Genomic DNA, 55,877 nt, shown 5'->3' on the forward strand with positions numbered 1-55,877 from the left:
CCGTGCCAGTTCGCGTACCTGCGGCAACCCGAGCAGCGCCACGGCCCGCAGGGCCAGGTCGTAGTTCCACTCGTCCCCATCGGGCAGCCGCGCCCGGACGGCGGCGAGCACATCGTCGCCGGCGGGCGCACGCGATCCGCAGAAGCGGTTCGTGGCGACGAGAACCCCGTATACCGCGAACCACACGCCGCACACCGCGACCGCCCACAGGCTCAGGGGAGACAGCAGCAGGTGCACCAGCGCGATCCCGGTGAGCGCCACCATGACGGCCGGGGCACCGGAACGAAGGAGCAGCAGGTACAGCAGGCCGACGGTGCCGAGAGACCCCAAGAATCCCAGGGAGAAGAGGACCGGAACGCCGGGAGGTTTCGCGATGAGCAACGGGGTGGAGAACCACATGGACAATATGGCCAGCCCCGCCATGGGCAGGACCGCTCCGGCCTGGATCCGGGAGGCGGCCCTGCGTAGGCCCTAGTCCGGCCGAGAGGAGCCGGTCCAGCGCCTTCGGGGTCCAGGTCGCTGCGGCGGCGGCTCCTATGAGCCGTTCCGGGGGCAGTACAGCGGGCTTCCGGGAACCACGCAGGGCGCCGTACAGCGCGGCGGACAGGACAGGGTGCCGGTGCTGAGAAGTGTCGAGCACGCCTGGGGCGAACCGGACCAGTGCCCACCGCCGGAGAATCCTCGAACTGCGTTTCACGTGGGCCAGCCCGTCCAGGTAGGCCTGGGCCAGGGCCACCTCGCCCACGCGCCGCTTTCCGCCCGCCAGCAGCGCGAGCTCGTAGTGGTCGAGTTCCGCCATGCCGGAAGGGGGTTTGAGGTGCGCGGCCGCGCACCCGTTGGATCCAGAGCGCGCTGCTGACATAGCAGAGAGCGATCAGTAGGAAACCGGCTACGATGTAAAGGGGCACGAATACTGACACGGTCGCTCCGGATCCTGGGGGCGGGCTCTCGGGGCAGTCTCGCCACGGCCGTGGTCCTTCCAGCACGTGGCGAGGTTCCTAGGTATGCCCTCTCAGCCTGGCCGCATGCGGTGATGCGCGGACGGCCGTGGCCGTCTCCGGCCACGGCCGCTCCCGCGCCGCCCGCGGGTTCCCCGGCGGGGAGCGGCCTCCCGCGCCTCGGGAACGGCTGAGGCCACCTCCTTCCTGATGTGAGCGTTCGCCGTCTTCGCCCGGGGCGCGGCGGTCGCCTTCGCCGCCACGTCCCGCCCTTCACCGGGGATACGGTCGCGGCGGTGGAATTCGACCGGCGATCCTTTTCCCAGCATCGGTCCGGCGGCAGGGCCCTATGCGCCGGCCCTGTAGGCCCCGTACCCCGGAAGTCCTGTCGTCTCGTAGACGTGGACCGCGAGTCCGCCCGGTGTCGTCGTCTCGTTGCGGAGAAGCCGCAGCCCGGCCGGGGCGCCGCCTTTCGGGAACAGCCGTCGGCCATTACCCACCACCACCGGGGCGATAACCAACCGCAACTCATCGATCAGCCGGCGGCCAGCAGCGACTGGGCCAGCTGGGCACTGCCGTGAATCTGCAACCCCCGGCCGGGCTGCCTCTTCAACTCAGCGACCTGGGCGGGAACGTCTCCGGACAGGATCGTGGTCGGCGCCCACTCGGCTCTCGCCAGGCTGTGGGAGGCCACATACTTCGGCAGTCCGTTCAACTTGCCGGCGAACGGATCGTCCGGGTCGGTGACCTTCGGCCAGTCCCTTGCGAAGTTCTCGTAGGTACGGCGGCCGAACAGGAATGCATCTGCCTCGTTGAGCCAGTCGGCGGCCAGCCGCATGAACTCCTCGTCCATGTGCGGCACGAGCCAGCCCCCCTGCGTGAACCCGTCACTGGTGTCCTCGTCTGGAGCCCCGGGGCCTTGGGACACGCCATCCAACGACAGGAACTCCGTCAGCGTCAGCCTCATCGCGTTCCCCTCTCTCCGTCACGGGGACGCATACCGTCCCCGCCCTTTGGACACCGTGCCGCGCGGAAACTCATCGGCCCGCTGTCTGGTTTCACCGAACCTCCTGGGGACGCTCCCGCCTTCAGGCGGGGGAGCAGTCAAAAAGGTGCGGCTGGAGTCGGACGAGTTGAACACGGCGCACGTGGCCTGTGGCGACGGACCCGGCGGTAGTTCCGGGTCCTCCGCCGCAGCGGGCCCGTAGGACGGTGAGGGCGGCGGATCAGTGCGTCAGGAGCTCCTTGATGGCGTCGTCGACGAACCGCACGTCCTTCGGGTTGCTGCCGTGCCCGGCGAAGTGCCCCCAGGTGCTGGGGATCACGCGCACCTCGGCGTTGGGAATGTGGCCGGCCGCCCACTCCTCGTCCTCGGGCGGGAAGTAGAGGTCCTTCTCCCCCGGTATGCTCAGCGTCCTCGCCTTGATCGAGTTCAGCGCGCGCACCGTGTCCCCGTCGAACCCGGGTGTCTGGCCGACGTCGCCGTTCTGCCAGGTCCACAGCATGGTCAGCAGGTTGTTGGCGTCCCGCTGGAGGAAGAATCCCTCCCAGAAGCCGACGAGGAAGTCCTCGAGCGAGGAGAAGCCGAGCTTGGTGTACTCGTGGTTCCAGTAGAAGGCCTGCGAGAACCCCCACCCGGCGTAGACGCGGGCCGCCGCGCGGAGCCCGGTGGTCGGCTGCTCCGTGTACCAGCCGTTGTTCCAGGCGGCGTCGGCGGTGATCGCCGCCTTGACCCCTTCGAGGAACACCTGGTTGTGCACGCTGGTTACCGATGACCCGCAGAACGGCGCGATGCGTTCGACCATCTCCGGGTAGGCGACCGCCCACTGGTAGCTCTGGCCGGCCCCCATCGACCATCCGGTGACCAGCGGCAGCCGCTCGATCCCGAAATGCTCAGTGACTAGGCGGTGCTGCAGTGCCACGTTGTCGTAGAAGGTGACTTTCGGGAAACGGCTCCGGTCGTAGGGCGGCGGGGTGTTGCTCGGCGATGTCGACAGGCCGTTGCCGAGCATGTTGGGGACGATGATGAAATAGTCGGCGGGGTCAAGGGCCATGCCCTCGCCGATCAGCCATTCGTTGTCCCAGTGCCAGCCGGAGTACCACGTCGGGTAGACGATCGCGTTGCTCTTGTCGGCGTTGAGCGTGCCATAGGTCTTGTAGGCCAGCCTCGCATCGCGAAGCGTCGCCCCGTGCTGCAGCACGACATCGCCGGCCGCGAATACCTCGTAGTCGTTCTCTCTGTCCACGGTTACCCCCTATGTAGACTCCGGTTACGGCCCTACCCAGCCAAAACGGCCGCCATCCTCGGCGCCCCTCCAAGGAGGGCCGTTGCCTCGCCGGCGACCGCGGAGGTGCTCACGAGGGGCGCGGATCCGGTGGGCGCCATTGGTCGCCCGAGTGCCGGAGGATTTCCGGCATCCCTTCAGGTAGGGCCCCTGGTGGCGGCGGACCTTCACGGGCGGCTGACCGTTTGCTTGTCGCTAAGCGCTCGCTTAGCGTTTTCTCGGGTCCGGTGTCCTCAGTGAGAGTTCTGAGAAGGGAACTCCCGAGAAAAAGGTAAGGAACACATGAGTGAGATCGCGGTGGGCCGGGGCGGCGGCCTTCCCGGCAAGGACGCACCGGTCGGCGCGAGGGACCGGCTCGTCGCGGCCGCGGTCGAGTCGTTCGCCTCCAAGGGGTTCCACGGCACCTCGACCCGGGACATCGCCGCGGCGGCGGGGATGAGCCCGGCCGCCCTGTACGTGCACTACAAGTCGAAAGAGGAGCTCCTCTACCTCATCTCCCGGCGCGGGCACGAACGCACCCTGCGGCTTGTCCGGGACTGCGCCGCCGCCTCGGACGATCCGGTCGAGCGGCTGCTCGCGGTGGTGCGCGCGTTCACCGCGGACCACGCGCGCGACCACACCAGAGCCCGCATCGTCAACTACGAGCTGTCGGCGCTGGATCCCGAGCACCTGCGGGAGATCGCCGGCATCCGGCGCGCGATCCAGCAGGAGATGCGCGGGCTGGTCGAGGTCGGCGTCGAGGCGGGGGTCTTCCACACCTCCCACCCACGGATGACCGCGCTCGCGCTGCTCTCCCTGGGGATCGACGTGGCCAGGTGGTACCGCGACGAGGGGGAGTGGGCTCCCGAGGACATCGCCGAGCACTACTGCGAACTCGCGCTCCGGATCGTGGGGGCACCCCGATAGCCCCCGCGGGATCGGCCGGACACCACCGGTCAGTGCCGGTCCGCGATCTCCTGGGCCCGGTGTGTGAGATCGACCTTCCTGATCTTCCCGGTGTCGGTCATCGGGAACCCGTCGACGAGTTCCACCAACGGGGCCTTGTACGAGGCCATGTTCTCCGCCGCCCACGCCTGCAGCGCCGCGGCGCCGGTGATGCTGTCCCGGTTGACCCGGACGAAGGCGACCGGCCGCTGCCCCTTGTCCGGGTCCGCGGCCGGCACCACCGCCGCGGTATGCACGTCGGGGTGCCGACTCATAAGCGCCTCTACCTCGGACGGAAAGACGCTCATGCCCTTCACCTTGATCATGTCCTTGTTCCGCCCGAGGTAGTGGAGGCATCCGTCCTCGTCGACGCGGCCGTTGTCGCCGGTGTACAGCCACCCGCCGCGAAGCTGCCTCGCGGTCTCCTCTGGCCTGCGCCAGTAGCCGGTCATCACCGAAGGACTTCGCACGATGATCTCGCCGACCTCGCCGATCCCCACAGGTTCACCGGTGGCAGGGGAGACGATCGCAATGTCGGTCCCGGGAACGGGAACGCCGCAGAACACCGCTTCCGACCGCAGATCCCTGTCGCCTTCGGCGAATCCGTACGGGGTCGCGTCGAACGTGTGCGTCTCCGTCATGCCGTACGCGCCCTCGCGTAGCAGTGATGCGGGACCGACCGCGGCCGACCACCGGCGCCGGATCTCCGGACTCAGCTTGCGCACGAACGAGACGGCCATCGGATCGGTCAGCGAACTCAGGTCGTAGCGGGAGAGGTCCGGGTGTTCGAGCAGTTCGAGATAGTTCTCCACCGTGCCGACCATCGTGGTCACCCTGTACTGGTCGATCGCCGCGAGGACCCGCCCGGCGTCCCACCGCGGCATCAGCACCGAGGTACCTCCCAGGGTCAACGGGAGGAGGATCCCGAGGTCCTCTCCCGCGATCCAGAAGACCGGGATGTAGCACAGCGCGGCAAAGCCCGTCTCGGGCCCCTGCGCGATCGCCCCCGCACTGCTGGCCGCGGTGTACAGCATGTGCGCTGGGTGTGCCGGCAGCCCTTGGGCAGACCGGTCGTGCCTCCCGTGTAGTTCAGTGCGGCCAGAGCGTCGAGGTCGGCGGGCCGGTCCCCGGCCGGCTCGCCGGCGACGGCGTCTGCCCACAGGGACACCGGAGCGCTGTCGGAGGCGATGTCCGCCGGAACGGCGCTCTCACCGCCGGCCATCTCGGTGGCGGTCGTGACCAGCACCTCGCGAACCGCCGAATCGCCGCGTACCGCCTGCAGAACCGGGAGCAGGGAGTCGAGGGTGACGACGACCTCCGCTTCGCTGTCGTTCAGCTCGTGCGCGAGCTCGGCGCTCTGGAACATGGGGTTCACGGGCACATGTACGGCCCCCAGGCGCAACACCGCCAGCATCGCCACGATGAACTGCGGACAGTTCGGCAGGTGGACCCCCACCCGGTCCCCCGGGCGGACACCCGCGGATTCGAGCCAGCCGGCCAGCCGCCTGACCAGGTCGTCCAACTCGCGGTAGCTGATGGTTCCGTCCAGGAAGACGACCGCCGGGCGATCCGGGCGGTGCGCCGCCCAGTGCGCGACGTGCTCGGGGATCGAGACTTCACCCAGGGGGTAGACCACCTCTGAGGGGGTTCCGGCCGGCCTGACCCGGGTCTGGCGTTCCCGTAGGTCGTTCAGGTACTGCGCGATGTCCATGCCGGTTTCCTCTCGGTTGCGCGGTCAACAGGTGTCGATGAACGACCGTCCGGTCCTCCCGTTGGGCGGCCCGCCGTGCCGCGAGAACGCCGTTGCGATCCACCGCCTGGTCGCGGCCGGGTCGATGACGTCGTCGAGTTCGAACACCGCCGCGGCGTTGACCGCCTTGCCCTTCTCGTAGGCCTGGGCGAGCAGTTCGTCGAACGCGCGCTGCCGCGCCTCCGGGTCCTCGATGGCCTCCAGCTCGCGGCGGTAGCGAGGCGAACGCCTCCTTCGAGCCCCATTCCGCCGATCTCGCCGGTCGGCCAGGCGACGGTGGCCACCGGGGCCCGGAAACTCCCCCCGGCCATCGCCTGCGCGCCCAGCCCGTACCCCTTGCGCAGCACCACCGAGAGGATCGGGACGCTGAGATTGGCGCCGATCACGAACAGGCGGCTGAAATGCCGCACGGTCGCGGTCTGTTCCGCGTCCGGACCCACCATGAAGCCGGGGGAGTCGCACAGCGAGATCACGGGCAGACCGTGGGCGTCGCACAACTGCAGAAAGCGGGCCATCTTGTCGGCGGCCGCGCTGTCGATGGCGCCACCGAGGTGCTTGGGGTTGTTGGCGACCAGGCCCATCGGCCGACCCTCGACCCGCACCAGCGCGGTGACGACCCCGACGCCGAAGTCGCGCCTGAGCTCCAGGACGGAGCCGGTGTCCGCGATGAGGTCGACGGCCTCGCGCACGTCGTACACTCGCACCCGGTTCTCCGGGACCACGTGGCGCAGTCTGCGCTGGTCGGCGCACTCCCAGTCCTCCACGGCTCCCTGGAAATAGGAGAGGTAGGCCTTGGCGGCCCGGACGGCCGCGGGCTCGTCGTCGACGAGGACGTCGACCACACCGTTGGGGGACTGGACCGACATCGGGCCGACCTCTTCGGGCCGGAACCTTCCCAGGCCGCCACCCTCGATCATCGCCGGACCGCCCATGCCGATCGTCGCGTCGCGGGTGGCGATGATGACGTCGCAGCAGCCGAGCAGGGCCGCGTTGCCGGCGAAGCACCGTCCGGACGCGACGCCTACGGTGGGCACCTGGCCGCTGAGCCGCCCCATCGTCGCAAACGTGGTGACGTCGAGCCCTGAGGCCGCGGTGGTGTCGGTGTCACCGGGGCGTCCCCCGCCGCCTTCGGCGAACAGCACGACCGGCAACCGCCGCGCCGTGGCCAGTTCGAGCATCCGGTCGGTCTTCCTGTGGTTGAGCAGCCCCTGGGTTCCGGCGAGCACGGTGTAGTCGTAGGACATCACCACGCAGGTGCTGCGGTCCTCGCCGAACGTTTCACCGTTGACCCGGCCGATCCCGGTGACCATGCCGTCCGCCGGTGTGTTCACGACCAGGTCGTCGAACGAGCGGCGTTGCCGCTGCGCGGCGACCACCAGCGCTCCGTACTCGGTGAAACTGCCGGAGTCGCACAGGTCGTCTAGGTTCTCGCGGGCGGTTCGCCGCCCCGTGCGGCGGCGCCGCTCGACCGCCTGCGGCCGGGCCGCGTCCAGGCCGATCTCGTGGCGCTCGATCACCTCTGCCAGGTCGGGCCTGATCTTGGAGAGGTCCACCTCGACCGCGCTGTCGGCGACGGACTCGTCGGACCCGGTCGGGGTGAGGAGGACGAGGTCAACCCCCTCTGCCACGGCCTCGCCCGCGGCCACCCGGACGGCGTCGACGACACCGCTCGCGGGAGCGGCCAGCACGTGCTGCATCTTCATGGCCTCAAGCACGATCAGGGGCGCTCCGGCGCGCACCTCCGCACCCGGTTCCGCCTCGACGGCGACCACAGTGCCGCTGAAGGGGGCGGCAACGCTGCGCCCGGTTCCCTCCGGGCCGGGCGGGCTCTCCTCGTCCGGGGCGGGGGCAAGATCCTCGATGTGGTCTGCCACGAACGTGGTGGTGAACGTCCCGGCGCGGAACTCCGGGTGCTGCAGTACCGCCCGGAGGAACGCGATGTTGGTCTCCGCGCCGCTGACCGTGAACTCGGCGAGTGCGTCACCTGCGCGGCCGGCGGCCGCGGCGAAACCGCCGCGGGACGTGTGCGTGACCACCTTGGCCAGGAGCGAGTCGAAGTGCGCCCCCGTGGTGTACCCCGCGTAGCCGTGCGTGTCCACACGCACTCCCGGGCCGGAGGGAGGCTCGAAGGCGGCCAGTGTGCCCGCGGTCGCTCGGGCCGTCCCGTCCCGGGCGACCGACTCCAGGTTCACCCGGCACTGGACGGCGAACCCGCGCGGCGCCGGGATCTGGTCCTGGGACAGTCCCTGGTCGTCCAGCGACCGCCCCATGGCCACCTCGAGCTGCGCCGCCACGAGATCGACCCCGGTGAGCTCTTCGGTGATGGTGTGTTCGACCTGCAGGCGGGGGTTGGTCTCGATGAAGTAGAAGGCGCCGGGTGTGTCGGCGTCAACGAGGAACTCGAAGGTCGCCAGGCCTGAGTAGCCAGTGGCACCGGCGACGGTGAGCGCGGCCCCGATCAGGCCCTGCCGCACTTCGGGCGCCAGTGTGGGACTCGGGGCGATCTCGACGAGTTTCCGGTGGCGGTACTGGACGGTGCACTCGCGTTCCCACAGGTGCGCCACGTCGCCGGAGCCGTCGCCCAGGACCTGTACCTCCACGTGCTTGGCCCGGGGGAGTAGCTGTTCGACGTAGACGTCGCCGTTGTCGAACGTGCGCTCGGCTTCGGAGCGGCAGCGCTCGTAGGCCCAGGGCAGCTGATCCGCTTCGTGAACGGCGCGCATTCCCCGTCCGCCGCCGCCCGCAAGGGCCTTGACCATGACGGCGGACCCCGGCTCCAGACCGGCCAGGAACGCCTGCGCGTTCTCAAGGGTGGTCGGTCCCCGGGTCGCTTGGAGCACCGGCACCCCGTGGCGTACCGCCAGATCGCGGGACCGGGCCTTGTCGCCGAACAGCTCCAGCAGTTCCGGGGACGGACCGACGAACGTGCGGCCGGCCTCGGCGCACAGTGCGGCGAAGGAGGCGTCCTCGCTCAGGAATCCGTAACCGGGGTGGACCAGGGAGCAGTCGGCGCGGCGGGCGATCCCGACGATCTGCGCGGCGTCGAGGTAGGCCGCCACCCCCTCGCCGTTGAGGGGGTGGGACTCGTCGGACAGGCGCACGTGCAGCGCTTCGCGGTCCTCGGGGGAGAAGACCGCGACGGTGCGCAGACCAAGAGCGGCGGCCGCGCGATGGATCCGGACGGCGATCTCACCGCGGTTGGCGATCAGCACACTGGGCAATGAACCTTCCTTCCGCGGTGAGCAGTCGCTCGGCACGTCTTCGGCTACGATCCGCCGGCGATCCAGGCTAGCTAGGGGACCGGACGGAGGCCGCTCCGGGACCGGGAAGGGCCGCCTCCCGTGCTCGGACCCTCTTCTTGAGAATGGTGATGCAGACCAGAGCCAGTACGGCCAGCACGATGAGGTAGGCCGAGATCGACATCGATGTACCGGTGGATTCCAGGAGCAGAACCATGATGAACGGTGCGAGTCCCCCGCCGAGCGTGGCCGACAGCTGGTAGCCGAGCGAGGCGCCGCTGTACCGGACCTCGGGTTCGAAGAGCTCCGCGAACAGGGCCGCCTGGGGGCCGCTCATCATGGCCGCGAAGACGGTTCCCACGAAAACGGCGATCAGCACCGAGACGGTGGTGGCGCGGTCGATGAGCAGGAACATCGGAATCGCCCACACCATCTGCCCCACGGCGCCGCCCGCGTAGACGGGAAGCCGGCCGAAGCGGTCGGACATACCGGCGAACGTGGGCAAGGTCAGCAATTGGAGCGCGCTGACCACCAGCACGATCGTGAGCACGGTGGTGCGCTCCATGCCCAGCGAACGGGTGGTGTAGTCCAGCACACCGGTCATCAGAATGTAGAAGGCGGCCGTGGTGATCAGGAACGACCCCGTCGCCAGCACCACGCTTCCGAAGTGCTCACGCAGCAGTCGTCCCAGGGGGAAGCGCCGCTGCTGGTCCTCGGCCGCCATTGCGGCCTCGGCCTGCCGGAATTCGGGGGTTTCGTCCACCGAGCTGTGGATGTACCAGGCCAAGACGAGCGCGACGAGCCCGATCAGGAACGGGAGCCGCCAGCCCCACTGGGCGAACGCCTCTCCCGGGGCCGCAGCCGAGGCGGCCAGGAAAGCGGCGTTGGCCGCCACCAGACCGATCGGCACCCCCATCGTGACCAGACTTCCGTACAGGCCCCGCTTGCCCTCGGGGGCGTACTCGGTAGCCAGCAGCATCGCGCCGCCCCACATCGCCCCCACTGCGACCCCCTGCAGTACCCGCAGGACGACCAGGGCCACCGGTGCCCACAAACCGATCACGGCATACGGCGGCAGCAGGCCGATCACCGTGGTCGCCACCCCCATCACCATCAGCGCACTCACCAGCATCGGCTTGCGCCCGTACTTGTCACCCAGGTGACCGGCCAGGATGCCTCCCAGCGGCCGGGCGATGAAGCCGACGAAAAACGTCGCGAACGACGCCAGAACTCCGGCCACCGGACTGAATCCGGGGAAGAACAGCGTCCCGAAGATCAGGGCGGCGGCTATCGCGAAGCTGAAATACTCGTACCATTCCACCGCTGCGGCGGCCGCAGCGGCACTGGCCGCCCGGCGGCGACGTCTCCCTGTAACGGCTTCCTGTTCAGCAGGCATGCGAATGCGGGTCCTTTCGGGTCGCTCGACCAGGGAAATCCCGCGCGCCGATCACAGAGCCCTCCTGCAGCGGCCGGATTTCCGAAGTGGTGTCGATCAGTTCGTATGGAGGCGTTCCGGAACGCCCGTGTTCCACCGACCGGCCTGGTGCTGGCGCCGCGGTTTCTGCGCTATCGCCGGTGTGCTCCGGTGGACGGCGTCGGCGGGGTCCGGCCGCGGTGGTCGGCGCACGATCCGCCTGGGTCAGGACAAGTCGTCCACCTGTGGGGCCGCTCGTCATCGCCGGCGCGGTGGCGCCTTCTTCGAGCGAGCGGGGATCGCGTATCGGTCCTTCCGGCAGGGCGGGGGGTCAGCGGTAGCGACGAATAGGTCCTCCCTGGTCGCGCAAGGATCGGTTCGCGGTCCTGCCGGCGCCTGCTGCGCGGTCGGCCTCGCGGCGACCGCCCCTCACGCCAGACGCAACGCACCCGGAACGTGTTGCTTCGATGCAACATTCATTGAGTATGTTGCATGAGTGTGTGGCAGGTCACTGGCCTTGTCAAGGGCTCGCCCTCTTCCGTCCGAACTGTTGACAATGCTCTCGGCGTCCTGCACTCTAAGCAGGCGCTTAGTAGTAAGCGGCTGCTTAGTATGGGAGGTCAAGGTGGATCGAGGGCTGTTCGAGACCGAGCACGACGATTTCCGGGACTCAGTGCGCACGTTCGTCGCGCGGGAGTTGCGTCCTCGGCACGAGCAGTTCATCGAGCAGCGAGCGCTCGACCGTGAAGTGTGGCGGCTCGCGGGCAAGCAGGGACTGCTCGGCCTGGAGGTGCCCGAGCGTTTCGACGGCAGCGAGGCCGGCGACTACCGTTTCAACGCGGTCCTCGGCGAGGAGCTGAGCTCGCTGAGCGCGGCCGTGGCCTCATGCTTGGGGATCCACTTCGACGTCGTCGCGCCGTACCTGGTGGAACTGACCACGGACGAGCAGAAGCACCGGTGGCTGCCGGGTTTCTGTTCCGGGGAGCTGGTGACGGCCATCGCGATGACGGAGCCTCCGGGGGATCGGATCTCGCGGCGCTGAAGACGACGGCGGTACGCGATGGCGCGGACTGGGTGCTCAACGGGTCGAAGACCTTCATCACCAACGGCTACTCGGCGGATCTGGTCGTGGTGGCGGCGCGCACGAGCCCGGAAAAGAAGGCCAAGGGCATCACGCTGTTCGCGGTGGAGACCGGGATGCCCGGCTTCCAGCGCGGGCGCAAGCTGGACAAGGTCGGGCAGCCCGAGTCCGACACCGCTGAGTTGTTCTTCGAGGATGTGCGCCTGCCGACGGAGAATGTGATCGGTGAGGTCGATCGCGGGTTCGTCCACATGATGGAGCGGCTGCCGCAGGAGCGGCTGGGGGGTGCGCTGTCCAACATCGCCCACGCGGCGCAGATCCTCTCCGAGACGATCGAGTACACCAAGGAGCGCACGGCGTTTGGGCAGTCGATCGGCTCTTTCCAGCACAACAAGTTCCTGCTCGCGGATCTCGTCACGCGTGTCGAGGTGACCCAGGCCTATGTGGACCGCTGTATCTCGAAGCACGCCGCCGGGACGCTCACGGCGATCGACGCGGCCAAGGCGAAGTGGTGGAGCGCGGAGGTGCAGAACGAGGTGCTGGACTCCTGCGTGCAGCTGCATGGCGGCTACGGTTACATGACCGAGTACCGCGCGGCCAGGGCCTGGATGGACGCACGTGTGACCAAGATCTGGGCGGGGTCGAACGAGATCATGAAAGAACTCATCGGCCGCGACCTCGGGTTCTAGTCCACATCGGGCTACCGCGGCAGCGCCGCCGGGCCGCCCATCGCGCTCGGGATCAGCCGGTGGCCGCCGAATGCGCTTCGCGTGGGTGTACCTGAGTGCCGTCCGGTGCCGGTGGAGGAGGCAGCAGCGCCTGGAGGACCCGGCCGGCGCGGTCGGCGTCGGGTTCCTCGCCGGTGATCGCTTTCCGGTGGACGTAGGATTCGGCGATGCGGACGACGGTGTAGGCGAGGTCGTCAACGGGGATCGGGGTGTCGAGCCGGCCCGCGTCGATCTCCTCGCTGATCAGGTCCCGGACCAGGGTGAGAATGCGTTCCTGGAAACCGCCGGACTGCAGGGTGAGCAGGCGCAGCGCGAACTCTCCCTCCTCTTCGAGGAACCGGCGCATGCCGGGGTGCGCCACCACACTCTGTAGGTACCGGGTGAGTACGCCCGCCAGCCGGGAGCCAGTGGCGGGGGGAGGGCTGTGGAGCTCGTGCTCGAAGGAGCTCTCGGTCAACGACCACAGCACCTCGCAGAGCAGCTGCTCGCGCGAGCCGACCCAGCGGTAAAGCGTGGCGCGGTTGACCCCGAGCTCGGCGGCCAGGGTCTGCATGTCTATCCGCTGGCCTTCCTGGAACGCGTGACGTGCGCGTCTAAACGCGTCCAGTGCCGTGGGCCGGCTGGTGCCGGTGCCGTTGAGCTGGCGCCGCAGTGGCGTGTCCGGCTGAGCCACAGTGAAGTGGTCCTCCACTTCGTCTCCCTGCTCCGCGAGGATCCTCCCCGCAGGATGCCCTGACAAGCGTAGTGACTCCGAACAGGCGTGCGCAAAGCGGCGAGCCACTGCCGCGGTCAAGCTGCACGGGTCCATTTCCGCCGCTCGCGGTTGCGGAGCTGACCCGCCTCCGCCCGCGGAGGAGAATGAGTCGTGGGCGGGCGCGCCGAGGGCCGGTTCGGCCGGCGGGCCGTGCCGGAACCAACGGCACCACGCCAGTGGGGGACTCATGGTGCGGACCGGAACGGAGCCCGTGTGGCCAGGGGGCAGGCGCGCGGCCCTGAGCCTCACCTTCGACGACGCACGCGCCAGCCAGGTCGACACCGGTCTCCCGGTGCTGGACAGGTGGAGGGTGAAGGGCACCTTCTATGTGCTCCCCCAACCGGTCCGGTCGAGACTGCCGGACTGGCAGGAGGCGGTGTCCGCCGGTCACGAGATCGGCAACCACTCGCTCAGCCATCCATGCAGCGGCAACTTCACGTTCTCCCGGCAGAACCCCCTGGAGAGCTACACGCTCGAACGCATGGAGGAGGACATCCTTTCGGCCAACCGCGCCATCGAACGGCTGCTGCGCGTGTCGCCGACGACGTTCGCCTACCCGTGCGGGCAGCACACGGTCGGCCGCGGGGAAGACGCGCGCTCCTACGTGCCGTTGGCCGCCCGGCACTTCCTGGTCGGCCGCGGCTGGCTCGGTGAGGTGGCGAACGACCCGCTTCGCTGCGACCTCGCCCAGATCACGGCGCTGAAGATAGACGGCGCCAGCCCCGGGGCCCTGCGCGGGATGGTGGACGATGCCATCGAGGCGGGGACGTGGCTGGTGCTGGGCGCCCATGACGTCGGGTCGCCAGGCGCCCAATCCGTCGACGCGGGGAGTCTCGACGCCCTCTGCTCCTACGCACGGGACCGTTCAGAGGTCCTCTGGGTGGAAACGGTCCGGGGAGTCGGAACCCGGCTGGCCTCGCTCCGCGCTGGTCGGTGAAACCGGGACCGACTGGTGCGAAGAGGGTGAAGTAGCGCGAGGGCCGCGCCGCCGCCGAGAGCCCGCACCCCGCCCGGCTTCGTCGGACGTCCACCCGGACGGCGGGAACTCGCGCCGGGCTTCCCCGGGCGTGCGGCGGGGCCCGGTGAACCGGCCGGGAACCGTCAGTCCCGCTGGCGTCTGGAGGCGGCCAGCAGCGTCGCCGCGCCGAGCAGGGCGGCCAAACACGAGGCGGCCAGAATGCCCACCTTCGCGTCGGCCTCGGGCAGGCTGCCGGGCGGGAACGCCAGGCCGGCGATGAACAGCGACACCGTGAACCCGATGCCGCCCAGCATCGCGAGCCCGGACAACACGCCCCAGGTCATGCTCGACGGCAGTTGGCCGAGTCCGAGGCGGACGGTCAGCCAGGAGGCGGAGAGGATACCGAGCGGCTTGCCCACCACCAGACCGAGCAGCACTCCGGCGGTCACCGCCGACGCCGCGGCGTCGCCGAGCACCTCCGCGCTCAGGTCGATGCCGGCGTTGGCCAGTGCGAAGACCGGCAGCACGACGAAACTGCTCCACGGGTGCAGGAAGTATTCGAGCCGCTCGGCCACCGGCACCGACTCACCCAGCAGGAAGCGGTAGCGGCGCACATCCGCGGCGTCGAACTGCTCCGGAGCCGACTCGCGCGCGTAGCGCCGCGCCCGCTCCTCATCCAGCAGGGGCTTGGCCGGCGCCAGCAGGCCGAGCACCACACCCGCGATCGTGGCATGCACCCCGGACAGCTCGGTGGCCAGCCAGAGGAAACCGCCGGCCAGCAGGTAGGGATACAGCGACCACACCCGTAGCCGCCGCAGCACCACAATGGCGGCCACCCCGGCCACGGCAGCGCCCAGCCAGGCCAGGGACAGGTCCTCGGTGTAGAAGATCCCGATCACGGCGACCGCGCCGATATCGTCGACGATCGCCAGCGTCAGCAGGAACACCCGCGCCGGCGCGGGGATACGCCGGCCGAGCAGGGCCACGACGCCGAGGGCGAACGCGATATCGGTGGCCATGGGGATGCCCCAGCCGGCGGACCCCTCACCGCCGGTGTTCAGGGCGGCATAGAGCGCCGCCGGCACCACCATTCCCCCTAGCGCCGCCACGATGGGCACCGCGGCCGAGCGGGGGTCGCGCAGCTCGCCTGATACGAGTTCGTACTTGATCTCCAGGCCGACGGCCAGGAAGAACAGCACCATGAGGCCGTCGTTGACCCACTCCCGCGCCTCCTGGGCGAGTTCCCACGAGCCGATCCGCAGCGCGACATCGGTGGTCCACAGTGCCTCGTAGGAGGCCGACCAGGGCGAGTTGGCCCAGGCCAGCGCCACCACGGCGGCCATCAGCAGCACGATCCCGCCGGCCGCCTCGACCCGCAGGAAGGCGGCCACCGGGCGGCCCACGAACCGGGCGAGCGAACGGTCGCTGGCGAGCCAGACCGGGCCGGTCCGCCACAGTCCGTCGTTGCCGGAAGTCGGGTCCGGTTCCCCCGTCACCACCGCCCCCTCCCCGGCCCGGCTGCCGGTTCCGTCTACCGCCACGGGCCGCGGGTCCGCCCCCGGACGAGGGCGGTGGTGCCGTCAAGCGGTGCGGTGGACCGCCTTCGTCGGCACCCCTCGCAGGAAGCACGGTTGTTAGCAGCGCGGGGGACAGCACCGGCCGGCGGTCGCGCGCCGCGCATGGCGGGATGGGCGGGAGCCTCCTTCACCGGCCCCCGTGTCGCCACCGTCCCGACACAGCAGGTGTGGGCGGTACTCCCCTCCCCGGTACCGGAGCGCCGGCCGAGCGCCGGGGTAGTGCCCCGGAGCGGGCCATATCGGCGAAGAATCGCGTTGCCTGGTCTCCACCATTGTAGGACCGGGGGCCGGGATCGCCGCGGTCCGACAGGGCAGAGCCACTGCGGTCCCTTTCAGGGCCCGAAAGGGGCGCCGACGCGGCCGGCGAGGTCGGCGACTGAGTTGACGATCTTGGTGGGGCGGTAGGGGTAGCGTTCGACGGTGTCCTTCCCGGAGAGCCCGGAGAGCACGAGAATGGTCCGCATCCCCGATTCGAGTCCGGAGCGGACGTCGGTGTCCATCCGGTCGCCGATGACCACGGTGTCCTTCGAGTGCACTCCCAGGGTGCGCAGCGCCGAGCGCAGCATCAGCGGGTTGGGTTTGCCCACGTAGTACGGGGCGCGGCCGGTGGCTCTTGCGATCAGTGCCGCGACCGCGCCGGTGGAGGGCAGCGCCCCTTCGGGACTGGGGCCTTTCTCGTCGGGGTTGGTGGCGATGAAGCGCGCTCCGGATTCGACGAGGCGGACGGCTCTCGTAATGGCCTCGAAGCTGTAGGTGCGGGTCTCGCCGAGGACGACGTAGTCGGGGTCGCGGTCGGTGAGGACGTAGCCGATGTCGTGCAGTGCCGCGGTGAGGCCGGCCTCGCCGACGACGTGTGCGGAGCCCCCTGGTCGCTGCTCGTCCAGGAACCGGGCGGTGGCCAGCGCCGAAGTCCACACGGCCGACTCGGGAACGTCGACCCCCTGGCGCAGGAGCAGTGCGCACAGGTCACGGGGGGTGTAGACCGAGGTGTTGGTGAACACCATGAACGGGATCCCGCGCTCGCGCAGCGCGGTGAGGAAGGCGTCGGCCCCCGAGATCACCACTTCGTCGTGCACGAGCACGCCGTTGAGGTCCATGAGGTAGGCGAGCCGGCTGCGCGTGGCCATGTTCTTCGGTATATCCGCTCCGGGCGCCGCGCATGCCGACACGTTGGTGGAGCGCCGGCCAGAGTGGGGCCTGGCGGTGAAGGGGAGCCGACTTCGCCGACGGCTCCGCGGTTCGTCGCCGCCGAATGCGGAAGAGCCGATGTGGCTGGTAGTGCGCCGGGCGGTCCGTACGTCCGGCCCTCGACCCTGACCACATCATCCGCACCGCCCTGGCGCTCATCGACCGGGACGGGACGGAAGCGCTGTCGATGCGGAGACTCGGCACGGAACCCGGCGCCGCCCCGATGGCCGTCTACTACCGCGCTCCGAACAAGGCGGTGCCCTTCGACGTCCCCCGAGAAGCGTCCGAACCTGCTCGCGGCGATGGCCGGCGGTTACCGGCCCAACGCCGCGTGTCCGGCATCCGCCGTTTCGCTCCGGGGGTTCCGGGTAGCGAGCTGTCAATCTGTAACCGTTGGCGAGCTGCGATAACGCAGCGGGGGCCGCCAGGAGCCAGCGTCTGTGGGGGAGACGATGGGCATACGCACGTGGATCGAATCGTGGCCGGTGTACCGGCAGATCACGGGGGATGACCGGTCAGGGCGCGCCGCCGCGGCCAAGTCCCCCCACAGCCGGAACCTGCGCGCCCGTACGGCCACCGCGGACCGTGTCGTGAAGTCCGTCTGCCCGTTCTGCGCGGTTGGGTGCGGGCAGAACATCTACGTCCGCGACGACGAGGTCATCCAGATCGAAGGGGACCCGGATTCCCCGATCAGCAGGGGACGGCTGTGCCCCAAAGGAGCGGCCACCCTCCAGCTCACCACCGGCCCCTCCCGCCGCCACACGGTGCTGTACCGGCCACCGCACGGACGGGACTGGCAGGAGCTCGATCTCGACACCGCGATGGAGATGGTGGCCGACCGCGTCGTCCGCACCCGCCGCGAAACCTGGCAGCACGAGTACGACGGCCTGCGAGTCGCTCGGACCATGGGCATCGCCAGCCTCGGCGGCGCGGCCCTCGACAACGAAGAGAACTACCTGATCAAGAAGCTGATGACGGCGCTGGGTGTGGTGCAGGTCGAGAACCAGGCGCGTGTCTGCCACAGCTCCACCGTCGCCGGGCTGGGCACCTCGTTCGGGCGCGGCGGCGCCACCACGTTCATGCAGGACCAGCAGAACTCCGACTGCATTGTCATCGAGGGGTCGAACTACGCGGAGGCCCACCCGGTCGGTTTCCAGTGGGTCATGGAGGCCAAGGCGCGCGGGGCCGTGGTGATCCATGTCGACCCGCGGTTCAGCCGCACCAGCGCGCTGGCCGACCTGCACGTGCCCATCCGGGCCGGCACGGACATCGCCTTCCTCGGCGGCATCATCAACCACGTGATCAGCGACGAGAAGTACTTCCGCGACTACCTGCTCGCGTTCACCAACGCCGCGAGCATCGTCAACGAGGACTTCCGGGACACCGAGGATCTCGACGGCCTGTTCTCCGGCTTCTCCGAGGAGGAGCGCGTCTACGACACCCACACCTGGCGCTATGAGGGGGTGGACGTCGCCGCGGCCGCCGGGAATCGCGACCAGCGCTACGAGGAGCGCGTCAAGGACGCCCCCTCCAGCCGCAGGTCCGGGCGTCCCGAGCAGCAGGGTGCCGGCGGCGTGGCGATCGGCGGCGACCCCCGCGAGGACCCGACACTCACCCATCCCCGCTGCGTCTTCCAGATCCTCAAGCGGCACTACGCGCGTTACACCCCGGAGACGGTGGAGGAGGTCTGCGGCATTCCCCGGGACATGTTCCTGCGGGTGTGCGGCCACCTGACCGAGAACTCCGGCCGCGACCGCACCAGCACCTTCTGCTACGCGGTCGGCTGGACCCAGCACACCGTCGGCGCCCAGTACATCCGGGCCGCCTCGATCCTGCAGCTGCTCCTGGGGAACATCGGCCGGCCCGGCGGCGGCATCCAGGCCCTGCGCGGCCACGCGAGCATCCAGGGGTCCAGCGACATACCGACCCTGTACAACCTCCTACCCGGCTACATCCCCATGCCGCACGCCCGCGAGGAGCAGACGCTGGACGACTTCATCGCAGTGGGCGCCGCCCGCAAGGGGTTCTGGTCGTACATGAAGGCCTACACGGTCAGCCTGCTCAAGTCGTGGTGGGGCGACGAGGCGACACCCGAGAACGACTTCTGCTTCGACTACCTGCCCCGGCTCACCGGTTCGCACAGCGCCTACGACATAGTCATGGAGCAGATGAGGGGGCAGTGCAAGGGCTACTTCCTCATGGGGGAGAACCCGGCCGTGGGCTCCGCCAACGCCCGGGTCCAGCGCCTGGGCATGGCCAACCTCGACTGGCTCGTTGTCCGCGACTTCTCCCTGGTCGAGAGCGCCACCTGGTGGAAGGACGGCCCGGAGATCGACTCGGGCGAGCTGCGTACCGAGGACATCGGCACCGAGGTGTTCTTCTTCCCGGCCGCCTCCCACACCGAGAAGTCCGGGACGTTCACCAACACCAACCGGACGCTGCAATGGCACGATCGCGCGGTCCCGCCCAGGGGGGACGCCCGAAGCGACCTGTGGTTCATGTACCACCTCGGCCGGATCATCCGGGAGAGGCTCGCCGGATCCACCGATCCAGCAGATCGTCCCATACAGGCACTGACCTGGGACTACCCGTTGGACGAGGAGGGCGAGCCCAGCGCCGACGCCGTACTGTCCGAGATCAACGGCCATGACGCCGAAGGCCGCCACCTCAGCACCTCCACGCAGCTCCGCGACGACGGCAGCACCGCGTGCGGCTGCTGGATCTACTGCGGTGTGTACACCGACGGCGTCAACCAGGCGGCCCGCCGCAGGCCCGCATCGGAACAGGACTGGATCGCCTCCGAATGGGCCTGGACCTGGCCGGCCAACCGGCACATCCTCTACAACAGGGCCTCCGCCGATCCCGACGGCAACCCGTGGAGCCCGCGTAAAGCGCTGGTGTGGTGGGACGCCGAGCGAGCGCGCTGGACCGGCCACGACGTGCCCGATTTCCAGGTGGGGAAGGCCCCCGACTACCGGCCTCCCGAGGGGGCGAAGAGCGTCGACGCGCTGAGCGGTACCGACGCGTTCATCATGCAGAGCGACGGGAAGGGATGGCTGTACGCGCCGGCGGGGCTCAACGACGGCCCGATGCCCACGCACTACGAGCCCCAGGACACGCCGTTCCGCAACCTGCTCTACAGCCGGCAGCGCAATCCCGCACGGCTCACCTACCCTGGCGAGAACAACCGGTACCACCCCGACCCCGAGACGGCCGGCGCGGACGTCTTCCCATATGTGGTGACCACCTACCGGCTCACCGAGCACTTCACCGCGGGCGGCATGAGCCGCTGGACGCCCTACCTGTCCGAACTCCAGCCCGAGTTCTTCTGCGAGGTCAGCCCGGAACTCGCCGCTGAACGGGGGCTTTCCCACGGAGGGTGGGCCACCGTCGTCACCGCGCGCAACGCCATCGAAGCGCGCGTTCTGATCACCGATCGGATGGCGCCGCTGCGGATACACGGCCGCACCGCCCACCAGATCGGGCTGCCCTACCACTGGGGGGACAACGGTTACTCGGTCGGGGACGCCGGCAATGAACTGTCGTCGATCGTCCTCGACGCCAACGTGCACATCCAGGAGACCAAGGCGCTGACGGCCGACATCCGTCCCGGCCGGCGTCCCCGGGGGGCCGCCCGCACCGAGCTGGTGCGGACGTACCGGCAGCGCGCCGGCATCACCGACAAGACCGGCATGGAGGTGTGACGCGTGGCCATCGACGAGCAACCCGCCGACCCGACCGCGGCGGGCCCCGGCGGCGGCCCGCCGCGCATGGGCTTCTTCACCGACACCAGCGTGTGCATCGGCTGCAAGGCGTGCGAGGTCGCCTGCAAGGAATGGAACATGATCCCCGAGGACGGCCTCGACTTCACCGGGATGTCGTTCGACAACAGCGGCGGGTTGGGGGCTGACACATGGCGGCACGTCGCCTTCATCGAGCAGCGCGCGCCCTTAGGCTTTCAGGAGACCGGGGTCGGGCGCCCCGAGCGGGAACCGGTCGACCTGGGGATGCCCTCCTTCGAACGTCCCGGGGACTCCACCGGCGCCGACGAGCGCGGCGATTTCCGCTGGCTGATGTCCTCCGACGTGTGCAAGCACTGCACGAGCGCGGCCTGCCTGGACGTGTGCCCCACCGGTTCGCTGTTCCGCACCGAGTACGGCACCGTGGTCGTGCAGGAGGACATCTGCAACGGCTGCGGCTACTGCGTCCCCGCCTGCCCCTACGGTGTGATCGACCAGCGCAAGGGCGATGGGCGGGCCTGGAAGTGCACCCTGTGCTATGACCGGCTCGGCGACGGACTCGAACCGGCGTGCTCCAAGGCGTGCCCGACCGACTCGATCCAGTTCGGCGACCTCGACGAACTCCGGCAGCGGGCCGACGAACGCCTCGGAACCCTGCACGAGGCCGGCGTCTCCTCGGCGCGGCTGTACGGTGAGGACCCCGACGACGGGGTCGACGGTACGGGCGCGTTCTTCCTGCTGCTGGACGAGCCGGAGGTCTACGGACTCCCACCGGATCCGGTGGTGACCACCCGCGACCTGCCATCGATGTGGACCTATGCCGGCGCCGCCGCCCTGACACTGCTCGCCGGGGTGGGCGCGGCGTTCTTCGGGAGGCGGCGTTGAACACCTCAGACGTGACCAAGCAGGGTGTCCGCGGCGCGCGCCCCGGACGCGAGGCGGTGACCGGTTCGGCCGCGGTGGCCGGCGGGGACCGGCGCGGCAGGCGCAGACGCGGGGAACGGGCGGTGGTCCCCGAGGCGGAGTTCCGTTCCTACTACGGGAAGCCGATCCTCAACCAGATCGTGTGGCAGGCCCCCGACATCGCCGGATACCTGTTCCTGGGCGGGCTCGCCGGAGCGTCCTCGACACTGGCCGCCGGCGCCGAGCTGACCGGCCGGCCGGCCCTGGCCCGGGCACTGAAGTACACCGCGCTGGGCGGGATCTCCGGTTCACTCGCGGCACTCGTGCACGACCTGGGGCGGCCTGCCCGCTTCCTCAACATGCTTCGGGTGTTCAGGCCGACCTCGCCGATGAGTGTCGGTTCGTGGCTGCTGGTCGGCTACGGGCCGCTGGCCGGGGCGGCGGCGGTGACCGGTGCCACCGGCCTGTTCCCGCGGATCGGTCGGGCGGCGACGCTCGGCGCCGGACTGGCCGGTCCGGCGGTCGCCTGCTACACCGCGCCGCTCGTCTGCGATACCGCGGTCCCGTCCTGGCACGAGGGATATCGCGAGATGCCGTTCGTCTTCGTGGGATCCGCGGCCGCCGCGGCCGGCGGTATGGGGATGCTCGCCGCCCCGGTGGAGCAGGCCGCCCCCGCGCGCCGTACCGCCGTGATCGGCTCCGTTCTGGAAACCGCGGCCGCCACGTACATGGAGCGCCGGATGGGCATGGTCGCCGAGCCGTACCGGCAGGGCCGCGGCGGTGCCCTGATGCGCGTGGCCAAGGCCCTGACGCTCGCGGGGGCCGCCGGAGCGCTTCTCGGCCACCGGAGCCGGGCGCTCTCGGCCGCCAGTGGGGCGGCGCTGCTGGCCGGATCGGCCTGCACGCGTTTCGGTGTCTTCTGGGCGGGCGTGCAATCGGCCGGGGAGCCCAAGTACACCGTCGTTCCGCAACGCCGGCGATTGGAGAAGCGCCGAGCAGACGGACACGGCGAACCGGGCGGGAGCTGATCCGAATCCCCTCCCAGCCGGTTCGCCCCGCTCGGGTGCGGGCCGGTTCAGCCACGCGGCCAGGGAGCCTGCTCCGGCGACCCGACCGGGGGGAGGGGAGCCTCGGGGCCGGTCTTCCGTTCGGGCGGGGGCGGTTCCGGTGCCGTCGGAGGACCGGTAGGGGCGGCCGGGGGCGGTGTCGGCGCCGACTGGTGGATGTCCGGTCGCAGTACCACCAGCCCCTCGGGTGCGAGTCGTCCGATCAGGCCGGTTCGCAGCCAGCCCTCCCGGAACGCCCGGCGTGTGGCCTCGGGTGCGTTCCAGTACCCGCGGAACACGGTGTCGCCCCGGACCTCCACTTCGTGGTCGGGGGAGACCCGTACCTGCACCGCCGGGATCGGCGACCGCACCGTGCCCCCAGGTCCCCCCGGGCTCTCGCCGCCGACGTTCAGAGTGAACGGCCCGGAGGTCTCCGGAAGCCCGAAACCCTGGACCACGGGCATTCCCACTCCGGTGTAGAAGTGGGCCAAGCGTTCGGGGATCTGGCCGGTGCACACGATGACCCTCGCCCGTTCGCCGAGACAGGAACGAACACGGGCGTACAGCCATTCGTGCATGGCGTGCGACAGGCGCCTCCACACCGCACGCCGCCCGCTCCTGCCGAACTCGACGGCGTGTTCCACCGCGGCGTTGAACGCCTTGAGGTTGTCCCAGCCGGGCTTGCTGGCCTTCTCCGCCTCGGCGGCCTCCTCGTTGGTGTAGACCTCCTCCAGAAAGGAGGGAGACGCCATCACGATCGTCGGCGCGAAGCGCTGGAGGTCCTCCTCCGGAGAAGAGGAGGGACCGGGCGGGAACCCCACGCGTACACCGGCCATGACGCAGGCGGTCAGCAGGCACTGGCCGAACACGCTGGCCGGGGACAGGGCCATGAGCACGCTCGCTTCGTCCGCGGGGATGGCGTTGAGCAGCGGACGTACTCGGCCGACCATGCTCGATGCGGAGGCGAGCAGGTTGCCGTGGGTGAGGACCACGCCCCGTGGGGCCGTCTTTCCGGTCGTGGGATGGGCTATGAGGGCGATGTCGTTGCGTGTGGCCTCCTGTCGGCGGGAGAGAACGGCTGAGCGGTCCATGTAGACGCCGGTCTTCTTGATGGCCTCGATGCCGGGGTCCTTCCGGGGGCCGGAGGCGAGAGGGGCGTCGAGGTGCCACGCGCGAGTCAGGATGTGGAACTCGCGACGGAGCTGGGCCACCGCCCGGGAGTGGTGCGCCCTCTCCACGATCGCGGCGGCGGGCTGCGTGTCCCGGATGACGTGCTGCAGGTGCCCGGCCGAGGAGAAGGGTGAGACGGGGACGACCACGGCGCGCACCGCCCATGCCGCGAATGCGACCACGGCCCACTCGTAGCGTGCCCCGCAGGCCAGGATCAGGCGGTCGCCGGGGGCGATGCCCGTGGCTATGAGTCCTTTGGCGACCGCGGAGACGTCGATCAGGAAGTCCGTGGCGCTGACCCGGCATTCTCCCGCCTCGGGGTCGAGCTCGAACCCTCCCTTGTGCCGCGCCGTTTTGAGGTCCTGGTACGGGAGGTCGCCGAGCCCCGTGAACAGCGATTCCTCGGGCAGCGGCGTTCCGCGTTTCTGCCGCATGCTCGACCACTCCTCCGTGCAGTCGGTATTCGTTAGCAGACCGTCCGTCTCCGCCGTGTGGCTGTGAAGATTACGCGAGTGTCTCCCTGGTGGATAGGGGGCTGAGCCGAAGCCTAAACCGGTCGGATACTGATTCGTGAACCGGCGATGCGGGCTGGAGAGCTGTTCCAGTAAGAGCCGACGATACCGCGCCGCTGTTCCGGTAGTTACAGGGGGCGCCGGTAGAGCGAGATCGATGCCGTCAATCATTCAACCTCCGCGTGACCGGCCTCTTCGCCGGCCGAAGTCTCCCCGTCTTGCGTCGTAATCGAATTCCGTGGTACTGGATATATCCCATGTCCGCCCCCCGGGCGGATTTTCCAAGTGAGCGCGAAAGCGGCGGTCTGGAATCCACTTCCTTTCCGCTGTCATGCGAAAACAGGAGTTCAGAATGCTAGGGCGACAGGAGCCCGAGGGGCGCCGCGGTCCCCGCGCGAAGTGGGAGGGGCTGATGAGACGGGGCGCACGGACCGTCGGAGCCCGCGGAGCGGATCGGCGGGGCCGTCCCGGAGAGGCGGCGCGGCAGCGGACCCGCTCCGGTCCCACGCCGGTCCGGTACGGGGTCGGCACGCCGGCCCCTACCCGTGATCTGCGTTTTCGATTTCGCCGGCAGCGCGGAGCCGGCCGGCCCGGCTCCCACACCGCACACCAACGCCACTCCGCCGGTCCGGGAAGGCCCGCCCCGTCCGGCCATGCGCGACCATGGACGCCGCGACGGCGCCGATCCCCGATGGCCGCGGAATCCGCGGGTTTTCCATATCCGCCGGCGGGGGCCGAACGGAACACGGCCTGGCCGTTTCGGGCACCACCGGGGCGGCGGCCGAATGGACGGTGACGCCCTCGTAGTTCCCGATCCTCCCGCCGACCCTCCACACCGAAAACTGCGGCGCGGACTCCCGGAGTCGGCGCGATCGGGGAAATCGCCCGCTCCCTCGCCGGTTCCGGGAATTCCTCCGAACCCGCGCCGGGCGTCCGCGTGTTTCCCGCGGCCGACAATGGCCTGACGACCCCGAGATCCCCGTACATTTTCTCCGGTGCAAATTCGCGCCGGCTTCGCGAAGCCCACTCCTCTGCAGAAAGTCTTCCATGGCGGATCGAACTGGTAATCCGAACACCACTGCCCAACTCTCACGCCGCGGTCTCCTCCGCGCGCGGACCCAGCGTTTCGGCGGTTATCTCGCCGGCATGGTGATGCCCAACATCGGGGCGTTCATCGCCTGGGGCCTGATCACAGCGCTGTTCATCCCCACCGGCTGGTTCCCGAACGAGACGCTGGCCCAGATGGTCGATCCGATGATCACCATCCTGCTGCCCGTCCTGATCGGCTATACCGGCGGTCGGCTGGTACACGACCAGCGCGGCGGGGTCGTCGGCGCGGTGGCCGCCATGGGCGTGGCGGTGGGATCGGACGTCCCGATGTTCCTCGGTGCGATGATCATCGGCCCGCTCACCGCGTACCTGGTCAAACTGTTCGACAATGCGGCGCAGTCACGGGTGCACGCCGGGTTCGAGATGCTGGTCAACAACTTCAGCGCCGGCATCATCGGCGGAGCCATGGCGGTGCTGGGCATGCGCGTGATCGGCCCCGTCGTGCAGGTCCTCACCCAGGCGCTCGGTCAGGGGGTCCAGTTCCTGATCGACCTCCAACTGCTGCCGCTCGTGTCGATCATCGTCGAGCCCGCCAAGGTGCTGTTCCTGAACAACGCCATCAACCACGGGATCCTCAGCCGTTGGGCGTGGCGAGCGCGGCCGAGGCCGGCAAGGCGATCGAGTTCATGATCGAGACGAACCCGGGCCCGGGACTGGGCATCCTGCTGGCCTGCATGTTCTTCGGTCCGAAGGTCAGCCGGGCCACCGCTCCGGGCGCGATCATCATCCACTTCTTCGGCGGGATCCACGAGATCTACTTCCCCTACCTCCTCGCCCAGCCCCGCCTGATCCTCGCCGCCATCGCGGGCGGCGCCGCGGGTGTCTCGGTGTTCCTGCTCACCGGTGCCGGACTGATCGCCACACCCTCGCCCGGCAGCATCATCGCCTACATGGCCGTCACTCCCAGGGGAGAGCACCTGGCCGTACTCGCGGGCGTGTTCGCCGCGACCGCGGTGTCGTTCATCACGGCCTCTCTCCTGCTCGGCTTCGGTCGCTCGGAGCGGACGAAGGAAAAAACGAACAAGACATCGGAGGCACTGGCATGAGCACCATCAACGGATCCGACATCAAGAAGGTCATCGTCGCCTGCGACGCCGGGATGGGGAGCAGCGTCCTGCTCACCTCCCAGCTCACCCAGTCGCTCGGAGCCTACGACGTAACGGTCGAGCACGCGCCGGTCGACCACATCCCCGCCGACACCGACGTGGTGCTCTGCCACTCCGCTCTCCTGGACCGCGCCCGCACCACGGTTTCGGACACGGTCGTCCTCGGCTTCAACATGTTCTTCGGCGACCCCGCGTTCATTCGGCTCGAACAGGCGATCAAAGCGGGTGAGCCACTTGCGGACTGATCTCGCGGTCGACCCGCGGGCGGTGCGGCTCGGCCGCACCGCCGCGGACAAGGCCGACGCCATCGACCAGTGCGGCCGACTCCTGATGGAGCTCGGCGCGGTGGAGCCGGGTTACCTGACCGCGATGCACGAGCGCGAGCACTCCCTCTCCACCTACGTCGGTGAGGGCGTCGCCATCCCGCATGGCACGGACGCCGCCCGGGCGCTGGTGAAGCGCACCGAGCTGGCGGTCATCCAGTTCCCCCAGGGCGTGGACTGGGACGGCGCCCCGGTCGTGATCGCCATCGGCATCGCCGCCGGAGAGGAGGAGCACGTCGGCGTGCTCTCGGCGGTCGCGAGGACGCTGACCGATCCGCGCAGGGCGGAACGTCTGCGGGATGCGCCCGATGTCGCCACCGTCATCGACCTGCTCCGCCCGGCCGAGTCGGGAGAAGGAAGGGAGGACGGGTTCCCGTGAAGGTCGCGCGCTTCTACGCGCCCGGCGACGTCCGCGTCGAGGAGGCCCCCGAGCCCGAAGCGGGACCGGGTGAGCTCAAGCTTCGGGTCCGTAACTGCTCCACCTGCGGCACCGACGTCAAGATCTACCGGCACGGTCACCACCACATCTCACCGCCGCGGGTCATCGGGCACGAGATCGCGGGCGAGATCGCCGAGGTGGGCGGCGGCGTGGCCGGTTGGGCCCCCGGTGACCGCGCACAGGTGATCGCGGCCATCCCGTGCGGCCGGTGTCTGTTCTGCCGCCGCGGCCGGCAGACCGTTTGCCCGGACCAGGAGTCGATGGGCTACCACTACGACGGCGGGTTCGCCGAGTACATGATCATCCCGACCGGGGTGCTCGCGGTGGACGGGGTGAACCGGATCCCCGGCGGTCTGGGATACGACGAGGCCTCCCTCGCCGAACCCCTCGCCTGCGTGCTCAACGGGCAGGAGATCGTCGGCGTCGACAGCGGCGACACCGTGGTCGTGATCGGCGCCGGCCCGATCGGCTGCCTGCACGTCCGCCTGGCCCGGGCCCGCGGGGCCGAACAGGTCGTCCTGGTCGAGCTCGACCGCGGCCGGCTGGACATGTCAGCCGGTGCGGTCCAGCCCGACGCGGCCGTCTGCGGCTCCGAGACCGATGCCGTCGAGCAGGTCGAACGTCTCACTGATGGGCGCGGGGCCGACGTCGTCATCACCGCTGCGGCTTCCGGCCGCGCCCAGGAGGACGCCCTGCGGATGGTGGCGCGCCGCGGCCGGGTCAGTCTCTTCGGCGGGCTTCCCAAGGACGACCCGACCATCACGCTCGACTCCAACCTCGTGCACTACCGCGAGATCGCCGTCTTCGGCGCCAACGGGTCCAGTCCCGCGCACAACCGGCGCGCCCTGGAGCTCATCGCCGCCGGAACGGTCGGGGCGGCGGATCTCATCACGGCGCGCATGCCGCTGACCGAAGTGCTCACCGCGATCGACACGGTGGCCTCCGCCTCGGCGATCAAGGTGACGGTCGAGCCGTGAACACGCCCCCGTCCTGGCCGCGATAGGGGCGGCCGGGGAGGCGGCGACCGTGCCGCGGAACGGCCCGGCGGGCACCGGCTTCATGCTGCGGCGGCATCGTCCGGCCCCTCAGCCGCCGACCGCCATCGCCGAGACCTGCGGCTCCATGTTGTAGGGGGTGATGACCTGGATGGCGGACGGCTGGACGCGGATGGTCCCCGGAAGCGCGTTGTGCGCCTGGATGATGATCCGGCAGGCCCGCCGCATGTCCTGGCGCAGGTCGTGGTGCAGCACCGCGGACAGCCGGCCCTCGCGCAGCAGCCGGGTGTTGTCGTGGTCGAGGTCGTGCGCGATGAACACCGGGCAGGCGTGTCCCACCGACTCCAGCGTCTCGACGGTCGCGGCGTTGCCGCCGCCGATCGAGTAGACGGCGCGGATCTGCGGATCCCGTTCCAGCGCCTCCAGGACGCGCTCGCGCATGGCGGCGTCGAGGCCGTCGGTCCCGGTGATCTCGACCAGGGAGCGCTCGGGGTGCATGGACCGCATGGCGCTGCGGAAACCCATCTCGCGTTCCTCCTCGCCTCGGAAGAAGCCGCTGCTGAGGGAGGTGAGCACGTTGCCGGGGCGCTCGCCCAGCCACTGCCCGATCAGATAGGCCGCGGTGGCGCCCGCGGCGCGGTTGTCGATGCCGACGTAGCCGAGCCGCCCGCTGCTCGGTAGATCCGTCACCAGGGTCACCACGGGGATCCCTTTCGCGACGAGCCGACCGGCCGCGGCGGTGACCTCTGGAACGTCCGGGGCTTTGAGGATCACCCCCTGGGAGGACCCGCCCCGGGCGATCCGGTCGAGTGTCGCGGCGAGGTCCTCCGCGGTTCCGGTCTCGCGGAAGTGGAAGCGCGAGCGCAGAACGGCCGGGTGCAGCGACGGCAGTTCCGCCTCCAGAGCCGCGCGCACAGCGGAGGAGAAGCGCTCCGGCGCCTGCATCACAATGTCGATCATGAAGGTGCGGCCTCCGAGCCGCACCTGTGTCCGCTGCCGGTCCAGGTCGGTGATGGCCTGGCGTACCTGCCGGGCGGTGCTCTCGCGCACGCCGCCCCTGGCGTTGAGGACCCTGTCGACGGTGGCCTCACTCAGCCCGGCCTGACGGGCGATCTCCTTGATCGGATAGGGGTGGACCATCGACGGACTCCTTGATGGGTTTTTGATGGATTTTCGCTCTTGTTTGATGGATTCGATTCCTAGGATCGTAGAAAATCGCATGCTCGTCCCCAAAAGGAGCACCATGTCCCTGACCGACCCGGCCCCCCGGTACCGGCTGGCCGAAACCGACTGCGATCTCAACGACTTCCGCGTCCTGGTCGAGCAGGCCACCGACCCGGCCGACCACCCCTCCGCCGACTCCGTGGAGCAGAACGTCCCGCTCTATGACAGCGCCCGGTTGCGGGAGCTGTCCGCCACCGCGGACGGCCACCGCCAGGTGCGGACCGAACTCGCCCGCGCGCTGCTGGAGGGGCCGGGTATCGCGGTCTTCAAGCGCGCCTTCCCCGACCCCGCGGTCATCGACCGGGCCACCGACGCCTTCACCGCGTTCATCGAGGAGCGGCACACGGCCGGAGCCGGGCACGGCGACCACTTCGCCAAGCCCGGCGCCAACGACCGGGTGTGGAACGCCGCGGAGAAGATGGCCCTGGGCGCACCGCAGGCCTTCGCCGACTACTACGCCAACGACATCATCGCCCTGGCCGCCACCGCCTGGCTGGGTCCCGGCTACCAGATCACCTCCCAGATCAACGTGGTCAACCCCGGCGGCGCCGCCCAGACCGTCCACCGCGACTACCACCTGGGCTTCCTCTCCAACGAACACGCCGCCGTATTCCCCGCGCACGTCCACCGGCTCTCGCCCGTGCTGACCCTGCAGGGCGCCGTCGCGCACTGCGACATGCCCGTGGAGAGCGGGCCCACGCTCTACCTGCCGTACTCGCAGAAGTACGAGCCCGGCTACCTGGCCTGGCGCCTGCCCGAGTTCCAGGCCTACTTCGAGTACCGCCACGTCCAACTGCCGCTGGAAAAGGGCGACGCGGTCTTCTTCAACCCCGCGCTCTTCCACGCCGCCGGGCACAACCGCTCGGCCGGCATCAGGCGCATGGCCAACCTGCTGCAGATCTCCTCGGCCTTCGGCCGCGCCATGGAGACCGCGAACCGGGAGCGCATGACCAACGCGGTCTACCCCGTGCTGCTACGGCGCAAGGCCGAAGGCGCCTCCGAGGAGTGGCTGGGCAACGTCGTGGCCGCCTGCGCCGAGGGCTATCCCTTCCCCACCAACCTGGACCTCGACACCCCCTCCGACGGCCTGGCCCCGCCCGCCCAGGCCGAGATCGTCCGGCGGGCACTGCGGGAGGAACGGCCCGCCCCGGCGCTGCGCCGGGAACTACGCTCCGCCGCCGAACGCCGCCAGAGCTGAGGCGGACCGAGACCGCCGCCGGAAACCGGCGCCCCGAGCGCGGGCCGGACCACCGGGCAGGGCCGGAAGAGCACCGCGGAAACCCCACACGGCACCGAAGGCGCCTCCGGTGGCTTCCGGCCACGGTGCCCACCGCGGGCGGCGAAACGCCGGGCGGCGCTGCCCGACCGTCCGCGACCCCACCAGACCCGACGGAGAGACCATGCACTACAACCAGCTGGGCACGACCGGGCTCCAGGTATCGGCGGTGTCGTTCGGCACCGCGCCGCTGGGCGACATGTTCGGCGGCGCCGACGAGACCGAAGCGGCCGCCACCGTGCACCGCGCCCTGGACGCGGGCGTCAACTTCTTCGACTCCTCGGTGTACTACGGCGGCGGCCTCGCCGAGCAGCGTCTCGGCGCAGCCCTGCGCGGGCGGCGCGACAACGTGGTGATCGGCACCACCGACGCCCGGCACCTGGACTCCGCGATCGAGGCGGAGTTCACCCCCATCGATGAGGAGCTGCTCAGCGAGGTGCTCGCGGCCACCGCGGACGTGCACGCCGTGTCGTGGAGCAGCGGCCTGCCCGAGAACAACGGAGGTGGCACATGTTCCGCGTAGCGCTCTTCGGCGCCGGGCGTGTCGGGCGGGTCCACGCACGCTCCATCGCCGGGCACGACGACGCGCGACTCGTGCGGGTCTGCGATCCGGTCCCGCAGGCCGCGCAGGCGGTCGCCGACCGCTACGGCGGCCGGGCGGGAACCGGTGTCGACGAGGTGCTCGGGGATCCCAGGGTCGACGCGGTGGTGATCGCCTCGCCGACGCCGACCCACGTCGACCTGCTGAGCCGGTCGGTTCGAGCCGGCAAACCCGTGCTGTGCGAGAAGCCCATCGACCTCGACCTGGCTGCGATCGACCGGTGCTGGGCGGACATCGCACACCACAGGCCCCGGGTGATGATGGGCTTCAACCGGCGCTTCGACCCCACGTTCCACTGGATCCGGGACCGGGTCTCCCGCGGTGAGATCGGCGCGGTCCGCGCGCTGCGGATCACCAGCCGCGACCCGGAACCGCCGCCGCCCGCCTACATCGCAGCCTCGGGCGGCATATTCCGCGACATGACCATCCACGACTTCGACATGGCGCGGTACTTCCTCGGCGACGTGACCGAGGTGCACGCCCTTGTCTCCGACGACGGCAACGCCGAACTGGCCGCCGAGGGAGACGCGCACCAGGCGATGGTGCTCCTGCGCGGCGCCGAGGGAGCGCTGTGCACGATCACCAACAGCCGCAGCTGCGTGTTCGGCTACGACCAGCGTCTTGAGGTGTTCGGTGATGGCGGGATGCTGGAGGCGGCGAACCAGACCCCGTCCAGTGTGCGCGCCTACAGCGCGGCGGCCGCTGAGACCGCCGAGCCCTACCTGCACTTCTTCCTCGAACGCTACCGCGAGTCCTACCTCGCCGAGCTCGACGAGTTCCTCCGGGCCGTCGGCGAGGGGCGAACCCCCGCTCCCGGGTTCGCCGACGGCAGGGCGGCGCTGGCGCTGGCCGAGGCGGCGGTCGAGAGCGTGGCCACCGGCCGGACCGTCGCCGTTGCCCGCAACGGCAGTACGGGTGCGACCACCCCTTCCCACGACGCGGAGAACGGAGCACTGACATGATCATGAATCGGGTAGCGGGAGCCCCGTCTCGTGGGGTGTTTGCGAGGTTCCGGACTGGGGCTACCAGCTCACACCCGAGCAGGTGCTGACCGAGATGAGGGAGATCGGCCTCGTCGCCACCGAGTTCGGGCCGGAGGGGTTCCTGCCCTCCGAGCCGCGGGCCAAGGCGGAGAAGCTCGCCTCGCTCGGGCTGTCCGCTGTGGGCGGCTTCGTCCCGGTCGTGCTGCACGACAGCAGCCGCGACCCGCTGCCTGAGGTCGACCGTGAGCTGGACGGCTTCGTCGCCGCCGGCGCGGGCACGATCGTCCTGGCCGCGGCCACCGGCCGGGAGGGCTACGACACCCGGCCCGAGCTCGGCGGCGACGCGTGGCGGACCCTGTTCGCCAACCTCGACCGCATCGCCGGGCGTTCCCGCGAGCGAGGCGTGAACGCGGCGCTGCATCCCCACGTCGGCACGATGGTGCAGAACCGGGAGGAGGTCTACCGGGTCCTGCACGAGTCGGCGGTGCCGTTGTGTCTCGACACGGGCCATCTCCTGGTGGGCGGGACCGACCCGGTGCGGCTGGCGAAGGACGCGCCGGAACGCGTCGCCCACACCCATCTCAAGGACGTCGATGCCGCGCTCGCCGATGCTGTCCGCGCCGGCGGCAGGAACTACACGGACGCGGTCCGTGCGGGCATGTACCGGCCGCTGGGGGCCGGTGACATCGACATCGAAGGGATCATCCGTGTCCTGGAGTCGAATGGTTACACCGGCTGGTACGTGATGGAGCAGGACACCATCCTCCCCGGGAAGCCCGAGGGGGAGGGGCCCGCCGCCGATGTCCGCGCGAGCGTGGCCTACCTGCGCGGCCTCGCCCTCTGACCGGGGCCGGGCCGCTCAGGCCGCCATAGTGCGCCCGGGCTCTCCGGAGGGCGGGCCTCTGGAACCCGCGCCACCCGCGCCGCAGTGAGGCGGGAGGGGGTGACGGAGGCGTTGCCCGAGCGGCGGATACTCCTGTCTCTCCCCCTGGTCGAGGGGCGTCCGGTCAGGGGCGCGCTCTGACCTCAGAAGTCGGACGCTTCGGGGGCGGGTAGTGCTCATCTGTCGGCAGCTACGGCACCAAGTCTTACCGACCCAGCTCGTCTTCCATCAGGGAGGCCGCGCTGCTCGTCCGGGTAGGGGGTTCGGCGCCCACAGCAGGCCCTCGCGCCACCCCGGGCGGTTCTGCCGCCGCTTGCGCTTGGTGTTCCTCGCCTCTGCCGGGTCCGCTCCCGGTGTATTGATCTTCAACCACTGGTTCGGCGGCCGGCACCCGATTTGGAATGCTTTACCCCAAAAGAGGGTGATCGACGAGCCGAGAGCGGGCGCGGGGCGGAAAACTCGGCCGACGAGGATGGCCTGCGGTTTGTGATCGGTTCTCTGGTTGGCCATGATCAATTTTCCGGTGTTGCCGCTGTTCTGGTTTATTTTCCTCCAGAGTGCAATATCATTTGCCATGATGGCGCGTTTTAAATCTTTCTGCTAACGATCTGACCTGCAGAAACATGTCTTTATGGTGGAAATTGGGTGGAATCTTCCCGTGGCTGAAGTGGCGCTTCCGTGTGATCAAGAAAAAGTCGTCCGCCCCCTCTTGACTGGAGGGCGCTATACGACAAAACTATCGAATGATTCTGGGTGTTGTCCATGGGGAAGATCAAAATATGACCGCGGTGTGCCATCGAACGGGCGGATGGTGGAAATGTCGACCGCGGCTACTCGCCGGTGAAGGCGAAGGCCGCATCCAGTGCTGTTGCCCGGGATAAGTATGCCTGATTCCGTTTTCAGGTGATGTTGGATTTTGGGGCGGAGTCCGAGAATTCTGCCGCCTCGGCGAATCAATCGTTTTCGGATGCAGAAGGAGAGATCCATGCGAGTGATCAGACTGCTCGTCCTCGGCGCCGTGCTGATGGCCTGCGGGTTCGCCGCCACCGCTGTTCCCGCCAGCGCGTCGCAGACCGGAGCGGTGGCTGAGGTCACCGGCTCCGCGCCGACGGCGGACACCAGGTCCGGCGGCACAACGGAGGCACCCCCAGCCCGTGTCTGCAGGACTCACAACCCGCCCGGAGCCGGTTCGGCCACAGCCTGCCGGACGTGGTACCCGGAGGGCGGTGGTTACTACCACGGTTCCTGGAACTGGAGTGGAACGTCGGGTGTCTATGTTCAGGGATGGTTCGACGGCCGGGTGTACAACCTGGCCCCCAGCGGCACGTACAGCGGTGTGAAGAAGTTCCTCACCCGAGGCTGCAAGGGTTCGCAGTGCACCGGCTGGTCATAGCGGCTCTCACCGCCGCGCCGTCAGCGGCGCGGGCGAGATGACGGGATCCGGCTCACCGGAAAACCGAAGAGACCTCGGAGGTGCGGCTCGCTTGCGCGGGCCGCATCCGCCGTGCGGCCGCACACGGGGCGCATCCCTCAAGGCGGATCCGATGACCTGCGGACGTCGGAACGGGATCGGTCGGTACCCGGCGCGCTCTCGCGGCCGGTCGTTTCCATTCGGGGAGGGTATGACTGCGGCCGCTGCGCTGACCTGCATCGGGTCCCCGCCGGGGTGCCCGTTCCGCGCGGCTTCGAGGACCACTTTGGCGACGAAGGGCCAGGTGGAGGGAGTGAGAGCTATACTAAGGCGCCACGTACCTGGAGTGATCCATCACTAGCACCCCTTGCGAGGTTCTCATGAGAACCATGACCGGGCTCGAAGACGGAACGCCGCGGGCAACCGGCCCCGTCCCGGGCCGGAAGCGTGGAGATCGCTCGTGAGCGGCACGATCGCCCCGGAAGGGGCGCCCGCAGACGACCGGTCACTGGTACACCGCGCGCTCTTCTTCGACAGTGAAGCGGACTTCCTCTCCGCGGCCCTTCCTTTCCTGCGCGAAGGGCTGCGGGCCGATGATGCCGTGATCGTCATCAGCACCCCGAAGAAGCTCGACATGGTGCGGGACGTCCTCGGGGACGATGCCTCGTCGGTGCATTTCGCGGACACGGCCAGTTGGTTCCAGCACCCCGTCCGCACGATCGCCGCCTACCAGTCCACCTTCAAGGTGATGGGGTCGCGCCGCATGCGTGTGGTCTCCGAACCGACCTTCTGGAACGACCGCACACCGCAGGAGACCGTGGAATGGTACCGCCTCGAGTCGCTCGTCAATCAGGTGTTCCAGCGGTCGGGTGCCCAGGTGATCTGCTGCTATGACCGGCGCACGGTCCCGGCGGAGGTGCTGGAACTGGCGTGCAGGACCCACCTGAGCTGCTCTACAGCGACGGGATGCGGGAGAGTGACGACTACACCTCTCCCGAGGTTTTCAGCGACGTGTGCAGCCAGATGGCGATCCCTTTCCCTGACACTCCCTACTCGGCCGAGTCCCTGCGCGTCGAGGCGACCGACCTCTGGGCGGTGCGGGACTTCGTCGCCAAGCAGGCGAGGAGCCGGGGGATAGGTTCCGGCGCGCTGTACAACCTGCTCGTCGCGGTGACGGAGGTGACCGCCAACGCGGTCCGCCACGGACATCCGCCGGTCACCGTGTGCATCTGGCAGGACGGCGGTGACCTGGTCTGCGACGTCATCGACTCCGGTCACTGGAGGCCTGCGGAGTCCCTGGGATTCGTGCCGCCGAAATCCGCATCCGATAAAGGGTTCGGACTGTGGGGGGTCCGAATGCTCTGCGACAGTAGCCAGTTTCACGCCGGTCCAGCGGGTACGGTCGTCCGGCTGCGCATCCGGATCTGAACGCGGCGACTCGCGGCCCGAACACTGCGTCTTTCAAGCGGAACCGAACCGCCGCAGCGGGGTGCTCCGGCCAGAACGTCTGGCCTCATCGCGGTGCCGGAGCGGACGCGCTGGGGCCGGTGGGTCGGGCAGCCGGACGGGGGCCAATCCTCCCAGCGCAGTGGTGGCGCCGTACGCCCAGGTGTGCCAGTGTGGCCTGCGGTCCATCGCGAGGAGAGCAGAGCCATGTCCAACAGCGTGCGTCACGCGATCGGGATCGTGATCGGCCTGATCGCGATCCCTGTCCTCCTCCACGGTCTGGCCTTTTTCGGAACTCGGATCCTGCTGCCGCTGCGGACGTTCGAGCCCACAGCGGGAGCGGTCATCGGCATCGTCGCGGTCGTGGCCATCGGCGCGGCGCTGGGGCCGCTCACGACCTCCCGCATCTCCCCATTGGCCGCCCTCATTCCGGGGCTCGGAGTCGGGGTTTTCGGGGTCATCGGCTCGATTCCCAGCCCGCTCGTCGGAGCACTCAACCTCTCGATCGGCCCCATCCGGTCGCCCTGGGAGATGGGCACCCTGCACCTGCTGCTCATCGGCGGCCTGCTCACCGCCTCCGCGCTGTTTCCCAGCCGCTGGCGCGCCGCCCCCGAGGTACCGCACCGGCCCCCGTGGCAGGGAGGGCCGGGGTCGGGCTCTGGCCCGGGACACATGCACGCGACCCCCGGTCCGGTCGGCCCTCCGCCCTACGACCAGGACTCTCCGGCTCCGCCGCCCGGACCGGGCATGCAGCCCTGGATGTACGGTTCCGGCCCCCAGCCCCCGTCCTTCGCGCCGGGCACCCGGTCTCCGCAGCCCGGCCCGGGCCCTCAGTTCTCGCGCCACGACACCGAGGGATGGCCGCAGGCCCCCGGCTGAGCCCCGGGACAGCGATCTCGGGGTGAGTACGGCTGCGGTATTCGCACCGGCGTCAGTACTTGCATCCCACACCGTCACAGTCGCGGTCGAGGTGCGGCCCGTACCCGGGATCCCCGTCCCGGACGGGGGCGGCGCCCGCCACGCGGGCCTCATCGCAGTCCTCATAGAACTCGCCAAGGTTTCCGCCGTCTTGGGCGGTTGCCTCCTCGGTGACGGTTTCGGTGTGCGTCCATGGCGATTTCTTCGGGATCGCCATGGTCGTCGTGCCGGCCGGTCAGGTCACGCAGCCCCTATGCGGCGGGCCTGACCGGGCGTGCGCACGCGCGCGTCACACGGGCACGTTCTGTTCCTGGAGCCATCATCCAGTGCTCGCGTCCCTTACTTGATGTTTACTTGACGGGGGCATGCACCCCGCCAGTCTCGAAGGGAGAGTGCGATGTTCGACAACCTGATCGACTGGGTGAAGGGCCTTCTCGGCGGTGCTGCCGAGGACGTGGTGCAGGGTGTGTCCGGCGCCGTCGATGGCGCCGCGCCCGACGCCGCGGAGGCGGCCCAGTCCTACGGTGAGGACACCGTCAGCGCCGCGACCGGAGGAGCCGAGGATGCGCTCGGTGGTATGGCCGACACCACGCAGGAGGTCCACGAGGGCGCCGGGACCATCGGTGAAACCGTGGAGGACCCCGGTGCCGCCGCCACCGACATCGCCGGAGACCGGCTTCCCGGAAACAACGAGTAGCGGTCGGGGCAAGCGCCGCGGGATGGGCCCGCCGGGCCGCATCGGCGCTCGGTAAGCCGAGGTAGTGGCGGGAGGGAGGCTCCCTCAGGGCGGTGCGTGCCCTGCCGTGGCGCGCGCACGTGCCGCCGGCGCTCAACCGCCCGGGCGGGGTTGCCGCGCAGCACGCTCGTGAACCGGCGCATCTCGTCCGGCCACCATGCCCGCGGGCGTGGGGCGTCGAACACGTCCACTTCCTGGTGAAGCCGACCACCGTCGCGCGGTGAGTTCGCGGATCGTGCCGGTGTCGTTGCGCTAGGCCCGCGAGCACGGTCGGCGAGACGGTCCCGCCGCGGTGGTTCCCCGGGAACGTGAGCCGCCTGGACGGCGGGGGCGTCACCGATTGCCTCCAAGCGCGCGAGCGTTGGCCGAGGGGAAGGTGTCGCGGTAGCTGGGCCAGGTGCCGCCGGGAGCGTCCACGGAGTCGGCGGCGAGCAGCCCGTCGACGATGGCGCGGGTCATGCAGTCCCCGGCCGCGGTCAGCAGCGCGTGCAGCGCGAACTGGTCCGGCTCCTCCCGTTCGCCGGTGGACAGGCAGAAGACCGTGTCGCCGTCGTACATGGTGTGTACCGGCCGGATCGCGCGGGCCAGGCCGTCGTGCGCGATGCCGGCGACCTTGGCGCACCAGGCCTTGGGGAGGGCGGCGTCGGTCGCGACGACGCCGAGGGTGGTGTTCAGCGAGATGCTGGGTACATCGTGGGCCACGGTGTCCCTGTAGGCCGCGAGGTCCTCGGGTGAGGGGCGCCCCGAGGCGGGATCCCCGGGCAGACCGTGGCGCTGGCCGTAGAGCTCCCCGGTCGCCGGATCGACGGGCGAGCCGGCGCAGTTCACCACGGCGAGCGCGGCCACGGTCGTACCGTCGTCGAGGACCGCGCTGGCGGTGCCGATCCCGCCCTTCAGGCCTCCCGCGACGGCGCCGGTACCGGCGCCGACGTTGCCGCGCGCCGGCGCCGCACCGCTCCCGGCCTCCAGCGCCGCGTCGTAGGCGTCGGCGCCGAAGGCCACATCGGGCCGAGTCTTGGTGTCTCCGCCGCGCCCCAGATCGAAGATGGCCGCGGCCGGCACGATCGGGACGACGATGTCCTCCCCGACCTGGATCCCCGAGCCCGCCGCGGCGAGCCGCTCGGCGGCGCCGTGCGCGGCGGCCAGGCCGAAGGCGCTCCCGCCGCAGAGCATGACCGCGTTGACCCGTTCCACCGCGGCGCGAGGATCCAGCAGGTCGGTCTCGTGAGTGCCGGGGCCGCCGCCGCGTACGTCGCGCCGCAAACGGCGCCATCGGGGGGAGCGAGGACGACGGTACTACCGCTCAGCCAGCCGTCGCCGATGGCCGTGCGGTGGCCGACCCGGATGCCGGCGACGTCGATGAGACTGTTGGTAGGACCGGGGGCGGTGGCCGCGCTCATCGCGCGGCTCCGACGGGGTGGTGCAGGAAGCGGTGCGCGGCCTCGGCATAGACGTGGGCGCACCGCACGATGTCGGCGACCTCCACGAACTCGTCGGCCTGGTGCGCGATCCACTTGCCGCCGGGGCCGTAGACGACATTGGGGATGCGCGCGTCGCGCGCGAGGATGGTGCCGTCGGTCGCGCCGGGGACCCCGCCGTAGCGGGGCGGTTCGCCGGTGACGGCCCGGTGGGCCTCGGTGAGCGCCGTCACGACGGACGAGTCCGGGGCGACCTCCACGGCGGGGCGGTCATCGACGACGGTGACTTCGGCGCCCACCGAGTGATCGGAGGCCGCTTCGGCGGCGAGGTCCCGCATCCGCGCGACGAGCGCCGCGTGGTCGACGGCGGGGGTGGTGCGCACGTCCACGTGCACGGCCGCGTGAGCGGGGATGACGTTGGCCTGATCGGGGTCTCCGGCGCGAGCCACGGTCGGGGTGAGGTGGACCTGGCCGAGATGCTCGTGCACGCCGTGCCGTCTCGCCAGCTCGTCCTCGTAGGCGGCGAGCGCGGTGAGGAACGCGCCCACGGCGGGCACCGGGTTGCGGGCGTGCCGGGGCATCGCACCGTGCGCCATCGTGCCGGTGAACTCCACCCGCAGCCGGATCGCCCCCTTGGCGGCGACGCAGATCTCGCCCTCCTCCGGCTCGCACACGATGGCGCCGTCCACATCGGCGGCGGCGGGCGAGGCCGCGAAGTGCTTCGCCCCGAGCATCATGCCTTCCTCGTCGGCGAGGGCGCATACCTTGACCCGCCCGGGGAACGGGCCTGCGGTGCGCAACGCCGCCACCGCGTACAGCATGGCGGCCACGCCGGACTTCATGTCGGCCGAGCCGCGCCCGTACAGCCGCCCCTCGCGGATCTCCCCGCCATAAGGGGCGACGGTCCAGTTCTCGCGGTCGCCTTCGGTGACGACGTCGGTGTGTCCCTCGAACATGAGGGTGGGGCCGGGGCCGCCCCCGCCATCGACGACCGCGACCACGTTGGGCCGGCCCGGTGCGACCTCGGTCATCTCCGGTTCCCAGCCGAACTCGCGCATCTTGGCGGCGACCAGCGACGCCGCCTCCGCCTCGCTGCGGCCCCGGGCGGGTTCGTGCACGCTGCGGACGCGCACGAGTTCTTGGGTGAACGCCACGACCCCCGCGGTGTCGACCGGGAACCGGCTCTCGTCTGATGTGGCTGGCGACGTTGTCATGGGGTGTTCCCTTCCGGGCAGCGCCCGCATCCGGTGGTGTGGGCCGCATCCCCCTGGCCAACCGGGCGGAGGAAAGTCGGCGTGGCCGAGCCGACTTCGTACATGGCATGATTTCTCGTGTGACCATTAAGCCCGAGCGAGGCCTGATTGAGCCCGAGCGGGTTCGGCACGCTCTTCACGGCCTGGGGGACCGCTCGGCCGTTCGGGAATGGGCGCAGCGGTATTCGGTCCTGGCTGATCCCTCCCGCCTCACGCTGCTCGTGTGCATTCATTATGCCGAGGAGATCTGTGTCTCGGATCTCGCGGTGGCGGCCGGGATGAGTGACACAGCGGTCTCCCAGGCGCTGCGTCACCTGCGTGCGCACAATCTGGTCGAGGCTCGGCGCGAGGGAAAACTGGTGCGCTACCGGTTGGCCGACGAGACGGTGCACGATCTGATCCATCTGGTGCGGCCACACTCGGTAGACAACGAGTCGTCCTGAGGGGCGCCGTCCTGCGGCACGTGCGCAGCGGCTTGAGCCCGGATAGCCGTGCATCGGGCGCGGGCCGCTAGGTTTCCTCGTCGGGTGCCATGCGGCGCTGCTGGGCGGGAGCCTCCAGGCTGCGGGGTGTCTCGAGTCCGTTCTCCTCCATCAGGTTCGCTTGACGCATGATCGTTCGGGGCTCGCCGCCGACGATGACCTGGCCGTCATTGATGACGACAACACGGTCGCACACCTCGAGAACGAACTCGAGATCGTGCGACGCGATCAGGAGCGCCTGCGCGGCGGAGTTCAGAAAGCGAATCAGGCGCCTGCGCGAGCGGATGTCAAGACTCGCGCTGGGTTCGTCGTAGATGATCACGCGTGGCTGCATCGCCAGGACGCCCGCGATGGAGACCATCCGCTTCTCTCCGCCGGAGAGGTGATGCGGTGCGCGGTCGGCGAGCTCGTGGGTGTCCGTGAGCGTGAGTGCCTCGCTCACCCGGGCGGCGACCTCCTCCGGGGGCAGCCCCATGTTCTGCGGACCGAATGCGACATCGTTCCACACGGATGGAGAGAACAGCTGGTCGTCCGGATCCTGGAAGACCAGGCCGATGTCAGGATGGAAGCTCTTGGGCCGGATCGAGTCGCCGAAGAGCCGCACTGTTCCCGCGTCAGGCTGCAGGATCCCGCACGCGGTGAGGAAGAAGGTCGTCTTTCCGGCACCGTTGGGGCCGATCAGGCCGACCCGTTCGCCTGCGGCCACCTGCAGGTTCATGCCGCGGAGCACCCCAAGCCCGTCCGGGTAGGAGAAACGCACCCCGGATGCCTCGAGTGCCACTGTCTCCGTCCGCGCTCTGCCCCCTGGTACCGGGCCGTCCTCGGGACGATTCCGCGATTTCATAGCACCTCCAGCAGCACCAGGCCGGCGGCGAGTAGCATCGTGGCGCCCAGGGCGACGATATCCCGCGGTCCGGCGTGGAAATGGTAGTAGTTGCGTTTCGCCGCTCCATAGCCGCGCAGGGTCATGGCCTGGTGGATGCGGGTGGACTGGTCATGACCGCGGACAAGCAGGCTCCCGGTGAGCGCGCCGAGCGTGGCGAGGCTGTGCGGATCAGGCCGTCGCGGTTGGAAGCCGCGGAGCCGTGCCGCCGTGCGCATCCTGTTCAGATCGTCGCCGAGTTCGTACAGGTACCGGTAGGAGAACAGCATCATGTCGGCGAGGACTCCGGGCAGTCGCAGCGCGCGCAGTGCCGTGATGGTGGTCAGCATGGGCGCCGTCGCGAAGGCCACCAGCCCGATCGTGACGATGGCGACGAATCTGCCGGCGATCAGCAGAAAATCCAGGATCCCCTCGTGGCGCAGGGACAGTGGGCCAAGCCGCGCGAGTACCGTCTCGCCCGAGAAGAACGGCAGGATGACGGCCAGGAGGAGAATGAGGACGCCGGGATAGCGCAGCCGGCCGATCACGAATCCCAGCGGTAACCGGGACAGGACGGCCAGCCCCGCACTTATGGCGAGCATGGCGGGAACGGGCCGTAGGTCAGTGACGAAGGCGCACGCGAAGGCCAGGGCACCGAGCCCTACCAGCTTCAGTCGGGGGTCCCAGCGGTGCACCGGGGAGTCCAGCTCCGCGTACCGGTCGATCCCGTACTTCATCCGCACCATCCGAAGACCTGGCCGCCGGTCACGCCCGGGCGGGAGGCGCAGGGGTCAACTCCGCCTCCTCGCCGGCCGGGGCGCCGGATCTCCTCCGAGTAGTCCGGGTCGGACCCGCAGCAGGAAGAGCACCACCAGCGCGGTGGCGGCACCTTCGATCACCCCGAGTGGGACATGGGCGAGGACCAGCGCGGAGATGGCGGCGCGTTCCGTCGCGACGTCGATGGTGGCCGGCACCGTGGTGACCAGCAGCACGAAGAGGATCGCGGCAGCGGCCACCAGGCCGATGAAGCCTCCCAGGAATCCGAAGACGCCCGTCCACAGTGGCCGCCGCCTGGACGGCAGGCAGCGCAGAGTGCGCATCCGGAAGATGGAGTAGGCCAGCAGTGCGGGGATGCCCATCATCGCCGCGTTGACACCCAGGCTCGTCAGGCCACCGTGCCCGAACAGGACCGCTTGGAAGAACAGCCCGATCAGGATGGCGGGGAAGGCATACCAGCCCAGGACCACCCCCATGAGCCCGTTGAGGATCAAGTGCACGCTGGTCGGTGGCACCGGCACGTGGACCCAGGACAGCACGAGGAACGCGGCGGTGAACATGGACGCCTTGGGGATCTCGGCGGTCGGATCGTCCTGCCGCTGGATCCTGCGCAGCGAATACCATGTGGCGACCGCGGTGATCCCGTAACCGCTGGCGATGACACCGGCCGGCAGGATCCCGTCGGGGATGTGCATCAGGCGCGTTTCCGGTTCGTGAAGTACAGCGCCGTCCCGAGGAAGCCCCAGATGGCCAGTGCGCTCATGACGACGATCTGGAGGGGCCCGGTGCCGCCCCAGGAGGATGTGGCGCTGCCGCCCGCGCCGGCCCCCTCGTCTGGGACGGTGTCTTCCTGCTTCGGGGCGTCCTTCTCCTGCTCTTGGGCCGCCCCCTCGTCCTCCGCGGAGGAGATCCCGCTTTCCTCCACCGGAATCTCCAGGACATCGCCGTGCCCGGCATGGCGTACCTCTACTTGCCAGGTCCCCGCCTCGGCGGGCACGAACAGGAAGTTCCCCTCGTCGTCGATGCTCCCGGTCATCCACGGATCTGAGGAATCCTCCGGCGAGTACACGGTCACCTGGGCGTCCGCCAACGGTTCGCCGGTGTCGTACGTGGCCTCCACCAGCACCGCGTCGGCCTGCTCGTGGTCGAGTTCGACACCGTGTGCGAGTGCCTTCGCCGGCCAGCCGAGCACCACCAGGGAAACGCACCCGGCCAGAGCCGCCTGTGCCCACCGTGTCCTGCCTCGTCTCACGTTCTGACCTCCGATGCGTGGGGGCGCGGGCATGTCAGTCGACCCGCCGGACACGGGGGTGAGGTCGCGCGGCGCTGCACGACGCCCGGTGGTGCAGCCACAGTGGGCCGGACGCGCCAGGAGGAATCTGCGCACCCCAGTGGGCGGGGGAGGGAGGAGCCGCCGCTTCTCGCTGCATTTCACCTCATTACCTGATCAGGTGAATAATAGAGTGGAAGGAAAGACGCGCGCAATGAGGCCTTCTCGGCCGGCTCTCTTTCCAAGCGTGAGTGAGGACCAGGACTGCCTGGGCAATGGCGCCGATCCGGGTAGGGCTGAACGGGGCGCGATCAGCAGTGGAGAGAACCGCGCCGCGTTGGTGCTGGAGGAGGTCGGCGGAAAGAGTTCCCGCATCCCGCTGACGGCGCCGGGAGGCGGTGCGGGCGGTCCCACGCGGGCCCCGCCTGGAACCCGGCAGCCGACCTCTGAGTCGAGACCTGCGACGGGTGCCGGATGGGTTGTGGGAGCTGGACTGGTCGCGGTGCGCGACCGACTCGGTGAACCTGCGTGCGGGCAAAGGGGGATCCGACGGGCTCGAAATCCTGTCGAGCGCGGCAGGACAGGCGCGAAAATCCACCTGATCGCCGAGTGGACCGGCCTTCCCCCATCAATCGGACTCTCGGGGCGGATCTGCACGATAGCCAGGACTTTGAGGCTCATCAGAGGGGTAGCGCCGGTCCGCTCCCGTCGCGGGCACCGCCGAGCCGGCGACCACCGCGCCCGGCTGAGGCGAGGTGGGTGAGGGCGGGGTGGCGTAACCGGTGCGGAGCCTCGTGCTCACCGTGGGCGTGAGTGGCTCGTGCCGGGGTGGAGGGCTGCGTCGCGCGTGCCCTCAGCGAGGGCCCGGGCGAGTGTGGGGTGGATGGTGAGGACACGGTCCAGCCCGGTGATGCGCAGGATCCCGCGCATCTGCGGCCGAGGCCCGGTCAGCCGCAACTCGATGCCGAGCCGGTCGGCCCGGTGGCGCGTGCCGACCAGCATGGCGAGGCCGGCCGCGTCGCAGAAGGTGATCCCGGACAGGTCGATGACCAGCAGTTTCATCCCAGGTCGGAGTGCGGCGAACAGGTGTTCGCGTAACGCGGGGGTGACGGCGCAGTCGATTTCGCCGTGCAGCCTGACGACGGGGATGGTAGAGCCGCGGGGCACGGCCGGTCCGCCCCCGGTGCGGGTCTGGCCGTGCCGGGGCCCGGGCGCTGTGGTGGTCACGACCCGACCCGCCCCGCGTGAGCACGCCCGGGACGCGCTGGTTCGGCCTCGGCGGGTCCTGGCCGCCCGCCTTCGGACTCCCAGTCGGTCTCCGCTGCGGTATCGGGTGGCAGGAGCAGGCGGTCGGCGGCGGTGATGAGGTCGGGGGCGTGGGTGATGTTGGCGTGCTGGGCGGCCAGTCCGATGGCGGCCCAGGCCGTTGGCATGCTCACCCCGGGCGGGACGACCAGCAGGTCGACGCGGGCGCCGTTGGCGCTGATCGCGGTGAGTGAATCGGCGGGCATGGAGGTGAACCAGGCGAGCCGGATCGCGCGTCCGGCCACTTCCAGCAGGTGGGGCCGGCTCTTCCAGCCGGCGGCCCCCAGCATGATGTGGTGGATGGGGCCCCGGTAGTCGTCGAGGGCGAGGATGAGGCCGGGTAGCTCGGCGACGGGGTCGTTGGACCGCGGCCACCAGCCGCCGTCGAGCAGGGTGTGCCGGGCTGCCAGGGATTGCAGCAGGAGCCGGGGGACCGACGGCGGCGAGTCGGAGACCACGGGTCGGCGTTGTGTGGGAGTCAGCATGGGAGCGGTGCTCCTGTCTCCCGAGACGCCGCACGCGCTGCGTGCTGTCCCGGGTTGGTGGGATGCGCGAATGATCGGCTACGGCCTGCGCATAAGGCGAGGTAGCCCGGCGATCCAGGACCGATCGCCTCAGCGCCCACGGGTATGACTCTCAACAGCCACGACGCGGTGGAACGTACAGAGACCCTGCGAACGCGATACGAGATCGGCACGACATCTTCATTGGAACGGCCGGTGTGACAGGCAATCCTTATGCAGGGATGTCATCGTCTCCGGATACCTCCACCCTACGCCCACAGGAGTAAAGAGCAAGTCATGAAGGGGGCGTGCACGGCCTGCGGCCCGAGCCCGGCGTCCCCACCGGCGGCCGGGCGGGCACGGTACAGGAGCCCTCAAAGGGCAGACCAAGCAGGTCAGAAAGAGGCGGGAGGCCGCTCAACGTCGTATGCGTGGGGTCTGCGAGGGCTGTCGGGCGCAGCGCCGTGTTCGGCGCGTGTGTGCCCAGCATGGCCAGACGGGCGTGGCGGCACTGTGCCCGATGGCAGCGAGGTGGACGAAGGCGGAGTCGATGCAGGGGGCGGTCGTTGGGTTCGGGCCGTGGCGGATGTCGACCTGCGTGGGCGGGTATTCGACGCACTGGTAGGGCAGTCAGCCGCGTCCGGTGGCGAAACCGGGGCTTCCCCCCGAAGTCCGTGGTCGGAGTGGAAGACGACCCCGGCCAGACACCCGCGCTCGCATGCGGCCGCCTCCAAGGCGTCGGCCACCAGGGCGGTGCGCATGTGCTCGGCGATCGACTGCCCACCAGGCGGCGCGAGTACAGGTCGATCACGAGGCCAGGTACAGGAAGCGGTCTCCTTCGATGGGCAGGTAGGGGGTCCCCCTCCTGCCCGAGGGCGGAAAGGGAGGGCATGTCTCCGACGTAGCGCCGGTTGGACGCATCGGCGGTGAAGTCCCGCTCCAGCAGGTCGGAAACCGGCTGGTCGGCGGGGTCAGGCATAGTGGTGCGCACCTTCCTTCGCAGATGAACACCGACGACCCGGCGGCGCGCATCAGCCGCTCCACCCGCTTGTGGTTGACGTGGCGCCCCTTCTCGCGCAGCTCAGCGGTGATCGGCGGTGCCCCGTAGGCCGGATCGGCCTCGTGGAGGGTCCGGGGCGCCGCGGTCAGCTCCGCATCACATCCGATCCGCTCGATACGCGCCCCCTGGCCTTTCTTCCAGGCGTAGTAGCCCGAGCGCGATAGTCCCAGCACCATGCGCAGCCGCTTGACGCCGAAGACGCCCGCGTAGTCCTCGACGAAGCAGGAGCGGCTCACCACCTCGTCTCTTCGGTGAAATGGCGGACGCTTTGCGCAGGATCCCGCCCGAACCACTCCACCACCTGCGGGAAGGTGGAACGGTTCCAGCAGACCCTGAAAAAGTGGCTGGCCGCGCAACACGGCCAGCCCACCACCCTCGCCGCGCTGCAGGCCCTCCTGGACTCCTTCGTCGTCGCCTACGACCACCACCGACCGCATCGGTCCCTGCCGGCCCGGGCAACCCCCGCAACCGCCTACCAGACCCGACCTAAAACCACTCCCGGCGGCCGCAACGACAGTCATTACCGCCTGCGCCGCGACCGCATCGACCACGTTGGCGGAGTCACCTTGCGCGTGGCCGGTCGCCCGCACCACATCGGCATCGGGCGAACCCACGCCCGAACCCGCGTCCTGCTGCTGGTCCAGGACCTGCATGTGCGGGTGATCAACGCCGCCACCGGCGAACTCCTCCGCGAGCTGGAACTCGACCCCAGCAAGGACTACCAGCCCACCGGCCGACCACCCGGCCCACAACCAAAACGCCCCCGAACCCAATGAGGGTTCAGGGCCATTCCGATCTCTTGAGAGATCACACTGTGCACCTGGCAGGATTCGAACCTGCGACCGTCGGGTTAGCAGTCCTCACTTGGTGCCGGGCCGGGATGACGCGTGCCGGTTCGTTCCGCGTTGTCCCAGCGCACATGCCGTTTCCTGTTACTCGGTGTTGTCCTGTGCCGCTCGCGTCCAAAACAACCGAGCACACACGGAGCGCACACCCCGGTGGAGCGGCACAGTCTGGGTTCGCCCTGCTACGGCGCGGCGAAATCCAGTCGGCGGTGTCGTCTCCAGGGCGGTGTGATGGAGGGTAGAGGGAACCCCGTGAGCTTCGGCGAAGACGCCTCCCGCATCCGCACCGGCCACGGTCCGCAGAACATGGCGATGCTGCGCAATCTGGCCATCCCACTGCGAGGAGTCTGGGCACCGTCACCATCCCCCAGGCCCTTCGCTGGGTGCCCTACGAGCCCTTCACCCGCCCTCTCGAACTCCTCCAAATCCCCTGAACAGCAAGAACATTGACACCCATCCGACTTTGCAACAGCCCTGGGGTCGCACGGGGATCTCCCTCTTAACCGGCTAACGCTTGTTTTTCTCCTGGTCACCGAGAGCTTCTTCGCGTCGTTGGAGACCGAGCTGATCGACCAGACCCGTTTTGCTACTCGGGCCGATGCCGAGCGGGAGGTGTTCTCAGCAAGGGGGTCTACAGCCCTTGGCGGAGGCATTCAGCGGACGGTTGTCTCAGCCCAGCCGAGTATGAACGTCGTCACACTGAAGCCGCCCAACGCCGTCCCGTAGCGCTGTCCGAGGCCGCGTAAAACCCAAGCCCACAAGGGTCCACCAAACCGAAGCAAGATCATCCCTTCCCGCGTCACGACGTGAGGCGGCGCTCCAACCAGCGGGTGTCCACGGCGGCCGCCTGGAACTCCGCGTCCTGCAACAGCCTCGTGTGCAGGTCCGCCGTGCTCCCCACTCCGTCGATCTCGAGTTCGGTCAGGGCCTGGCGTGCCCGCGCCAGCGCCTGCGGGCGGTCCGCGCCCCAGCAGATCACCTTGGCCAGCATGGAGTCGTAGAACGGGCTCACGGTGTCGCCGGCGGCGAACCCGGTGTCCACACGCACACCCGGCCCACCCGGGACGATGAACGTGCTGAGATTCCCGGGAGTGGGCGTGAAGTCGTTGTCGGGATCCTCGGCGTTGATGCGGACCTCAATGGCCGCGCCGGACAGCACCACGTCTGACTGGGTGAAGGACAGCGCGTCGCCCGCGGCGACGCGGAGCTGCTCGGCGACGAGATCGACCCCGGTGACGCACTCCGTGATGGGGTGTTCGACCTGGAGCCGGGTGTTCATCTCCATGAAGTAGAAGGAGCCACCCGGTTCCACCAGGAACTCCACAGTGCCGGCACCCACATAGTTCACGTGCTTGGCGAGCCGGACAGCGGCGGAGGCAAGGTCGGCGCGGACCGCGTCGTCCAGGCCCGGCGCGGGAGCCTCTTCGATGAGCTTCTGTCGACGCCGCTGTACCGAACAGTCACGCTCGTAGAGGTGGACCACGTTGCCCTGGGTGCAGCCCAGGACCTGGACCTCCACGTGGCGCGCGTCCTGGACCGCACGTTCGAGGTAGAGCGTTCCGTCCCCGAACGCCGCGGTGGCTTCCGCCTGGCTGTGGGGAAAACCTGCGCCAGTTCCTCAGGGCCGGCAACAGGGCGGATGCCGCGACCGCCGCCTCCGGCCGTGGCCTTGACCAGGAGGGGGTAGCCGATTCCCTCGGCCTCCTTCTGCGCCGCCGCCATATCGGTCAGCGGTCCCGAACCAGGGACGATGGGGACTCCCGCGGCGACCGCGGTACGCCGGGCTTCGGACTTGTCGCCCATCTGGGCGATGACCTCCGCGGGCGGACCCACGAACACCAATCCGCGGTCGCGCACCGCCCGGGCGAAATCCGCGTTCTCGGCGAGGAACCCGTAGCCGGGATGCACGGCGTCCGCCCCGGACTCCGCGGCTGCCCCCAGTACGGCCTCAGTGTTCAGGTACGATTTGGGCGCCGGTGATCCGCCGATGTGGTGGGCGGCGTCGGCGAGTCGGACCCAGCGGGCATCCGCGTCGGCCTTGGAGTACGCCGCGACCGCCTCGATACCCGCCTCATGGCAGGCACGGACGATCCGCAGCGCGATCTCCCCTCGGTTGGCCACGAGCACCCGCCGTAGTCCGCTCATCTTCTCCACCCCGTATGTGATGCCGCCTACTGATCCGCCGTTCTCGCCCGCACCCACCGACCCTGTCGATCCAGATGGGGAGAGGTGCCGGGAATGCCTGGTCAGTCAGCATCGACGCCCGGTGCTGTCCGTGCCGGCGCGGCGCGTGGTGTCAGTTCTTGAGTTCAACGATGTCCTCACCGATGGAAACCTCGTCGCCGTCCTCGACCAGGAAGCCCGCGACCGTTCCCGCCTGCTCGGCCTTGACCTCGTTGAAGTTCTTCATCACCTCGATCAGGGCGATGGTCTGGCCCGGAACGATAGTGTCACCTGCCTGCACATAGGGGTCCTCCGTCGGGGCCGGCCGGCGGTAGAAGACGCCCGGAATCGCAGCCTTGATCGTTGCCATGTGTCTTGCCCTTTCTGACTTCCACACCGATCGTGGGACGTGGCAGCGCCCCCGTTTTCGTGCCTCTACAGCACACCGCCCGACATACTCCGCGTGCCCCACTGCGTCACAAACGCGCGAAACGGTGAGGATGCGACTGATGGGCCGTGGATCACCTCCGTAGGGACTCGCGCGTCCGCTCCAGGCGTTCTCTACGGTCACGGCGGGCGGCGAGCGCGGCATCGAGATCCACGGGCTCGAAGCGGACCTGGTCTCCCGACTTGGTCTGGGCGATGGTGTCGCGGTCGACCGAGACCACGGTGCCCACGGTCGCATAACCACCCGCGGTAACCGCGTCGTTGAGCAGCACAATCGGCTCATCGCCCCCAGGGACCTGGATGGACCCGATCGGATAACCGAGGTCGACGACGTTGGCGGGGTCGCTCCCCGCGCCGTGCGGGACTTTCCGATCCACGAACCTCAGGCTGCCGCCGCGCAAGCGGTATCCGATCCGGTCGGCGTCCTTGGTGACCTTCCAGGGAACCTCGGTGAACTCCCGCATCGATTCGTCGGTGATGCGGTAGCTACACAGGCCGATCATGGTGCGCAGGGTCGCGACCTCTGGGAACGTGGGACGAAGCTTCTCCGGCACGGTGCTGCCGACGGTGGGGGGCGCCACGGAGTCGTCGCCGAGGGGAAGCCGGTCGTCGTTCTTGAGCGCGCGGCCCTGGAAGCCGCCGAGCCCGGTGAGGGTGTAGGTCGACCGCGACCCCAGGTAGCTGTCCACGCCGATGCCGCCGCTGACGGCGATGTACGGACGGGCGCCGGCGGTCAGCATCGCGAAGTCGAGCACGTCGCCGGCGCGCACGGTCAGGGTGCTCCAACGCTCCACCGGTTCACTGTTGACGGTCACCGCCGCCTCGGCTCCGGTGACGGCCACATACCGGTCGTCGGTGAATTCGATCCGGGGTCCCACGTAGGTGACTTCCAACGCTGCCGCACCGTCCGGGTTGCCGACGAGCATGTTGGCCACCCGGTAGGAGTACTGGTCCATCGCGCCGGAGGGAGGTATCCCCAGCGAGTAGTGGCCGTCGCGACCGATGTCCTGGACAGTGGTGTGTAGGCCACCCCGGTGCACCAACAGTTCGCTCATCGGTAGAGGACCTCCAGGAGTTCGACGTTGACGCCGTCGGGGTCGGCGAGGAAATGCGCTGGAGAGAACTCGTACTCGCGGATCCGGTAGTGGAACGTGCCCTTCTCGACCTCGGCGCGTACCGCGTCGAACTCGGTCTGGTCAATGGATCGGTACCGCAGGATGTCGCCGGGCCGAGGGAAGACGATGCTGTCGCGGAAGTCGGCGAGGCTCTGGGTGAGGTCGAACACGGGCGCAGGCGCCAAGCCGAACAGTTGGTAGCCACCGGCGCCCCGTACCGGGTACACGACGGCGAACGCTCCGCCGTAACCGAAGGCGCGCTCCGGCGTGTCCGTCCGCGGGCGGACGTACTTCGGGACCTCGATCTGCCGATCCCGGGGCACCATCTGGTAGCAGAACGGCAAGCCCGGAACGAAACCGATCATGGTGACGAGGAAGGGGGCACCCGAGAGGGCGTCGATCAGCTGGGAGACGGTGCCGAATCCGTTGATGCGGGCCGCGTACTCCAGATCGGAGGCCTCCGGATCCTGGTGACGGTCACGAAAACGCATCAGTGTCTCGTGGGTCCACGGGTCGTTGTAGAGGACCGGGACGTCGACGAGCCGGGTGTGCAGGGTTTTGTCCTCGGCCAAGGGCTGGACGGTTTGTTCCAGGCTTTCGAGGTGCGCGACCAGCTCCGCCGGGTGCACGCGGTCAGGATCGATCCGAATCAGGTAGGAAGCATTCGAAGGGCAGATATCGATAACGCCTTCGATGTTCTCTTCGCGGAGGACCGACGTGATCGCCATCGCCTTGAAGTTGGCCTCCAGGCTCATGGCTTCGTCCAGTTCGACGAAGATGAACTCATCTCCGCCGTAGTCGTACCGCGCCCGCGGCAGCTCCACCGACGTCGTGGCCATTGGTCACCTCTCTGTCCGTCGTCGGCAGTCTGTCCCGGTTGTCCATCCGGGGTCTCCTCCCTGCCCGACCACGACCAACGGAATGTTCGGTCGGGTACCCCGTGTATCACACCTTCCCTCGTCGCAGGAGTTATATCTAGTCACCAGGCTGGAGAAACCAGTTGTGTCCTTGGTGTTTCCGGCGTGTCTGGATATCCGCACGTGCTCTGGCGGGGGCGTATCTCGGCGAATCGCGGGAATCTCAGACCCACCCGGTGTGGATACCGATGCGCGACGCCGGTCTGTGGCCGGAGCATCGGCCGGACCGTCGCAGGAGGTTGCCCAATGAAGAAACTCATCGATCTCAACGCCGACGCAGGGGAGAGCATCGGTCGGTGGCGACTGGGGCACGACGAAGGGCTGCTCCCGAAGGTTTCCTCGGTAAACGTCGCCTGTGGGTGGCACGCCGGGGATCCCGCGACAATGCGGAGGTCGGTCGCGCTTGCGCAGGCAGGGGACACCGCGCTGGGCGCCCATCCCGGGCTGCCCGACCTTGTGGGCTTCGGACGGCGGGCGATGGCCCTGTCACCCCAGGAGGCGGCTGACGCGTGCGTGTACCAGTACGGGGCGTTGCGCGCGTTCGCCGACAGTGCTGGGGTGCCGGTGACGCACATCAAGGCACACGGTGCCCTGTACGGGATGACCATGCGCGACCCCGAGGCCGCCGACGCGGTCGTGGAGGCCACCACCAGGCTGGGGCTGATCACCGTCCTGTTGGCGGGACCAACGGCGGACCGGGCCGCGCAGCGTGGTGCACGCGTGGCGCGGGAGGCATTCGCCGACCTCGAGTACCACGATGACGGCACCATCATCATCGAGCCCAACCCGGAAGCCAAGGATCCCGAACTGTGCGCCGAGAAAGCCATCGGGATCCTCCGCGGATACGTGTTCTCGACGACCGGTAGGCGGGTCGACGTGGACGCCGACACCATCTGCATCCACGGCGACCGCCCCAACGCCCTCGACGTGGCCGACGCGATCGTGCGCCGGTTCGCCGAGGAGAACGTGCGGATGGCCCCGATGGCGGAGGTATTGGCGGCCCGCAGCTCCTAACGTCCCCGCTCACTCACGTCCGTCCTGGGTGGAATCGCGAGCGAGGTCGTGGGAACGGTCGGGCACCGGACCCGGTGCCCGACCGTTCCCCTTGTGTCCTCGGCGCTGTTCCCGGTGGTATCCCGGTCATGTTCCGGCATCGGCGTTCAGCCGTGTCGCATTCCCGCGGAGTTCCTGGCCGCGGTCAGGCTTTCCCAGACACGCTCCGGGGTGGCCGGCATGTCGATGTGGTCCACCCCGAACGGGGTGAGCGCGTCAATCACCGCGTTGATGACGGCGGGAGTCGAGGCGATACTTCCGGACTCCCCCACTCCCTTCACCCCCAACGGGTTGGTCGGTGACGGAGTCACCATGTGGTCGAGCGTGAAGCTGGGCAGATCCGGTGCACCCGGCGTGAGATAGTCCGTCATCGAGGCGCTGGTGAGGTTGCCGTCGTCGTCGTACACGGCCTCCTCGTACAGCGCCTGCCCGATGCCCTGGGCGATCCCGCCGTGCATCTGGCCGTCCACGATCTCGGTGTTGATGACGACTCCGCAGTCGTCGACCCCGTAGTAGCGCGGAACCGCCACCTGCCCCGTCTCGGTGTCGATCTCCACGACACAGATGTGCGTGCCGAACGGGTATGTGAAGTTCGGTGGGTCGAAGAACTCCTGTTCCGAGAGTCCGGGCTCCATCCCCTCCGGAAGGTCGGACGCGGTGTGCGCGGCTGCAGCGACCTCCTGGATCGTCACCGCGTGACCGGGAGAGCCCACGACCGCGAACCGCCCGTTGTGGAACTCCAGGTCGGATTCTGCGGCTTCGAGCATGTGCGCGGCCAAGGTCCGCGCCTTGTCCACCACCTTCCCACAGGCGAGGTGCACCGCCGTTCCACCGACGGCTGCACTGCGGGACCCGTAGGTGTCCAGCCCGTAGGGCGCGGCATCGGTGTCGCCGTGGATCACGTGAACGTCGGCGAAGGGAACCCCCAACGCGTCGGCCACGATCTGCGCCCAGGTGGTCTCGTGCCCCTGGCCGTGTGGCGAGGTTCCCGTGACCACCTGCACGGTGCCGGTGGACATCATCCGGACCTGCGCGGTCTCCCATCCGGGCGCGTGCAGCCGCAGCGCGGCGGTCATCTTCGACGGCGAGAGTCCGCCGTTCTCCGTGTAACTGCACAGTCCGATGCCGAGCTGCCGTCGCTCACCGGCCGCGCGGCGTCGTTGCTGTTCGGCACGCAGACTCCGGTAGTCCGCGAGTTCCAGCGCCCGATCCAGCGTGGCCTCGTAGCGCCCCGAGTCCATCTCCAGACCGGAGGGCGTGGTGGCGCCGTTCTCGAACGGCGGGTGGTAGTTACGGCGGCGGAGCTCCGCGGGATCCATCCCGAGCCTCCGGGCCAACGCGTCCATGGCGCGTTCCACCCCGTAGATGCCTTCGGTGCGGCCGGCGCCACGGTAGGAGTCGGTTGGTGTCTTGTTCGTGAAGACCCCCGTGCACTCCACAGAGTAAGCGCCGAAGGAGTACACGCCGGGGAAGATGAACGCGCTCAGCAGCGGAATTCCGGGCGTGAGGAGCTGGAGGTAGGCGCCCATGTCGGTGAGGATCCGGACCCGCATGCCCAGCAGCCGGCCCCCGCTGGTCGCCGCCAGCTCGACGTGCTGGATCTGGCCCCGTCCGTGTGTCATGGTCTGGCTGTCCTCGGACCGTTCCGCCACCCACTTCACGGGCTTGGCCAACCGTCGGGCCAGCGCCACCCCGATGCACTCCTCCGGATAGACGTTCAGTTTGCCGCCGAAGCCTCCGCCAACGTCGGGCGCGATCACGCGGAGGTTCTGTTCCGCTACCCCGCACACACCGGCAAGCACACTGCGCAGGATGTGCGGGATCTGGGTGGAGGAGTGGAGAGTGAAGCCGTCACGGGCCGGATCCGGGGCGACGACCACGGCTCGCGGCTCCATCGGAGTCGGCTGCAACCGCTGCTGCACGTAGCGCTCCTGGACCGTGACGTCGGCCTCGGCGAACGCCTCGGCCACATCCCCGTTCTCCAGACCCCAGGTGTAGCTCTCGTTGGTGCCGAGCTGCTCGTGGACGAGAGGGCCATCGGCGATGGCCCTCTCGCTGTCGAGCACGACCGGTAAGGGCGTGTAGTCGACGTCCACGGCCTCCAGGGCATCGGCCGCCAGCCCGGGATCGGTCGCGGCGACCACCGCGACCGCTTCACCCACGAAGTTGACCTCGTCGACGGCCATCGGTGGGTGGTCGGGAATCGCGATGTCCTCAGTCACGGGCCAGGCACAGGGAATGGACCCCCACTCCCCGGTCAGATCGGCCCCGGTGAAGACCGCCATCACGCCGGGGCGCTGCGCCGCCGCCGAGACGTCGATCCCGTCGATCCGGGCATGGGCCAGTGGACTTCTCAGGATGGCCAGGTGCAGTGTGCCCGGAGGAGCCACGCTGCCGGTCCACCGCGCTCGTCCCGTCACCAGCGGGCCGTCTTCCTTACGCAGCGTCCCGCTCCCGATCTGGCGCGGTAGGGGATCGGTCATCGTGCATGCCTCCTCATCGGCGGCACAGGCAATACCTGTTCCATCACGGAGAAACCATCACACGAAGCATCTCCATCAGCCGTCCGATCCACACCTACGCGCGCTGGTCAGGGGACCGGCGGCGGTCCACCGCCCTCAGCGGCTGAGCACTGCGGGCATCACCGCCCCGGCGGCCCGCAGCGCTCTGCGGCGACGCGATGGTCGAGCCCTGTGCGTCTCCCTCGAACAAGAACCGCGCCACCGACAGCCCTGGCCCAGTCGGCACT

General features: G+C 69.4%; 46 protein-coding genes and 6 pseudogenes. 23 read left to right on the forward strand and 29 right to left on the reverse strand.

All coding sequences use genetic code 11. From position 1 onward, the window contains the following. From VS93_RS13870 to VS93_RS13880, 3 genes and pseudogenes are all read right to left on the reverse strand, one after another. The coding region (locus VS93_RS13870) for a hypothetical protein (RefSeq protein ID WP_046470360.1) at positions 1–423 on the reverse strand (423 nt) is incomplete at its 3' end. Positions 424–1,285: 862 nt separating this feature from the next. Beyond that, positions 1,286–1,905: pseudogene (locus VS93_RS13875) on the reverse strand (dihydrofolate reductase family protein). Between the two features lie 259 nt (positions 1,906–2,164). Continuing rightward, positions 2,165–3,184, reverse strand: coding sequence for an alpha/beta fold hydrolase (locus tag VS93_RS13880; protein WP_046470361.1), 1,020 nt, complete (start codon positions 3,182–3,184; stop codon positions 2,165–2,167). A 321-nt stretch (positions 3,185–3,505) separates the two neighbouring features. On the opposite strand from VS93_RS13880, the gene VS93_RS13885 reads away from it, so the two are divergent. Continuing rightward, positions 3,506–4,129 (forward strand): TetR family transcriptional regulator, encoded by a 624-nt coding sequence (locus VS93_RS13885; RefSeq protein ID WP_046470362.1) that lies wholly within the window; start codon positions 3,506–3,508, stop codon positions 4,127–4,129. A gap of 29 nt (positions 4,130–4,158) precedes the next feature. Here VS93_RS13885 and VS93_RS32530 read toward each other — a convergent pair whose 3' ends face one another. The 4 genes from VS93_RS32530 to VS93_RS13900 all read right to left on the reverse strand — a co-directional run bounded on the left by VS93_RS32530 (position 4,159) and on the right by VS93_RS13900 (position 10,532). Then, entirely contained in the window at positions 4,159–5,148 is a 990-nt protein-coding gene (locus VS93_RS32530; protein ID WP_269082856.1) for an AMP-binding protein, read from the reverse strand. Then, complete coding sequence (locus tag VS93_RS31660; RefSeq protein WP_236700539.1) at positions 5,055–5,858, reverse strand: AMP-binding protein; 804 nt, start codon at positions 5,856–5,858, stop codon at positions 5,055–5,057. Before VS93_RS31660 ends, VS93_RS32530 begins: the two co-directional genes overlap by 94 nt. Next, complete coding sequence (locus VS93_RS13895; protein WP_236700544.1) at positions 5,837–9,109, reverse strand: acetyl-CoA carboxylase family protein; 3,273 nt, start codon at positions 9,107–9,109, stop codon at positions 5,837–5,839. Before VS93_RS13895 ends, VS93_RS31660 begins: the two co-directional genes overlap by 22 nt. 76 nt (positions 9,110–9,185) lie before the next feature. After that, on the reverse strand, positions 9,186–10,532 hold the full coding sequence (locus VS93_RS13900; RefSeq protein WP_046470363.1) for an MFS transporter: 1,347 nt from the start codon (positions 10,530–10,532) through the stop codon (positions 9,186–9,188). Positions 10,533–11,175: 643 nt separating this feature from the next. On the opposite strand from VS93_RS13900, the pseudogene VS93_RS13905 reads away from it, so the two are divergent. Next, a pseudogene (locus VS93_RS13905) lies at positions 11,176–12,320 on the forward strand (acyl-CoA dehydrogenase family protein). Between the two features lie 52 nt (positions 12,321–12,372). Here VS93_RS13905 and VS93_RS13910 read toward each other — a convergent pair. Then, entirely contained in the window at positions 12,373–13,098 is a 726-nt protein-coding gene (locus VS93_RS13910) for a QsdR family transcriptional regulator (RefSeq protein ID WP_156184829.1), read from the reverse strand. Positions 13,099–13,300: 202 nt separating this feature from the next. Between VS93_RS13910 and VS93_RS13915 the strand changes: the two genes are divergently transcribed. Continuing rightward, the gene (locus tag VS93_RS13915) at positions 13,301–14,050 is read left to right on the forward strand and encodes a polysaccharide deacetylase family protein (protein WP_046470364.1); all 750 of its coding nucleotides are present in this window, start codon (positions 13,301–13,303) and stop codon (positions 14,048–14,050) included. Positions 14,051–14,214: 164 nt separating this feature from the next. Here the strand turns inward: VS93_RS13915 and nhaA are convergent, their stop codons facing one another. Both nhaA and VS93_RS13925 read right to left on the reverse strand, forming a co-directional pair. After that, entirely contained in the window at positions 14,215–15,567 is a 1,353-nt protein-coding gene (nhaA, locus tag VS93_RS13920) for a Na+/H+ antiporter NhaA (RefSeq protein ID WP_236700540.1), read from the reverse strand. 413 nt (positions 15,568–15,980) lie between these two features. Next, on the reverse strand, positions 15,981–16,775 hold the full coding sequence (locus tag VS93_RS13925; RefSeq protein WP_046470365.1) for an HAD-IIA family hydrolase: 795 nt from the start codon (positions 16,773–16,775) through the stop codon (positions 15,981–15,983). Positions 16,776–17,288: 513 nt separating this feature from the next. Between VS93_RS13925 and fdh the strand changes: the two genes are divergently transcribed. From fdh to nrfD, 3 genes are all read left to right on the forward strand, one after another. Further along, on the forward strand, positions 17,289–20,540 hold the full coding sequence (fdh, locus tag VS93_RS13930) for a formate dehydrogenase (RefSeq protein WP_046470390.1): 3,252 nt from the start codon (positions 17,289–17,291) through the stop codon (positions 20,538–20,540). A gap of 66 nt (positions 20,541–20,606) precedes the next feature. Continuing rightward, positions 20,607–21,461 (forward strand): 4Fe-4S dicluster domain-containing protein, encoded by an 855-nt coding sequence (locus tag VS93_RS13935; RefSeq protein ID WP_046470391.1) that lies wholly within the window; start codon positions 20,607–20,609, stop codon positions 21,459–21,461. Continuing rightward, positions 21,458–22,507 (forward strand): NrfD/PsrC family molybdoenzyme membrane anchor subunit, encoded by a 1,050-nt coding sequence (gene nrfD, locus VS93_RS13940; protein WP_046470366.1) that lies wholly within the window; start codon positions 21,458–21,460, stop codon positions 22,505–22,507. Before VS93_RS13935 ends, nrfD begins: the two co-directional genes overlap by 4 nt. 47 nt (positions 22,508–22,554) lie before the next feature. Here the strand turns inward: nrfD and VS93_RS13945 are convergent, their stop codons facing one another. Then, on the reverse strand, positions 22,555–24,129 hold the full coding sequence (locus tag VS93_RS13945) for an AMP-binding protein (protein ID WP_052745748.1): 1,575 nt from the start codon (positions 24,127–24,129) through the stop codon (positions 22,555–22,557). Positions 24,130–25,254: 1,125 nt separating this feature from the next. Here VS93_RS13945 and mtlA point away from each other — a divergent pair. From mtlA to VS93_RS13970, 4 genes and pseudogenes are all read left to right on the forward strand, one after another. Then, a pseudogene (mtlA, locus tag VS93_RS28145) lies at positions 25,255–26,363 on the forward strand (mannitol-specific PTS transporter subunit IIC). After that, positions 26,360–26,668, forward strand: a complete 309-nt coding sequence (locus VS93_RS13960) for a PTS sugar transporter subunit IIB (protein ID WP_046470369.1) — start codon at positions 26,360–26,362, stop codon at positions 26,666–26,668. Before mtlA ends, VS93_RS13960 begins: the two are co-directional and overlap by 4 nt. After that, positions 26,658–27,125 (forward strand): PTS sugar transporter subunit IIA, encoded by a 468-nt coding sequence (locus VS93_RS13965; RefSeq protein ID WP_046470370.1) that lies wholly within the window; start codon positions 26,658–26,660, stop codon positions 27,123–27,125. The genes VS93_RS13960 and VS93_RS13965 overlap by 11 nt, the downstream gene beginning before the upstream one ends. Then, on the forward strand, positions 27,122–28,162 hold the full coding sequence (locus tag VS93_RS13970; RefSeq protein WP_046470371.1) for a zinc-dependent dehydrogenase: 1,041 nt from the start codon (positions 27,122–27,124) through the stop codon (positions 28,160–28,162). The genes VS93_RS13965 and VS93_RS13970 overlap by 4 nt, the downstream gene beginning before the upstream one ends. Positions 28,163–28,270: 108 nt before the next feature. Here VS93_RS13970 and VS93_RS13975 read toward each other — a convergent pair whose 3' ends face one another. Continuing rightward, positions 28,271–29,320 carry a LacI family DNA-binding transcriptional regulator gene (locus VS93_RS13975; RefSeq protein WP_046470372.1) on the reverse strand — a complete coding sequence of 350 codons (1,050 nt, stop codon included), beginning with the start codon at positions 29,318–29,320 and terminating at the stop codon, positions 28,271–28,273. Positions 29,321–29,423: 103 nt separating this feature from the next. Here VS93_RS13975 and VS93_RS13980 point away from each other — a divergent pair, with 103 nt between their 5' ends. From VS93_RS13980 to VS93_RS13995, 4 genes are all read left to right on the forward strand, one after another. Further along, complete coding sequence (locus VS93_RS13980; protein ID WP_046470373.1) at positions 29,424–30,602, forward strand: phytanoyl-CoA dioxygenase family protein; 1,179 nt, start codon at positions 29,424–29,426, stop codon at positions 30,600–30,602. Between the two features lie 202 nt (positions 30,603–30,804). Continuing rightward, positions 30,805–31,203 (forward strand): aldo/keto reductase, encoded by a 399-nt coding sequence (locus VS93_RS13985; RefSeq protein WP_046470374.1) that lies wholly within the window; start codon positions 30,805–30,807, stop codon positions 31,201–31,203. Then, complete coding sequence (gene iolG, locus VS93_RS13990) at positions 31,191–32,243, forward strand: inositol 2-dehydrogenase (protein WP_046470375.1); 1,053 nt, start codon at positions 31,191–31,193, stop codon at positions 32,241–32,243. The genes VS93_RS13985 and iolG overlap by 13 nt, the downstream gene beginning before the upstream one ends. A gap of 94 nt (positions 32,244–32,337) precedes the next feature. Beyond that, positions 32,338–33,108, forward strand: a complete 771-nt coding sequence (locus tag VS93_RS13995; RefSeq protein WP_156184830.1) for a sugar phosphate isomerase/epimerase family protein — start codon at positions 32,338–32,340, stop codon at positions 33,106–33,108. Between the two features lie 267 nt (positions 33,109–33,375). Here VS93_RS13995 and VS93_RS29210 read toward each other — a convergent pair whose 3' ends face one another. Beyond that, a complete protein-coding gene (locus VS93_RS29210; RefSeq protein WP_156184831.1) occupies positions 33,376–33,723 on the reverse strand; it encodes a hypothetical protein in 348 nt (115 codons plus the stop codon). Positions 33,724–34,132: 409 nt separating this feature from the next. Here VS93_RS29210 and VS93_RS30460 point away from each other — a divergent pair, with 409 nt between their 5' ends. The 4 genes and pseudogenes from VS93_RS30460 (at position 34,133) to VS93_RS14010 (ending at position 36,883) form a co-directional block, all read left to right on the forward strand. Further along, positions 34,133–34,540 carry a hypothetical protein gene (locus tag VS93_RS30460; RefSeq protein ID WP_201776644.1) on the forward strand — a complete coding sequence of 136 codons (408 nt, stop codon included), beginning with the start codon at positions 34,133–34,135 and terminating at the stop codon, positions 34,538–34,540. Positions 34,541–35,018: 478 nt separating this feature from the next. Beyond that, positions 35,019–35,441 (forward strand): annotated as a pseudogene (locus VS93_RS33415) (MEDS domain-containing protein); the annotation flags it as partial. A 47-nt stretch (positions 35,442–35,488) separates the two neighbouring features. Beyond that, positions 35,489–35,986 (forward strand): ATP-binding protein, encoded by a 498-nt coding sequence (locus tag VS93_RS14005; RefSeq protein WP_052745749.1) that lies wholly within the window; start codon positions 35,489–35,491, stop codon positions 35,984–35,986. A 225-nt stretch (positions 35,987–36,211) separates the two neighbouring features. Beyond that, a complete protein-coding gene (locus VS93_RS14010; protein ID WP_046470376.1) occupies positions 36,212–36,883 on the forward strand; it encodes a hypothetical protein in 672 nt (223 codons plus the stop codon). Positions 36,884–36,935: 52 nt separating this feature from the next. Here the strand turns inward: VS93_RS14010 and VS93_RS28155 are convergent, their stop codons facing one another. After that, positions 36,936–37,139 (reverse strand): excalibur calcium-binding domain-containing protein, encoded by a 204-nt coding sequence (locus VS93_RS28155; protein WP_082126882.1) that lies wholly within the window; start codon positions 37,137–37,139, stop codon positions 36,936–36,938. Positions 37,140–37,319: 180 nt separating this feature from the next. On the opposite strand from VS93_RS28155, the gene VS93_RS14020 reads away from it, so the two are divergent. Next, complete coding sequence (locus VS93_RS14020) at positions 37,320–37,619, forward strand: hypothetical protein (RefSeq protein ID WP_046470377.1); 300 nt, start codon at positions 37,320–37,322, stop codon at positions 37,617–37,619. A 372-nt stretch (positions 37,620–37,991) separates the two neighbouring features. Here the strand turns inward: VS93_RS14020 and VS93_RS14025 are convergent, their stop codons facing one another. Beyond that, positions 37,992–38,921 (reverse strand): P1 family peptidase, encoded by a 930-nt coding sequence (locus tag VS93_RS14025; protein WP_338022737.1) that lies wholly within the window; start codon positions 38,919–38,921, stop codon positions 37,992–37,994. A 133-nt stretch (positions 38,922–39,054) separates the two neighbouring features. Next, positions 39,055–40,290, reverse strand: a complete 1,236-nt coding sequence (locus VS93_RS14030) for a M20 family metallopeptidase (protein WP_046470378.1) — start codon at positions 40,288–40,290, stop codon at positions 39,055–39,057. A gap of 107 nt (positions 40,291–40,397) precedes the next feature. Here VS93_RS14030 and VS93_RS14035 point away from each other — a divergent pair, with 107 nt between their 5' ends. Then, entirely contained in the window at positions 40,398–40,772 is a 375-nt protein-coding gene (locus VS93_RS14035; RefSeq protein WP_046470379.1) for an ArsR/SmtB family transcription factor, read from the forward strand. Positions 40,773–40,839: 67 nt separating this feature from the next. Here the strand turns inward: VS93_RS14035 and VS93_RS14040 are convergent, their stop codons facing one another. From VS93_RS14040 to VS93_RS14055, 4 genes are read right to left on the reverse strand one after another with little or no spacing between them, the layout of a single operon-like run. Further along, positions 40,840–41,592 carry an energy-coupling factor ABC transporter ATP-binding protein gene (locus VS93_RS14040; protein ID WP_236700542.1) on the reverse strand — a complete coding sequence of 251 codons (753 nt, stop codon included), beginning with the start codon at positions 41,590–41,592 and terminating at the stop codon, positions 40,840–40,842. 59 nt (positions 41,593–41,651) lie between these two features. Further along, positions 41,652–42,419, reverse strand: coding sequence for a cobalt ECF transporter T component CbiQ (gene cbiQ, locus VS93_RS14045; protein ID WP_082126883.1), 768 nt, complete (start codon positions 42,417–42,419; stop codon positions 41,652–41,654). A 45-nt stretch (positions 42,420–42,464) separates the two neighbouring features. Next, entirely contained in the window at positions 42,465–43,145 is a 681-nt protein-coding gene (gene cbiM / locus VS93_RS14050; RefSeq protein ID WP_046470382.1) for a cobalt transporter CbiM, read from the reverse strand. Continuing rightward, positions 43,145–43,702, reverse strand: coding sequence for a carboxypeptidase-like regulatory domain-containing protein (locus VS93_RS14055; RefSeq protein WP_156184832.1), 558 nt, complete (start codon positions 43,700–43,702; stop codon positions 43,145–43,147). The genes cbiM and VS93_RS14055 overlap by 1 nt, the downstream gene beginning before the upstream one ends. A gap of 503 nt (positions 43,703–44,205) precedes the next feature. On the opposite strand from VS93_RS14055, the pseudogene VS93_RS33420 reads away from it, so the two are divergent. After that, positions 44,206–44,444 (forward strand): annotated as a pseudogene (locus tag VS93_RS33420) (IS5/IS1182 family transposase); the annotation flags it as partial. A 74-nt stretch (positions 44,445–44,518) separates the two neighbouring features. On the opposite strand, the gene VS93_RS29770 reads toward VS93_RS33420, so the two are convergent. From VS93_RS29770 to VS93_RS14070, 3 genes are all read right to left on the reverse strand, one after another. Next, positions 44,519–44,947 (reverse strand): STAS domain-containing protein, encoded by a 429-nt coding sequence (locus VS93_RS29770; RefSeq protein ID WP_162231683.1) that lies wholly within the window; start codon positions 44,945–44,947, stop codon positions 44,519–44,521. Beyond that, complete coding sequence (locus tag VS93_RS29775) at positions 44,944–45,510, reverse strand: DUF5994 family protein (protein ID WP_052745752.1); 567 nt, start codon at positions 45,508–45,510, stop codon at positions 44,944–44,946. Before VS93_RS29775 ends, VS93_RS29770 begins: the two co-directional genes overlap by 4 nt. An 825-nt stretch (positions 45,511–46,335) precedes the next feature. Next, positions 46,336–46,824: an IS3 family transposase gene (locus VS93_RS14070; protein WP_156184833.1), complete on the reverse strand. Its 489-nt coding sequence runs from the start codon at positions 46,822–46,824 to the stop codon at positions 46,336–46,338. Positions 46,825–46,839: 15 nt separating this feature from the next. On the opposite strand from VS93_RS14070, the gene VS93_RS14075 reads away from it, so the two are divergent. Further along, positions 46,840–47,364: an integrase core domain-containing protein gene (locus tag VS93_RS14075; RefSeq protein WP_082126884.1), complete on the forward strand. Its 525-nt coding sequence runs from the start codon at positions 46,840–46,842 to the stop codon at positions 47,362–47,364. 868 nt (positions 47,365–48,232) lie between these two features. On the opposite strand, the gene VS93_RS31675 is transcribed toward VS93_RS14075, so the two are convergent. From VS93_RS31675 to VS93_RS14095, 5 genes and pseudogenes are all read right to left on the reverse strand, one after another. After that, complete coding sequence (locus VS93_RS31675; RefSeq protein WP_236700546.1) at positions 48,233–48,595, reverse strand: hypothetical protein; 363 nt, start codon at positions 48,593–48,595, stop codon at positions 48,233–48,235. A 75-nt stretch (positions 48,596–48,670) separates the two neighbouring features. Continuing rightward, positions 48,671–49,578, reverse strand: a pseudogene (locus VS93_RS33425) (ATP-binding protein); the annotation flags it as partial. A 151-nt stretch (positions 49,579–49,729) separates the two neighbouring features. After that, entirely contained in the window at positions 49,730–49,966 is a 237-nt protein-coding gene (locus VS93_RS14085) for an acetyl-CoA carboxylase (protein ID WP_046470383.1), read from the reverse strand. A 151-nt stretch (positions 49,967–50,117) separates the two neighbouring features. Further along, a complete protein-coding gene (locus VS93_RS14090; protein WP_046470384.1) occupies positions 50,118–51,098 on the reverse strand; it encodes a 5-oxoprolinase subunit C family protein in 981 nt (326 codons plus the stop codon). Then, positions 51,095–51,997, reverse strand: coding sequence for a 5-oxoprolinase subunit B family protein (locus VS93_RS14095; RefSeq protein ID WP_046470385.1), 903 nt, complete (start codon positions 51,995–51,997; stop codon positions 51,095–51,097). Before VS93_RS14095 ends, VS93_RS14090 begins: the two co-directional genes overlap by 4 nt. A 324-nt stretch (positions 51,998–52,321) precedes the next feature. On the opposite strand from VS93_RS14095, the gene VS93_RS14100 reads away from it, so the two are divergent. Beyond that, entirely contained in the window at positions 52,322–53,089 is a 768-nt protein-coding gene (locus tag VS93_RS14100) for a LamB/YcsF family protein (protein WP_046470386.1), read from the forward strand. Between the two features lie 146 nt (positions 53,090–53,235). Here VS93_RS14100 and VS93_RS14105 read toward each other — a convergent pair whose 3' ends face one another. After that, positions 53,236–55,611 carry a xanthine dehydrogenase family protein molybdopterin-binding subunit gene (locus VS93_RS14105; protein ID WP_046470387.1) on the reverse strand — a complete coding sequence of 792 codons (2,376 nt, stop codon included), beginning with the start codon at positions 55,609–55,611 and terminating at the stop codon, positions 53,236–53,238. Positions 55,612–55,877: the final 266 nt, after the last annotated feature.

Source organism: Allosalinactinospora lopnorensis (genome assembly GCF_000981225.1).
Classification (GTDB): domain Bacteria; phylum Actinomycetota; class Actinomycetes; order Streptosporangiales; family Streptosporangiaceae; genus Allosalinactinospora; species Allosalinactinospora lopnorensis.

Excerpts from the sequence above, each read along its gene's own strand:
- VS93_RS13885 (WP_046470362.1), top strand. The coding sequence starts at position 3,506 with ATGAGTGAGATCGCGGTGGGCCGGGGCGGCGGCCTTCCCGGCAAGGAC.
- VS93_RS31660 (WP_236700539.1), bottom strand. The coding sequence starts at position 5,858 with ATGGACATCGCGCAGTACCTGAACGACCTACGGGAACGCCAGACCCGG.
- VS93_RS13900 (WP_046470363.1), bottom strand. The coding sequence starts at position 10,532 with ATGCCTGCTGAACAGGAAGCCGTTACAGGGAGACGTCGCCGCCGGGCG.
- VS93_RS13915 (WP_046470364.1), top strand. The coding sequence starts at position 13,301 with ATGGTGCGGACCGGAACGGAGCCCGTGTGGCCAGGGGGCAGGCGCGCG.
- VS93_RS13925 (WP_046470365.1), bottom strand. The coding sequence starts at position 16,775 with ATGGCCACGCGCAGCCGGCTCGCCTACCTCATGGACCTCAACGGCGTG.
- fdh (WP_046470390.1), top strand. The coding sequence starts at position 17,289 with ATGGGCATACGCACGTGGATCGAATCGTGGCCGGTGTACCGGCAGATC.
- VS93_RS13935 (WP_046470391.1), top strand. The coding sequence starts at position 20,607 with ATGGGCTTCTTCACCGACACCAGCGTGTGCATCGGCTGCAAGGCGTGC.
- VS93_RS13945 (WP_052745748.1), bottom strand. The coding sequence starts at position 24,129 with ATGCGGCAGAAACGCGGAACGCCGCTGCCCGAGGAATCGCTGTTCACG.
- VS93_RS13960 (WP_046470369.1), top strand. The coding sequence starts at position 26,360 with ATGAGCACCATCAACGGATCCGACATCAAGAAGGTCATCGTCGCCTGC.
- VS93_RS13975 (WP_046470372.1), bottom strand. The coding sequence starts at position 29,320 with ATGGTCCACCCCTATCCGATCAAGGAGATCGCCCGTCAGGCCGGGCTG.
- VS93_RS13980 (WP_046470373.1), top strand. The coding sequence starts at position 29,424 with ATGTCCCTGACCGACCCGGCCCCCCGGTACCGGCTGGCCGAAACCGAC.
- VS93_RS13985 (WP_046470374.1), top strand. The coding sequence starts at position 30,805 with ATGCACTACAACCAGCTGGGCACGACCGGGCTCCAGGTATCGGCGGTG.
- iolG (WP_046470375.1), top strand. The coding sequence starts at position 31,191 with ATGTTCCGCGTAGCGCTCTTCGGCGCCGGGCGTGTCGGGCGGGTCCAC.
- VS93_RS13995 (WP_156184830.1), top strand. The coding sequence starts at position 32,338 with ATGAGGGAGATCGGCCTCGTCGCCACCGAGTTCGGGCCGGAGGGGTTC.
- VS93_RS29210 (WP_156184831.1), bottom strand. The coding sequence starts at position 33,723 with ATGGCAAATGATATTGCACTCTGGAGGAAAATAAACCAGAACAGCGGC.
- VS93_RS30460 (WP_201776644.1), top strand. The coding sequence starts at position 34,133 with ATGCGAGTGATCAGACTGCTCGTCCTCGGCGCCGTGCTGATGGCCTGC.
- VS93_RS14010 (WP_046470376.1), top strand. The coding sequence starts at position 36,212 with ATGTCCAACAGCGTGCGTCACGCGATCGGGATCGTGATCGGCCTGATC.
- VS93_RS28155 (WP_082126882.1), bottom strand. The coding sequence starts at position 37,139 with ATGGCGATCCCGAAGAAATCGCCATGGACGCACACCGAAACCGTCACC.
- VS93_RS14020 (WP_046470377.1), top strand. The coding sequence starts at position 37,320 with ATGTTCGACAACCTGATCGACTGGGTGAAGGGCCTTCTCGGCGGTGCT.
- VS93_RS14030 (WP_046470378.1), bottom strand. The coding sequence starts at position 40,290 with ATGACAACGTCGCCAGCCACATCAGACGAGAGCCGGTTCCCGGTCGAC.
- VS93_RS14035 (WP_046470379.1), top strand. The coding sequence starts at position 40,398 with ATGATTTCTCGTGTGACCATTAAGCCCGAGCGAGGCCTGATTGAGCCC.
- cbiQ (WP_082126883.1), bottom strand. The coding sequence starts at position 42,419 with ATGGTGCGGATGAAGTACGGGATCGACCGGTACGCGGAGCTGGACTCC.
- cbiM (WP_046470382.1), bottom strand. The coding sequence starts at position 43,145 with ATGCACATCCCCGACGGGATCCTGCCGGCCGGTGTCATCGCCAGCGGT.
- VS93_RS29775 (WP_052745752.1), bottom strand. The coding sequence starts at position 45,510 with ATGCTGACTCCCACACAACGCCGACCCGTGGTCTCCGACTCGCCGCCG.
- VS93_RS14085 (WP_046470383.1), bottom strand. The coding sequence starts at position 49,966 with ATGGCAACGATCAAGGCTGCGATTCCGGGCGTCTTCTACCGCCGGCCG.
- VS93_RS14090 (WP_046470384.1), bottom strand. The coding sequence starts at position 51,098 with ATGAGCGAACTGTTGGTGCACCGGGGTGGCCTACACACCACTGTCCAG.
- VS93_RS14095 (WP_046470385.1), bottom strand. The coding sequence starts at position 51,997 with ATGGCCACGACGTCGGTGGAGCTGCCGCGGGCGCGGTACGACTACGGC.
- VS93_RS14100 (WP_046470386.1), top strand. The coding sequence starts at position 52,322 with ATGAAGAAACTCATCGATCTCAACGCCGACGCAGGGGAGAGCATCGGT.
- VS93_RS14105 (WP_046470387.1), bottom strand. The coding sequence starts at position 55,611 with ATGACCGATCCCCTACCGCGCCAGATCGGGAGCGGGACGCTGCGTAAG.